Origin of the sequence: Micromonospora sp. NPDC048894, from assembly GCF_040649765.1 — a bacterium.
In the GTDB taxonomy this organism is placed as follows: Bacteria; Actinomycetota; Actinomycetes; order Mycobacteriales; family Micromonosporaceae; genus Micromonospora; species Micromonospora antibiotica.
The window spans coordinates 69126-126796 of record NZ_JBEZFY010000016.1; the positions used below are offsets into that span (position 1 = coordinate 69126).

A 57671-nucleotide genomic window follows, 5' to 3' on the forward strand; every position below is an offset into this window, starting at 1 on the left:
GGGGACGACCGACCGGGGTCGGGGACGACCGAACGCCGGGCCGGCGGGGTCAGGGGCCGCCGGAGGCGTCCAGGGCGGCCAACCGGGTGTGCAGGGGCGCGAACAGCGCCGGTGGGGCCGCGATGACGAGGTCGGGGCCGGCGGGCCGGCCGTTCAGCCCGGTCACCCGCAGCCCGGCCTCTGCGGCGACCAGTCCCCCGGCGGCCAGGTCCCAGGCGGCCAGCCCCTTCTCGAAGTAGGCGTCCACCCGCCCCTCGGCGGCCAGGCAGAGATCCAGTGCCGCCGCCCCCATCCGCCGGATGTCCCGGACCTCCCCGATCAGCGCGGCGACCACCCGGGCCTGGTGCCGGCGGCGACCGGCGTCGTAGCCGAACCCGGTGGCGACCAGCGCCTGCCCCAGGTCGGTTTCGGTGGAGCAACGCAGCCGGGTGCCGTCCCGCCAGGCGCCGCCCCCCGCGGTGGCGGTCCACTCCTCGCCGGTCGACACGTTGCGGACCACCCCGGCGACGACCTCGCCGTCCACCTCGGCGGCGAGCGACACCGCGCAGTACGGCAACCCGTAGAGGTAGTTCACCGTGCCGTCGATCGGGTCGACGATCCAGCGCACCCCACCCGCCCCGACCGCACCGGCCTGCACCCCGCCGTACTCCTCGCCGAGCACCGCGTCGTCCGGCCGGGCCGCGCGCAGGGCGTCGCGGACCTGCCGCTCCACAGCCCGGTCGGCGGCGGTGACCACGTCGGTGACGGTGCTCTTGGTGGCCGCGACCGAGACCCCCTCGACCCGCATCCGGGCGGCGGTCGTGGCGGCGTCCCGGGCCACCGGGATCGCGATCTCAAGCAGATCCTGCGGTGTCGGTGTCGAACCGGTCATCGAAACTGCCCCTCTCGCGCCGCCCTGCGGCACCGGACGCACCAACCGGGCCCCCACGGCCGGGGACCCACCGGCCGCCGCGCCTGCCGTCCGGTGCGACACGCGCGCCCCACCGCGCATCGTCGATCTCCTCCGGACAGCATAGGCAGCCCGCGTCACGCCCGGACCCCGCCGGTGTGGCAGCAGGTCCGGGCCCCGATCGACGGCCCGTCCGACCCGGTCCGAGCGGGTGGCCACAAAGTCGACATCCGGGCCGAACCGGCGGTACAGACGGCCGGTTGCCGTGCGCCGCAGGATGATCGCGGCAACCGGGGTTACAATTCACCCTGCCCACGCGCCACGGACCGCAGCCGCACAGCCGGCCCGGGACACGGGGGTCACTCAACGACATCGCACGGCACGGCACGCCACGCTGCGCCGGACGACCCCGGCCGTGCTCGCTCTTCGCCTCCGGAAGGTCATTCGTGACAGAACCCCGCCAGCCCGGCGCCGACGTTCGCTCGCTCACCGACACCCTGATCGCCCACGCCCAGAGCGCCGGTGGTCAGCTGACGTCGGCCCAGCTCGCGCGCACCGTCGAGTCCGCCGAGGTGACCCCGGCCCAGGCCAAGAAGATCCTGCGGGCGCTCTCCGAGGCGGGCGTGACCGTGGTGGTCGACGGCTCCGCCAGCACCCGCCCCCGTCGGGTGGCCGCCGCCCGGTCGGCCACCCCGGCCTCGCGCGCCACCACCGCCAAGACCACCAAGAAGGCCGTCGCACCGGCTCCGAAGCAGGCGCCCGCCGCCGACGAGGCCACCGCGCCCACCCCGCGCAAGGTGGCCCCCCGCAAGGCGGCCACCACGGCGGGGGTGGCCGCCAAGGCCGCCGCGCCGGCCGCCAAGGCGACCAAGTCCACCCGGGCCACCAAGGCCACGGTGGCCGCCGCCGGTGCCGGCAAGGTCGCCACCAAGGGCGAGGGCGCCGAGGGCGAGATCGATCCCGAGCAGTTGGCCGCCGAGATCGAGGACGTGGTGGTCGAGGAGCCGGCCGAGCTGACCCGGGCCGCCGAGACCGATGCCGCCGCCTCCGCCACCGACAACGACTTCGAGTGGGACGACGAGGAGTCCGAGGCGCTCAAGCAGGCGCGGCGGGACGCGGAACTCACCGCCTCCGCCGACTCCGTCCGGGCGTACCTCAAGCAGATCGGCAAGGTTCCGCTGCTCAACGCCGAGCAGGAGGTCGAGCTGGCCAAGCGGATCGAGGCCGGGCTCTACGCCGCCGAGCGGCTGCGCGCCGCCGACGACGGCGAGGAGAAGCTCACCCGCGACATGCAGCGCGACCTGCTGTGGATCTCCCGGGACGGCGAGCGCGCCAAGAACCACCTGCTGGAGGCGAACCTCCGGCTGGTCGTCTCGCTGGCCAAGCGCTACACCGGGCGGGGGATGGCCTTCCTCGACCTGATCCAGGAGGGCAACCTCGGCCTGATCCGCGCGGTCGAGAAGTTCGACTACACCAAGGGTTACAAGTTCTCCACGTACGCCACCTGGTGGATCCGGCAGGCGATCACCCGGGCGATGGCCGACCAGGCCCGCACCATCCGCATCCCGGTGCACATGGTCGAGGTGATCAACAAGCTCGGCCGGATCCAACGCGAGCTGCTCCAGGACCTGGGTCGCGAGCCCACCCCGGAGGAGCTCGCCAAGGAGATGGACATCACACCCGAGAAGGTCCTCGAGATCCAGCAGTACGCTCGGGAGCCCATCTCGCTCGACCAGACCATCGGTGACGAGGGCGACAGCCAGCTCGGCGACTTCATCGAGGACTCGGAGGCCGTGGTCGCCGTCGACGCCGTCTCGTTCTCGCTGTTGCAGGACCAGCTCCAGCAGGTCCTGCAGACGCTTTCCGAGCGCGAGGCGGGGGTGGTACGGCTGCGCTTCGGCCTGACCGACGGCCAGCCGCGTACCCTCGACGAGATCGGCCAGGTCTACGGGGTGACCCGGGAACGGATCCGGCAGATCGAGTCCAAGACGATGTCCAAGCTCCGGCACCCGTCGCGCTCCCAGGTGCTCCGGGACTACCTGGACTGAGCCGTTCACGTCAACCCGTCGTGTCGGATTGATCACCAGGCGTAGAACATGCGAAGGTGACCGGTCCAACACGCGTTTGTGATCGTTGACGTGGCACCCTGGTAGCACGGCACACTGTCCTTCCCGTCAGGTGTGACCTCGGTCCCCCGCGGGCACACTGGGAAGGCGGGGCCCGGTAAGGGTGTTGCACGATGAGTGAGCAACGACCGAAGAGAGTGTTCATCGGTGACGACCAGAGGAGGAAGGCGATGACCCCGACCCTCACGCCGCCGCCCGAAACGGTGGCTCCCCCAGCCGCCGATGAACGGTGCGACCGCTGCAATGCTGCCGGCAAGCTCCGTATCACTCTGGCGGGTGGGAGCGAGTTGGTGTTCTGTGGGCACCACGCGAACAAGTACGCCGAGGATCTCGTGAAGATCACGGTGAAGTTCGCGACGGACCCGGAGTTCAGCTGGCGAGGCGCCGATCTGATGGCGAACTGACCCGGCAACCCCTACGACGACATAGCTGGGCGGGGGCACCCTGAGGGTGCCCCCGCCCAGCTTTTCGCTACCCACCCCACCCCACTACCCGCCCACCCCACTACCCGCCCCGTCCCCTCCCGCCACCAGTCCCGCTCCCCGTCCCGGCCGCCGCCCCCGGTGATCAAGAGGTTTCGGTCACCGAAGCGCCTGTTTCTGACCCAAACCTCTTGATCACCGGGGAGACCACGGGACGGGACCGCCGGGGAGACCACGGGACGAGGGAGCGGGACGGGACCGCCGGGGAGAGCCGGGGAGACCCGGGGACGGGGGCAGCGGGGCGGTCAGAGGGTTTGGAGGGTGGCTATGCGTTCTTCGAGTTGTTCGATGGTGGCCTGGGCGCTGGGGGGGCCGCCGCAGAGTCGGCGGAGTTCCGCGTGGATCTTGCCGTGGGGCAGGCCGGTGCGGTGGTGCCGGGCGGCCACCAGGGCGTTCAGTTGACGCCGTAGCGCCACGCGGCGCTGGGCGGCACTCAGGGGTACCACGGGGGCAGCGGGGGGCGCAGCGGCCGGCTCAGCGGCCCGGGTGGCTGCCCGGCGGCGCTGCGCGGCGAGCTGGTCGGCCTGGCGTTTGGTCAGCAGCTGCGACACCTGGGCGGCGGTGAGCAGGCCGGGCAGCCCCAGATATTCCTCCTCCTCGGGGGTGCCGGCCTGGGCGGCGGTACCGAAGGACGCCCCGTCGAAGATCACCTGGTCCAGCTCGGCGGTCGCGGACAGCGCGGTGAACCGCTTTTCCAGCTCGCCGCTGGCCTGGTCGTCGCGCTGGGCGCGCTCCAGCAGCTCGTCGTCGAAGCCCTCCCGGTCCTTGGGCTTGCCCAGCACGTGGTCCCGCTCGGCCTCCATCTCGCTGGCCAGGCCCAGCAGGTGCGGCACGCTCGGCACGAACACCGAGGCCGTCTCACCGGAGCGACGGGCCCGGACGAACCGGCCGATGGCCTGGGCGAAGTAGAGCGGGGTGCTGGCGCTGGTGGCGTACACCCCGACGGCCAGCCGGGGGATGTCGACGCCCTCGGAGACCATCCGGACCGCCACCAGCCACCGTTGGGTGGACGCCGCGAACGACGCGATCCGCGCGGACGCCCCCTGGTCGTCGGAGAGGACCACGGTGGCCTTCTCCCCGGTCACCTGCTCGATCAGCTTGGCGTACGAACGGGCGGTCTGCTGGTCGCTGGCGATGATCAGGCCACCGGCGTCGGCCATCCCGGCGTTACGCAGCACGGTCAGCCGGGCGTCGGCCGCCCGCAGCACCTGCGGCATCCAGTCCCCGGCCGGGTCGAGGGCGGTCCGCCAGGCCTGGGCGATCAGGTCCTGGGTCATCGGCTCACCGAGCCGCGCCGCCAACTCGTCCCCGGCGTTGGTACGCCACCGGGTCTCCCCCGAGTACGCCAGGAACAGCACCGGGCGTACGACGCCGTCGCGCAGCGCGTCGGCGTAGCCGTAGACCGAGTCGGCGCGGGACCGCAGCAGCCCGTCACCGCCGCGCTCGTAGCTGACGAACGGGATCGGGTTGTCGTCGGAGCGGAACGGCGTGCCGGTGAGCATCAGCCGGCGTACGGCGGGTTCGAAGGCGTTCTTGACCCCGTCGCCCCAGGAGCGGGAGTCCCCGGCGTGGTGGATCTCGTCGAGGATGACCAGGGTGCGGCGGGTCATGGTGCGCCGCCGGTGCACCTGCGGGGCCATCCCGACCTGGGCGTAGGTGACGACCGCGCCGTGGAAGTCGGCGGCGGAGTGCAGGTCGGCGTTGCGGAACGCGGAGTCGAGCTGGATGCCGACCCGGGCGGCGGCCTGCGCCCACTGGGTCTTGAGGTGCTCGGTCGGGGCGACCACGGTGACCGCCTCGACGGTGCCGTCGACCAGCAGCTCGGCGGCGATCCGCAGGGCGAAGGTGGTCTTGCCGGCGCCGGGGGTGGCGACCGCGGTGAAGTCGTCGGTACGACGGCGCAGGTATTCCACCATCGCCTTGCGCTGCCAGGCACGCAGGGGTGGGAACGTCTCCAACGCCGGCAACCGGGGTGCCACCCGAGGCTCCTCTCCGACCGCACGAGGCGGATCCGGGCCGAGGGCCACGGTTCCGCCGCCCATGAAAACGCCTCCGCGCAGGGCCTGCCGCGAAGGCCGGCCCAGCATAACCAGCCGCGCCCGGCAACCCCAGCCGACACCACGCCCGCCGCCCCGACCAGCGCCGTCGCGAGATGTGGGGCACGGGGCGAGGTGGATCAGAAGCCGGGGTGGCCGGGCCCGGTCTGCGGGGGGCGCATCGTGGCAACCGGGGCCGACCACCGCCGCCGCAGCGCCACCAGGCGCAGGACGAAGACCAGCAGTGCCGCCGCGGTCAGCCCGCCCACCCCGGCGTACCCGAGCGCCGCCAGCAGCACCACCATGATCGATCCGGCGAGCGCGGCGACGGCGTAGATCTCCCGGCGCAGCACCACCGGGATCTCGGCGGTGAGCAGGTCCCGGCCCAGCCCTCCGCCGATCGCGGTGAGCATGCCGATCACCACCGCGCCGACCGCCGGGACCCGGGCGTCGAGCGCCTTGAGTGTGCCGGTGACGGTGAACAGGCCCAGACCGGCGGCGTCGAGCACCAGCACGCTGGTGCGCAGCCGGGCGAACTGCGGGTGCAGCCAGAACACGGCGGTGGCGCTGACCGCGGCGGTGGCGGCGTAGCGCCAGTCGGCGAAGGCCAGCGGCGGGACCTCGTCGATGACCAGGTCACGGAAGATCCCACCGCCCAGCGCGGCGACGAACCCGACGAAGACGACGCCGAACAGGTCGAGCCGCTTGGCCACCGCCGCGGAGGCGCCGGAGGCGGCGAAGACGGCCACCCCGGTCAGGTCGGCCAGGAGCAGCGCGGTGGAGGTGGTCACACCGCCGAAGGGTACGGGTGCGGCCCGCCGGACCGCCCCGGATCACTCACGGTACGAGTCGTAGATCTCCTTGCACTTGGGGCAGACCGGCGAGCCGGGCTTGGCGGCCTTGGTCACCGGGAACGTCTCGCCGCAGAGCGCCACCACGTAGGTGCCCATCACGGCACTCTCGGCGATCTTCTCCTTGCGTACGTAATGGAACATCTCGGGACCGGTGTCGGCGTCCTTCAACTCGGGACGCTCAAGAACCTCTGTACTCACAGTCACACCTCCAACTGCACAAGTTTGGCAGGTCGACCGGGTCCGGTCCACCGCAGCCCACCCCGTCGGCGGCCAGTTACGGTAGCTGACGTGACCACCTTTCACCTCCGACCCGGAACCGAGGTCGCCGAAGCCCTGCGTGACGGCCGTCCCGTCGTCGCCCTGGAGAGCACCATCGTCTCGCACGGTCTGCCCCGACCGGACAACCTGCGGGTCGCCCGGGAGATCGAGCAGACCGTCCGCGCCGCCGGCGCCGTGCCCGCCACCATCGGAATGGTCGGCGGCGAACTCGTCGTCGGCCTCGACGACGCCCAACTGACCCGCCTCGCCACCGTCGACGGTGTGGCCAAGCTCTCCGTCCGCGACCTCGCCGTGGCCGCGGCCACCGGCGCGGACGGCGCCACCACCGTGGCCGCCACCAGCGCGGTGGCCGCCGCCGCGGGGATCGGGGTCTTCGCCACCGGCGGCCTGGGCGGGGTGCACCGGGAGGCCGCGCAGACCTTCGACGAGTCGGCCGACCTGGTCACCCTGGCCCGTACCCCGATCGCGGTGGTCTGCGCCGGGGTCAAGTCGATCCTCGACGTCGGGGCCACCCTGGAGCGGTTGGAGACCCTCGGCGTCGGGGTGGTCGGCTACCGCACCCGGCGTTTCCCCGGCTTCTACCTGACCGACTCCGGGTTCGACCTGGACTGGTCGGTGGACTCCCCCGAGCAGGTCGCCGCGGTGCTCGCCGCCCGGGAGCAGCACGGGGTGCACGGTGGCGGCCTGATCGTGGCCAACCCGCTCCCGGTCGACGAGCAGCTCGACCCGGCGCTGCACGACCGCACCCTCACCGAGGGGCTGGCACGGCTGGGCCGCGACGGCGTCACCGGCAAGGCGGTCACCCCGTTCCTGCTGGCCCACTTCCACTCGGCCACCGAGGGCGCCAGCCTGGCGGTCAACGTCCGGATCATCCTGCGCAACGCCGACCTGGCGGCGCGGATCGCGGTCGCGGCGGCCGGACACCCCGCCGCATGACCGCTCCCGGTCGGATCGTGGTGGTCGGCGACCTGATCACCGACGTGGTCGCCGTGCTGGCCGGAGCACTGGCCACCGGCTCGGACACCCCGGCGACCATCAAGGTCACCGGGGGTGGTCAGGCGGCCAACACCGCCGCCTGGATCGCCGCCCAGCACGCACCGGTGACGCTTGTCGGCGCGGTCGGCGACGACGGCGCCGGTCGGGACCGGGTGGCCGAGCTGGAACGGGCCGGGGTGGACTGCGCGGTCGAGGTGCATCCGCAGGCCACCACCGGGACGGTGATCGTGCTGGCCACCGCCGACGAGCGGACCATGGTCACCGAGCGGGGGGCGAACCTGCGGCTGAGCCCCGAGCACGTCGACCGGGCCCTGGCGGCGGTGCCCGACGCGACCCACCTGCACCTGTCCGCGTACTGCCTGCTGGATGCCGGGTCGCGACCGGCCGGGCTGCGCGCGTTGGCCGCCGCCCGCGAGCGTGGGCTGACCACCAGCGTCGACGCCGCCTCCGCCGCGCCGCTGCGGCGGATCGGCGCGGCGGCTTTCCTGTCCTGGGTACGCGACGTCGACCTGCTGTTGGTCAACGCGGACGAGGCGGGGGTGCTGGCCGGCGGGCTGGATCCGGCGGCCCAGGCGCGCGCGTTGTCGGCGGCGGCCCGTCGGGTGGTGGTCAAACGCGGCGGCGCGGGGGCGATCTGGGTGGACCGGCGGGCCACCGTCGGGGTGACCCCGTCGCTGCGGGTCGCCGTGGTGGACGTCACCGGGGCCGGGGACGCCTTCGCGGCCGGCCTGCTCACCGCCTGGATCACCGGCGCGACCCCGAGGGCCGCGTTGACCCGGGCCGCCGACCTGGGTGCCCTGGCGGTCTCGATGGTGGGTGCCCGGCCGGAGGCGACCGGCGGGTGACACCGGGCCGGAGGCGACCGGCGGGTGACAGTGCCGGCTACGCCCGCACCGGCTGGCCCCGTCAGGGTTCGGCGTCGATGATCCGGTGCGGGCGTTCCTCGGCGGTGAGGCTCATCGGCGGGGTCTCGTCGCGGTGGCGGGGCTGGAACCTGGTGGCGAGGCGGTGTTGCTCCTTGGGCGGCCGGTCGTTGGCGAGCAGCACCGCCAGCCAGGGGATGAGGATCATGCCCAGCGCCACCAGGGGCAGCCAGAGCCAGAGCAGCGGGGCCTTGGTGCCGACCAGGACCGCTCCGGCGATCACGCAGGCCACCCGGATGCCCATCATCAGCACGTACCGCTTCTGCCGGCTGGTGAGTTGGTCGTCCTGGCTGCGCGAGGCGTCGGTGATCAGAATCGGCTGGTACGCCTGACGCTTCACCATGGACCTCCTGAGGGGATTGCCCCCATCCTGTCACCGCACCACCTTGATCAGCGAAAATCGACGCATACCGGGATCGTGTTACGTGCGTGGTACGCTCCGGCGGTGGGCAGCCGGTTCAGCTTCACCGACGAGGCGTTGGCCAACCTGCGGGTCTACGACGTCACCCCCGGGGAAGTCTGGGAGGCGCTGCACAGCACCCGCCGGGTGATCCGGCATCTCGGTGAGGACCTGACGGTCGTCTACGCGGCGGGCGCTCGCGGCCGACGGCTGGCCATCCTGCTCGCCGAGGCCGACGGCACCGACCACGACTGGGACGTCCTCTCCGCCCGTGACCTGAGCGACGTCGAGGCCAAGCGCTACGACGAGGCCGTGCGGAGAACGCGCCGATGAGGAGGCGACGGCGATGAACCGTAACGAGGCCATCAAGCGATTCCACGGCGACGACGCGTTCGCCGACCTGATCGACGACAGCCCGCCGGTCGAGCTGCCCACCCCCGACACGGACGTGCCGATGGTCAGCCGCTCGGTACGCCTGCCGACGGACACCTACGAGCGGGTCCGGGCGGCGGCCGAGGCCCGGGGCATCGGGGTCACCACGCTGATGCGGCAGTGGATCGAGGCCGGCCTGGCCGACCTGGACGACTCGGCCACCGTCTCGCTGGCCGACGTACGCCGGGCGCTCGCCTCGCTGTCCCGCCCCACCGCCGCCTGACCTGCGGCGGACGCCCCCGCCCCACCGCCGGTCGACCCCGCGCCGACTGACGCAGCTGGTTCACAGGGCCGGCCGGGGCCGCTCCGGGGCGTGCCCGAGCGCCCGGCGGTAGTCGGCGACGGTGATCGCCGCCAGCACGGCGGCCGCCGCAGCCAGTGCCAGCACGGTGGCCGTCCGGGTCACGACGGGCACCAGCGCGGCCAGGGCGAGCACCCCGACGACCCGGGACCGGGAGACCCGCCCGAAAATCTCGTACTCGAAGCGGGCGCGGGCGACCAGGAAGATCGCCGGGCCGCCCATCATGAAGACCGCCCAGGACGGTTCGGTGGGCTGGTACGGGTGCACGATCGCCAGCTCGTAGCCGACGGCCGTGGCCAGCACTCCGGCGACGATCACCAGGTGGGTCCAGCTCACCGACTCCCCCAGCCGGCCGGGCCGGTCGGCCACCCGGATCGCCTCGGAGAGCAGGTGACCCGCCCTGTGGAAGTAGATCCGCCAGAGCAGCACGGTGGTCACGAAGGACAGCAGGAAGGCCCCCGAGCTGGCCCCGGAAAAGCTGTACCCGCTGAAGGACAACCCGATGATGAGGATGTTCTCGCCGAGGGCGATCAGGAAGAACTGCTGGTAACGCTCGGCCAGGTGTTCCCCCAGCACCCCCCAGGTGGAGGTGCGGGTCGCGCCGAGCCTGGGCACCGGCCAACCGAACATCAACCCCGCGTAGTCGACGAGGACGGCCAACGACCAGCAGGCCAGCCGCCACGACCCGGTGAACACCGCGCCGAGCACCCAGGGCACCGCGCTCATCACCGCCCAGGCCACCACCCGCATGGTGACCAGGCGTCGTGGATGCCCCCGCAACGCCAGCGTGAGGAAGAGCGGTCGCCCCACCTGCACCGCCACGAACGCGAGGGCGAAGGCCAGCCCCCGGCTGTCGAAGGCCCGTGGGGTGGCGACCGCCATCACCATGCTGCCCAGCATCGAGTAGACCACCACGAACTGGATCTCCGGGCGCTCCGGTTCGTACCGGCTGGTGACCCAGGCGGTGAACGTCCAGACCGCCCAGAAGGCCAGAAAGATCACCAGGGTCTGGGTGATCTCGGCCAGCAGATCCTGACGGACGACGCTCAGGTCGTCGATGATCCGCTGGGAGACCCGGGTCAACGCGAAGACGAACACCAGGTCGAAGAAGAGCTCCAGGAAGGTGGTCCGGGGTGAGCTCAGCCCGCCGCGCAGCAGCGCCGCCCCCCGCTCGTCCGCCATCGTCCACCCGTCGCCGCTGTCGCGGATCTCAACGAGCCGACCCGGCTCCGGTTGCGTCAGCCCTTGTCCGCCTTCGCCGCCGCCTTCACCTGCTGCTTGTACTCGCGGACCCGACGCAGCGACTCCGCATCGGTGACGTCAGCGACCGACCGGTAGGTGTCCGGGTCGCCGTAGCCGCCGGCGGCCTCCCGCCAGCCGTCGGGGCGCACGTCGTACCGCTTGCCGAGCAGGGCGACGAAGATCTGCGCCTTCTGGGTGCCAAAGCCGGGCAGGTCGGCGATGCGGCGCAGCAGTTCCCGTCCGTCGTCGACGTCCGCCCAGAGCCGGCCGGCGTCGCCGGCGTACCGGTCGACCAGGATCCGGCACAGCTGCTGCACCCGGCCGGCCATCGCCTTCGGGAACCGGTGCAGCGCAGGCGGCCGGGCGAAGACCTCGACCAGTTCCTGCGGGTCGTAGCCGGCCAGCTCCCGGGCGTCCGGGTCGTGCCCCAGCCGTTGGGCGAGCACGTACGGCGAGGAGAACGCCTTCTCCATCGGCACCTGTTGGTCGAGCAGCATCCCGGTCAGCAGGGCCAGTGGGCTGCGCTCCAGCAGCCGGTTGGCCTCGCCGTCGATGGGCAGCGAGAGCGTCATGCCCCCATCCTGCCCGCCCCGGCCGCCCGCCCGGCCGACATCCGGTGCGGTCCGCCGCGCCGGGAGGCGTCCGGACGCGGCGCGGCCCGGTGGACACGGGTGTCCACCGGGCCGTCGGTGCCGTGGGGCGTCAGTTCACGACGAAGAGCAGCCGGTTCGGCGAGCCCGAGCCGGGGCTGGTCACCACGTTCGGGGTGGCGCTGCCGGTCAGCGAGCTGGCGACCTGCGCCGGGGTGTACGAGGGGTTGGCCGACAGGACCAGGGCGGCGGCACCGGCGACGTGCGGGGACGCCATCGAGGTGCCACTGATCGAGTTGGTGGCGGTGTCGTTGGTGTTCCAGGACGAGGTGATGTTCGAGCCCGGCGCGAACAGGTCGACGCAGGTGCCGAAGTTGGAGTAGGAGGCCCGCGCGTCGGTGTTGGTGGTGGCGCCGACGGTGATCGCCGAGGCGACCCGTGCCGGGGAGGAGGTGCAGGCGTCGGCGCTGGAGTTGCCGGCCGCCAGCGCGTACGTGATGCCCGAGCTGATCGAGCTGGCCACCGCGTTGTCGATGGCGGTGCTGGCCCCGCCGCCGAGGCTCATGTTGGCCACCGCCGGCTTGACCGCGTTGGCGGTCACCCAGTTGATGCCGTTGACCACAGCGGTGGTGCTGCCGCGACCCCGGCAGTTGAGCACCTTCACCGCGACCAGCTGCACGCCCTTGGCCACACCGTACTTGGTGCCGCCGACGGTGCCCGCGACGTGGGTGCCGTGGCCGTTGCAGTCGGTGTTGTTGGAGTCGACCGCGTTGGTGCCCCAGGTGGCCCGGCCGCCGAAGTCGGTGTGGGTGGTCCGGATGCCGGTGTCGATGATGTACGCCCGCACGTTGGTGGCCGTGTTCGGGTAGGTGTAGCTGGAGTTCAGCGGCAGGTTGCGCTGGTCGATGCGGTCCAGACCCCAGGACGGCGGGTTGGTCTGGGTCGCCTGGACGGTCACCACCCGGTCCTGCTCGACGTAGGCCACCGACGGGTCGGCGGCGAGCCGGCGGGCCTGGCTGGCGCTCATCTTCGCGCTGAACCCGGTGAGGGCGGCGCTGTAGACGTCGGCGACGTTCCCGCCGTACCGCTTGGTGAGGCTGGCGGCGCGGTCCGGCACGGCGGTCCGGGCGGCCCGGCTGTTGGCGGTGCCGACGGCGTCGCCCTTCAACACGACCAGGTAGCTGCCGCTGATCGCGTCCGGGGAGGAGGCGTAGCGGATCTGTCCGGTGGGGGCGGCGAGGGCGGGGGCGCCAGCGGCGACGGAGAGGGCCGCGGCGGTGGCCGCGACGGCGACCGCGCGGAGCGCGTGACGCCGGGGGACGGACACGTCGGACATCGTCTGAACTCCCTACCGGGTACGACCGGGCAGGCAGGGGCCGCCCGAACGTCCCATCGACGGATGTTGGAGGGAATGCTAACGAGACATCGACGTACGTAACAGAGATAACGGCCGGGGGATTGAGGTGGCGTTATGGAAGTCAGCGGGTGCCCGCCACCGGTGCCCCCACGCCAGGCAGGATGACGTGGTGGACCGTGACGACATGCTGCTCTCCCCCGCCGGCGTCGAGGCGCTACGCGCCGCGCTCACCAGCGCCGACTTCACCGCCAACGGCATCGCCGGCCGACTCGGCCCGCAGGCCACCGGCGGGGTGGCCCGCAACGACTTCCGGGCCGCGCTGCGCGCCACCGAGGACCGCGACCCGCTGGGCACCCTGATCCGGGTGTTCATCTGCGACCAGACCGAACCGGAACCGGCGGTCGCCGCCGCGCTCGCCCCGCTCGACCTCGCCGACGCCGTCGCCGCCGGCCTCGTCGAGCCGTACGGTGACGGGCTGCGCGCCGGGGTCGACCTGGAACCCTACGGGGACGCCTGGTGGGTGCTCGCCGACGTACCGGCCAGCGCCCGCCCGGGTCGACCGCTGCACAGCGAACACGTGCTCGGCATCGGCGGGGCCACCCAGACCCTGATCGGCGCGACCGTCCGCCACCCGGTGGACACCGCACTGGACCTGGGCACCGGGTCCGGGGTGCAGGCCCTGCACCTGGCCACCCACGCCCGGCGGGTCACCGCCACCGACGTGTCGCAACGGGCGCTGCGCTTCGCCGCCACCACCGCCGCCCTCAACGGGCAGGACTGGGAACTGCTGCGCGGTGACCTGGTCGCCCCGGTGGCCGGCCGGCGGTTCGACCTGGTGGTCAGCAACCCGCCGTTCGTGGTCGGGCCGGGCACCACCACCCACGTCTACCGGGACTCCGGCCGGGTCGGCGACGCGATCGGCGCTGAACTGGCCGCCGCCGCGCCGGGCCTGCTCACCGAGGGCGGCACCATGCAGTACCTCGCCAACTGGGTGCACGTCGCCGGGGAGGACTGGGCGGAACGGGTGACCGGCTGGTTCGCCGGCACCGGCCTGGACGCCTGGGTGATCCAGCGCGAGGTGGCCGACCCGATGGCGTACGTCCACCTGTGGCTGACCGACGTCGGCGAGGCGACCGACCCGCACCGGGCGGCAGCCTGGCTGGACTGGTTCGACGCGCACAAGGTCGAGTCGATCGGATTCGGCATCGTCTCGCTGCGCCGCAACGGTCACGAGGACCCGGTCGTCCGGGTGGAGGACCTGCGGCAGCGGGTCGAGCCACCCCTGGGCGACCAGGTCGCCGGCTGGTTCGACCGGCAGGACCTCCTACGTGCCCACGGTGCCGACGGCCTGCTCGACCTTCGCTACCGGGCGGCCCCGGGGCTGCAACTGCGCCAGGAGGCGACGATCGGCGACGAGGGCTGGGCGGTGGACCGGCAGGTCCTGACGATGCCGCACGGGCTGCGCTGGAGCGAGGAGATCGACCCGCTGGTGCTGGCCCTGGTCGGCGGCTGCGACGGACGGCTGCCGCTGCGCGACCAGCTCGCCCTGCTCGCCGCCGCGCACGACGTCACCCCCGACGAGCTGGCCGAGGCGGCCGGCCCGATCGTGGCGCGGCTGATCGAGCGGGGCCTCGTCGAACCGGTGACCAACTGATGCGCCCGGTCGAGCGAGGCATCCCGATGCGGGCGGTCGAACGGGGCATCCCGATGCGGGCGGTCGAACGGGGCATCGTCAAAGCGGTGACCAACTGATGCGCCCGGTCGAACGGGGCATCGTCAAAGCGGTGACCGGCTGATGCGGGCGGTGGTGCAGACGGTCGAACGGGCCAGCGTCACCGTCGACGGCGAGGTGGTCGGCGCGATCACCGACGGCCTGCTGGTGCTGCTGGGCATCACCCACACCGACACCCCCGAGTTGGCCCGGACGATGGCCCGCAAGGTGCACGAGCTGCGCATCCTCGACGACGAACGCAGCGCCGCCGACACCGGTGCCCCGATCCTGCTGGTCAGCCAGTTCACCCTCTACGGCGACACCCGCAAGGGCCGCCGCCCGAGCTGGCTCGCCGCCGCCCCCGCCGAGGTGGCCGAACCGCTGGTCACCGCCGTGGTCGAGGCGCTCCGCGCCCGGGGCGCGACGGTCGAGACGGGCCGCTTCCGCACCCACATGCTCGTCGAGAGCACCAACACCGGCCCCCGCACCCTCCTCCTGGACCTCTGACCCTGCCCCCTCCCTCCCTCCCATCCCCCTCCCCCACCCCACCCCAGCCCCCAGCCCCCAGCCCCGGTGATCAAGAAGTTTGCGTCAAGTTCGATCTTCAAAGTGACGCAAACTTCTTGATCACCGGGGCTGGGCGAGCCGGGGCTGGGCGAGCAGGGCGGGGCGGAGCGGGGCGAGCAGGGCGGGGTGGGGCGGGTTGGGTGGGGGGTGGGTGGGGGTTGGGGTGAGCGGGGTGGTGTGGGGTGGGTTAGGAGAAGAGGCCTCGGCGTTGGAGGGACTGGCGGAGCCAGCCGTCGAGTTGGGCGGCCCAGTCGGTGCGATCGGCGGTGGCGTGGTCGACGGTGAACCGGCCGAAGGCGTCCCGACCCTCGGTGAACAGGCCACCCCGCTTGTCCATCTCCAGCACCACCTGCACCTGGTGCGGGTCGGTGACGAAGGTGACCTCCAGCTGGTTGATCGCTCCGGCGTACTGCGGGGCGGGGTAGAACTCGATCTCCTGGTAGAACGGCAGGCTCTGCCGTACGCCATAGATGTGGCCGCGCTCGACGTCGGCGCGGGCGAACCGGAAGCCCAGCCGCAGCAGCGCCTCCAGCAGCCGCTCCTGAGCCGGCAGTGGGTGCACCGACACCGCGTCCAGGTCACCCTTGTCGACTGCGCGGGCCACCTCCAGCTCGGTACGCAGCCCCATCGTCATCCCGTGCAGCCGGTGGCCGTACAGGTCGGTCAGCGGGGTCTCCCACGGCACGGCGAACCGGAACGGGATGTCGTAGCGCTGCCCCGCCTCCAGCCGGAACGGGCCGGTGACCTGCTGGCGGGCGAACTCCTGGGTGGTCTCGTAGTCGGAGTCGGCACTCTCCACCTCGACCCGGGTGACCAGGCCGAGCGCCACGTACTCGATGTCGGCGGCGTGGTCGCCGCCGGCCACGTGGACCCGCCCCTCCAGCACCCCGCCGGGACGGCAGTTCGGATTAGCGAGCACGGTCTCCACCGACGGACCGCCCACCCCCATCGACTGCATGAGCCGTTTGAAGACCACCACGTCCTCCATTGCCTGTCGCATCGCCGACCCCGATGGCCGACGCTGGCACGGTAGCCGGACCTGGCAAGACCGCCGACGACCCACCCCGCATCCGACCAGATTGCTGTCGGGTCCCCGATCGCCTCACCCCCGTTTCACGTCCCGGTTGGAAAGCTGTCCATCACCGGAGCCGATGGCGCCGGTAGGCGACACCGAAAGCAGACACGGGGAGACACAGAGATGGCCCTGCAGATGATCGATAACAAGACGCGCCCGGCCACCACCATCGACGCCGAGCACGGCACCGAAGCCCTCACCGACCTCGACGCCACCGACGAGCGCGGGGTCTCCACCGACCTGGTCCGGGCCTACCTCAACGGCATCGGCCGGACCAAACTGCTCACCGCGGCCCAGGAGGTGGAGCTGGCCAGACGGATCGAGGCCGGGCTGTTCGCCGAGGAGAAGCTGTCCACCTGCACCCCTGTCTCCGGTGACCTGCGCGCCGACCTCGCCCTGATCGCCCGGGAGGGCCGCGCCGCCAAGGACCACCTGCTGGAGGCCAACCTGCGGCTGGTGGTCAGCATCGCCAAGCGCTACACCGGGCGGGGGATGGCCTTCCTCGACCTGATCCAGGAGGGCAACCTCGGCCTGATCCGCGCGGTCGAGAAGTTCGACTACGCCAAGGGTTACAAGTTCTCCACGTACGCCACCTGGTGGATCCGGCAGGCGATCACCCGGGCGATGGCCGACCAGGCCCGCACCATCCGCATCCCGGTGCACATGGTCGAGCAGGTCAACCGGATGGTCCGGGTCCGCCGGGAGCTGTCGGTCACGCTGGGTCGCGAGCCCATCGTCTCCGAGGTGGCGCGGGCGATGGAGATCCCCGAGTTCCAGGTCATCGAGCTGATCTCGTACGACCGGGAGCCGGTCAGCCTCGACCAGGCCGTCGGCGAGGACGGCGAGAGCGCCCTGGGTGACTTCGTCGCCTCGGTGGACCAGCGCACCGAGCCGGGTGACGCGGCCGCCAACGGCGAACTGCGCAACGAGGTACGCATCGTGCTCGCCACCCTCTCCCAGCGGGAGCAGGCGGTGATCCGGCTCCGGTTCGGCCTGGACGACGGCCGGCAGCGCACCCTCGACGAGGTCGGCAAGGAGTTCGGCCTGTCTCGGGAGCGGATCCGGCAGATCGAGAAGGTCACCCTGCTCAAGTTGCGCGACCCGGAGCGGGCGCAGCGGCTGGAGGCGTACGCCTGCTGAGCGGGACGGTTCGGCGCAGGCCCCCGGCGGTTCGCCGGGGGCCTGCCCGCTGTCCGGGGTCTCGTCACCGCCGGAGCCGCCGGCGGGCACGGTCAGCGCCGCCGGCAGCGGGCACGGTCAGCGCCCGCCGGCAGCGGGCACGGTCAGAGCCGGAGCCGGCAGCGGGCACGGTCAGAGCCGGCGCGGGCCGGTGTCGGGGCGGGCCCCGGCCGTGCCGACCCCCACCGCCGCGTGCAGCACCGACACGCCGTCCGGGCGGGCCAGCACCGGGTTGAGGGTGAGCGACCGCACCCGGGGCTGCTCGTCGGCGAGCCGGCCCACCCGCAACAGCAGGTCGGCCAGGGCCGCCCGGTCCACCGCGTCAGCACCCCGGTGCCCGTGCAGCAGCGGCGACGCCCGGGGCTCGTCGACGAGTTCGGCGGCGTCCCGGTCGGTCAACGGCACCGCCCGCCAGGCCCGGTCCCCGAGCAGTTCGGTGGCGACCCCACCGAGCCCGAAGCCGACGACCGGCCCGAACGCCGGGTCCTCGCGCAGCTCCACCACGCAGGCCACCCCCGGCGGCACCATCGGTTGGACCAGGACGTCCGCGCCGAAGGCCGCCGCCAGGTCCGCGTACGCCCGGCGTAGCGCGACCGGGTCGGCCAGGTCGAGGCGGACGGCGCCCAGGTCGAGGCGGTGCCGCAGGCCGGGCGCGGCGGCTTTCAACGCCACCGGCCAGCCCAGCCGCCCGGCGGCGGCGAGCGCCTCGTCGACGGTGCCGGCCGGGGCCGAGCCGACCACCTCGATGCCGTACGCGGCGAGCAGCGCCGCCGCGTCGGCGGCGTCACCGCGCAGCGCGGCCTGCCCGGCGGCCCGGTCCACCCCGGTCAGTTCCGGTGGCGTGCCCGGGTCCCGGCGCAGCCAGTCGGCGTACCGGCCGACCCGGCCCAGCGCCCGCACCGCCTCCTCCACGCTCGGGTACGCGGGCAGCCCGACCGGCACCCGGCCGGCGAGGAACGTCACCACGGTCGGCTTGCCGCCGGTCACCGCCGCCGCCACGGCGGCGGTGAAGTCCGCCTCCTCGACGGTGAGCTGCCCCGGCAGGGGTGGGGCGAAGACCGCCACCAGCGCATCCACGCCGTCGTCGGCGGCGGCACCGGCCAGCGCAGCGGTGAACGCGGCGGCACCGGCGTGCGGGCCGACGTCGTGGGGGTAGCCGGCGGCGACCGTGAGACCCTGCCCCGCGCAGGCGGTGGCCGCCAAGCCGGTCAGCGCCGACGAGTTGCCGACCACGCCGACCCGGCCACCGGCGGGCAGCGGCTGGTTGGCCAGCAGCGTCCCGACGTCGAGCAGTTCGGCGACGGTGTCCACCCGGATCACCCCGGACTGCGCGAAGAGGGCACCGACGGCGGCCTCGTCGAGCGTGGGTGCGACGCCGGACCCGACCGGGCGGGCCAGCGAGGCCAACGCCACCACCGGCTTGTCCCGGCCGATCCGGCGCACCAACCGGGCGAACTTGCGCGGATTGCCGAAGGTCTCCAGGTACAGCAGGATCACGTCGGTGCCCGGGTCGTCCTGCCAGAACTGGAGCAGGTCGTTGCCGGACACGTCGGCCCGGTTGCCGGCCGACACGAAACTCGAGAGGCCCAGCCCCCGGCGCTGCGCCTCGGCCAGCAGCGCCACCCCGAACACGCCGGACTGGCTGAAGAAACCCACCCGTCCGGGGGCGGGCAGCACCGGGGCCAGGGTGGCGTTGAGGCGTACCCGCCCGTCGGTGTTGGCCACGCCCAGGCAGTTCGGGCCGACGACCCGCATGCCGGCGGCGTGCGCCGCCCGGACCAGGGCCCGTTGGGCCGCCGCGCCGGCCGGTCCGGCCTCGGCGAAACCGGCGGAGATGACCACCAGGCCGTGCGCGCCGGCAGCGGCGGCGTCGGCCACCACCCCCGCCGCCGCGTCCGGGGGCACCGCGACGACCGCCAGGTCGACGTCCACTCCGGCGTCGGCTGCCGACGGGTACGCGGGCAGCCCCGCCACCGTGCGCGCGCTCGGATGCACCGGCACGATCGCCCCCGGGTAGCCGCCGTCGCGCAGGTGCCCGAGGACGGCCGCGCCGACCCCCTGACCGGTGGCGCTGGCCCCGTAGACGGCCACGCCGCGCGGGGTGAGCAGCCGGGCGATGGACCGCGCCTCGGTGCGGTGCTCCCGACCCCGCTGCACAGCCAGGGTCGCCTCGGTCGGGGCGATCGGGAACGTCAGGTGCACCACCCCGTCGGCGAACTGCCGTTGCACCTGGTAGCCGAAGTCGGCGAAGACCCGCAGCATCGCCCCGTTGGTGGGGAGCACCTCGGCGACGAAGTGCCCGATGCCGGCCCGGCCGGCCGCGTCGGCCAGGTGCTCCAGCAGCACCGAACCGATCCCCCGGCCCTGGTGGGCGTCCTCCACCACGAACGCCACCTCGGCTTCGGGGGCCGCCGGACCCAGCCGCTCGTACCGGCCGACGGCGACGATCCGGTCGCCGACCAGCACCACGAACGCCTCCCGGTCCCGGTGGTCGACGGTGACGAAGCGGCGCAGGTCCCGTTCCGGGATACGCGGGTACGGCGAGAAGTAGCGCAGGTAGCGGGTGCGTTCCGAGAACCGCCCGTGCATGGCGACGATCTCCGGGGCGTCCTGCGGCCGGATCGGTCGCAGGCCGACGGTGCTGCCGTCGCTGAGCAGCACGTCCACCGGTTGGTCGACAGTGGTCACCACGTCCGGTCCCTCCCCAGGTCCCCGGCTCAGTCGCGCGGGTCGTACGGGTCCAGCCCGAGCAGCGGGAACACCGCCTTGCGGGTGGCCGCCACCGCCCGGTCCACCGAGTTCGGCTCACCGGTCGGCTGCCACGGCTGGTGTGACGGGTCGACGTCGTCGGTCATCCGCAGCGGGACGTCCCGGCCGGGCAGCCGGTGGGCGGCCAGCGCACGCCAGTCGGGCGGGGTGAGGGTGGCCGGGTCGAGCGGGTCGCCGGTGGCCACCGCGAGCAGGTGCGTCCAGGCCCGGGGCACCACCTCCACCAGGGCGTAACCGCCGCCGCCGGTGGCCACCCAGCGGCCGTCGCACAACTCGTCGGCGAGCGCCCGCAACGTCAGGTAGGTGGCCCGTTGCCCGTCCACCGACAGGTGCAGGTCGGCCAGGGGGTCGAGCCGGTGCCCGTCGGCACCGCACTGGGTGAGCAGGATCTGCGGTCGGAACGCCCGCAGCACCGACGGCACGATCGCGTGGAAGGCGCGTTGCCAGCCGGCGTCGTCGGTGCCCGGTGGCAGCGGCACGTTGACCGCGCTGCCCTGCGCCCCCGGGCCACCGGTCTCGTCGGGGAACCCGGTGCCGGGGAAGAGCGCGAGCGGGGTCTCGTGCAGGCTCACCGTGAGCACCCGGGGGTCGTGGTAGAAGACCTCCTGCACACCGTCGCCGTGGTGCACGTCCACGTCGACGTAGGCGACCCGCTCGGCGCCCAGGTCGAGCAGGCGGGCGATGGCCACCGCCGGGTCGTTGTAGACGCAGAACCCGGCGGCCCGGTCGGGCATGGCGTGGTGCAGCCCACCGGCCACGTTGACCGCACGGCGGGCCTCGCCCCGCCAGACCGCCTCGGCGGCGGCCACCGTCGCCCCGGCGATCAGCGCGCTGGACTCGTGCATCCCGTCGAAGACCGGATTGTCCGAGGTGCCCAGTCCGTAGCCGGCGAAGAGCGGATCGCGGGGGGCGGTCCGGACCGCCGCCAGGTAGTCGGGCAGGTGCACCCGGGTCAGCGTCGCGTCGTCGGCCGGCTCGGGCCGGATCAGCCGTACGCCCGGCCGGTCCAGGACGCCCAGCTCCCGGGCCAGCGCGACGGTCAGCTCGACCCGGACCGGGTCGAGCGGGTGCTCCCCCATGTCGTAGTCGAGCAGGGACTCGTCCCACACCACCAGCGTGTCGTCCGACATGGGGTCATCGTCGCACGCGGGTCACCGGTCGCCCACCAGGCGTGCTGGTCAACCGGCTGGTGTCGGGCCGGTGGCCACCGGGCGGGACGGGTCGGCGACCCAGCCGCTCCACGATCCGACGTAGAGCGCGGCGTCCGGCCGACCGGCCAGGTGCAACGCCAGCACCGTCTGCGCGGCGGTCACCCCTGATCCGCAGTACGCCCCCACCGGCTGGTCGGCGCGCACCCCGGCGGCGGCGAACCGGTCCCGCAGCGCCTCGGCGGTCAGGTAGCGGCCCTCGGTGACGTACTCGGGGGCGGGCAGGTTGACCGCGCCCGGCACGTGTCCGGCGACCGGGTCGATCGGCTCGGTCTCGCCCCGGTAGCGGGGGGCGGCCCGGACGTCCAGCAGCACACCGTCGTCGGCCGCGCCGAGCCGGGCCGCGTCGTCGGCGTCCAGCACCGGCAGCCCACCCGGTGTGACGGTGACGTCGCCGGGTTGCGGGGTGGGCACCTCGACGGTGCCGGGCAGGCCGGCGGCGAGCCAGCCGGGCCAGCCGCCGGACAGCACCCGTACCGACCGGTGGCCGGCCCAGCGCAGCGTCCACCAGGCGCGGGCGGCGGCCAGGCCGTCGCCGTCGTCGTACACCACCACGGGATGACCGGCGCGGACACCGGCGGCCCGCAGCGCGGCCTGGAGCGCGGCCGGTTCGGGCAGCGGGTGCCGGCCCGCCGGGCCGGGCGGACCGCACAGGACGGTGTCCAGGTCCACGAAGACCGCCCCGGGCAGGTGGCCGGCGGTGTAGTCGTCGCGGCCCGGAGGGCCGACCAGCCGCCAGCGGACGTCCAGCAGGGTCGGCGGGTCGGGGCGGGCCAGCTCGGTGGCGAGCCGGTCCGGCTCGATCAGGGGGGTAGCGGTACCGGACATGACGTCCAGTCAACACCATCGGGGCACCGACCTCGCGATTCGGCGCAGGTCGATCTTCGTACACCGGGGTAGCATCGACCACCGGGAGGCCGCTGACGTGAAGCATGACCGGGTCGACACCACTGAGCGCGAAGCTACCTTCGCCGCCTTCGGACAAAAGGGGCGAATGTGAAAAGCCATGACTTAGTGGACACGACCGAGATGTACCTGCGCACCATCCTCGAACTCGAAGAGGAAGGGGTGCCGCCGCTGCGTGCCCGGATCGCCGAGCGGTTGCGGCAGAGCGGGCCCACCGTCAGCCAGACCGTGGCCCGGATGGAACGCGACGGGCTGCTCACCGTCGAGGGCGACCGGCACCTGGCGCTCACCGACCTGGGCCGGGGCACCGCCGTGTCGGTGATGCGCAAGCACCGGCTCGCCGAGCTGCTGCTGGTCAACGTGATCGGGATGCCCTACGAGGAGGCCCACGAGGAGGCCTGCCGGTGGGAGCACGTGATGAGCGACGCGGTGGAGAAGCGGGTCTACGACCTGCTCAACCGACCCACCCGCTCGCCGTACGGCAACCCGATCCCCGGCCTGGAGGAGCTGGGCTCGCCGGAGACCGAGGCCACCGACCACGCCGAGGGTGAACGCAACCTCGCCTTCCCCGGGCTGACCGGCCCGGTGGTGGTCCGGCGGATCTGCGAAAGCGTGCAGACCGACGCCGACGTGCTGCGGCAACTGCACGCCGCCGGGGTCGACCCGGGTGCCACGGTCACCGTCGCCCAGGAACGCGACGGGGTGTTCATCGACCGCTCCGGCGAACGGGTCCGGCTGCCCCGCGAGGTCGCCTCCCGGGTGTTCGTCGCCGCCCACTGACCCCGGGCCGCCACCGGCGTGCGCCGGGCCGGGGTGGACCCCGTCGCCGCCGGTCCGGGCTGGGATCGGACTCGGCTCGGGTCGCCGTCGGCCCGGACGGGGGTTACAGGGACCGGGTGTCGAGCTTCCTGGCCAGGTCGACCAGGTGGCCGGCCACCGCACCGGCGGTCGCCCGGTCCTCGGCCGGTGGGCAGGTCCAGCGGAGCATGGCCAGCCGGTCCTCCGCGGCCAACCAGCCCACCTCGGCCGTCGGCCCGTGCTTCGCGGTCTTCGCGCCGGTCCGCCGGTAGCCGGCCTGGCCCAGCTTCGACACCTTCGTCGCCCCCTCGGGCAGCACGTCAGCGGTGAAGGTCGGCACGTCGATCGAGGTGTCGGTCACGGTCAGGGTCAGCTCCGGCCAGGTGGTGTCCGTGGCCCGCACCACGCAGGTACGGGTATCACCCCGCTCGCTGGCCGCCGCCACGTCGAAGCGGACGCCGGTGTGCTCCTCGATCACCGCGAAGTCGAGCAGCCGGCACGCCCCACCGGACGAGGCGGCACCCACCTCGACGACGACAGGTTCCCCCGCCGGCAGCCGTACCGGGTCGGGCTCCGACGCCCCGCAGCCCGTGGTCAGCAGCACGCCCGCCCCGGCGAGCCAGATCCGCCCGTGCACGGGCACACCTCCGTGATCGTCGGCGGGAGATCCGCCGATGTCCGTCGGAAACCGTACGGGTTGGCACTGTCGGACGGAAGACCCGGGCAGTCGCCCGGCGGCGTCAGGTGGGCGGGAGGTCACGCATGGTCCGCAGTAGAGCGGCCCCGGCACCACCATCGCCACCCAGAACACCCGGGCCGTGCCGATCATCAGTCGGCGGTGGGGCGGGCCGCCGGGACAGCCTAATTAGTCGTCGACGTACGGGCAGTGCCGGCAGCCACGCCCGCAGCAGGTGCCCCGCCGGGCCAGGAACCCGGCGCTGAGGACGAACAGCCCGGTGGCCGGGTCGGGATACCCGGCGTCCCCGGCGGCGAGCGCGGCGGCGTGCGCGGCCAGGATCCGCGCCCGGTCGGGGTGCTCCGGCGGCAGCCGGGACGGGTGCGGCTCGGTCAGCGGCCGGCCCGCCAACGGACGTCGTTGCCCACTCACCCGGTGAGTGTAAGGAGGGCTCGCTCCCCCACCCCTGGTGCGGGTCTGCGGATCCCCGCGCCCGGCCGGCAGGCCCCGCTGGTCGAGTCGCGCAGAGTCAGGGATCGTCGCAGCGGTGCGGTTTGCTCAGCCCACCGGCTCCCCGAACCAGGTGAGCGCCTGGCCGTGGCCGCGGGTCCAGGCAAGCGGCGTGCCGTCGAGCGCGAGCACGTTGTGCAGCGTGTCGTCCCGCTGCCCCGGCAGACCCGGGTAGGGCAGCACCGCCGGGTCCTCGTTGGCGATCCAGTGGCCGGAAAGACCGCTCACCACCTCGACGAACGCGGCGCGGCGCGGCGGTGGCACCAGGTACAGCACCGAGCTGTGGAACACCACGAGGGTCGCGTCGGACGGGGCCAGTGCCGCCACCTCCGGCAGGTCGTCGACCAGGTCACCGCGGACGAGCAGCGGCGGGTCGGCCGCGACGACAGCCGCAGCAGCCCGCAGCCGCTCGCGGCGGTGCCCGTTCTCCGGCCAGATGAGGGCGTCCAGCCAAGCGATGTCGTCCGGATCGGTGACGTCGAGCGGGTTGAGGTCGAGGCCGGCCCGCCACACCACCTCGGGCAGGCGAGTCGGTGGCGTCGTGCCGGTGATCGCACAGTCGAGCGTCGGCGTACCTGTGCCGAGAAGACGGTCGCCGTAACGGTACGCGTACCGGTCGGGGTAGAGACACATGCCTGCCGACGCGCCCACCTCCAGCAGGGCGAGTGGCTGCGGCAACGAGGCCAGCACCGGCAGGAGGACGGCACAACGCCCGGCCTCGTTCGTCTGCGTCGCCCGGGCCCGGATCTCCGCCGCGACAACCGGCCAGTTGGCCCTGACGAATTCGCCGAACGCGGCCGGGTCCTCGACCGTACCGCCGCACAGTCGGACCACGGCGAACAGCAGATTCGGCTGGCGTTTGGCCGGCGGCAGGGTGTCGAGAAGCGCCAGCAGGCTGCTGTCCCGGGCGACCGCGTGGGCCAGTCGCTCGTACGACGGTGAGACGCCGTGCGCCTCCCTGGTGGCGAACTCGACGTACCGGTCGGCTGTGGTCATGCCCCGATCATCCCGTCCGGCGCGGCCCCCGGTGCGCCGCCGTCGGCGTGATCTGCGCGACGGGAGCGAGGTAGCGGCGTCCGGGTAGGACCGGTGCCGCTACCTCGCCCCACTGGGGTCGATCATGAAGACGGGACGCGGAAGGGCCGGCACCCGACGGGCGCCGGCCCTTCGTGCGACGCGTACGTCAGCTGCAACCGCTGGTGGAACCGCAGCCCTCACAGACGTAGCAGCTGCCGGCGGGGCGCATCTTCGTGCCGCAGGTGAAGCAGAGCGGCGCGTCGGCGGCCTTGCCGATCACGGCCTCCAGCAGCTCGGTGGAGGAGCCCACGGCGGGCGCCGGCTTGGCGGCGGCCACCTCGGCCAACTCCTGGGCCGGCTGGGCCAGCGGGCCGGTCTTCGGTTCGGTCACCTCGACCGGGGCCGAGGACGCCATCGCGGTCAGGTCCGTGCCGCTCATCTCCGCATCGGCCTCGGCCCGCAGCTGCGCGGCCCGCTCCTTGGCGGTGAAGATGCCCAGCTCGGCACGACGCTCGTAGGGCAGGAAGTCCAACGCCAGCCGCCGGAAGATGTAGTCCATCACCGAGGCTGCCATCCGCACGTCCGGGTCGTCGGTCATGCCGGCCGGCTCGAAGCGCATGTTGGTGAACTTGCTGACGTACGTCTCCAGCGGGACGCCGTACTGCAGGCCGATGGAGATGGCCACCGAGAAGGCGTCCATCACCCCGGCCAGGGTCGAGCCCTGCTTGGACATCTTGAGGAAGACCTCACCCAGCCCGTCGTCCGGGTAGGACGAGGCGGTGAGGTAGCCCTCCGCGCCGCCGACGGAGAAGGAGACCGTCTCCGACGGACGCTTCTTCGGCAGCCGCTTACGCACCGGCCGGTACTCGACGACCTTCTCCACGGCGGCCGGGGCCGGCGTCTCGACGGCGGCCGGGGCGGCGGTCTTGTTCGGCTTGGCCACCGAGAGGGGCTGGCCGACCTTGCAGTTGTCCCGGTAGATCGCCAGCGCCTTCAGGCCCAGCTTCCAGCCCTCGAAGTAGATCTTCTCGACGTCGGCGACGGTGGCCTGCTCCGGCATGTTGACCGTCTTGGAGATGGCACCCGAGATGAACGGCTGGACGGCCGCCATCATCCGCACGTGACCCATCGGGGCGATGGACCGCTCGCCCATCGCGCAGTCGAAGACCGGGTAGTGCTCCGGCTTGAGGCCGGGGGCGTCCACCACGTGACCGTGGTCGGCGATGTGCTCGACGATCGCCTCGACCTGCTCCTCGGGGTAGCCGAGGCTGCGCAGGGCGCGCGGCACGGTCTGGTTGACGATCTGCATCGAGCCGCCGCCGACCAGCTTCTTGAACTTCACCAGCGCCAGGTCGGGCTCGACCCCGGTGGTGTCGCAGTCCATCATCAGGCCGATGGTGCCCGTCGGCGCCAGCACGGCGGCCTGCGAGTTGCGCCAGCCGTACCGGTCGCCGACCTTGTTGCCCTCGGTCCACTGCTTGGTGGCCTCCCGCGCGATGGCGGTGGCGACGGTGCCGGCCGGCTTGATGGCGTCGTTGGCGGCGGCGTGCTTGCGCATCACCCGCTTGTGCGGCTCGGCGTTGCGGGCGTAGCCGTCGTACGCGCCGACGATCGCGGCCAGCTCGGCCGAACGGCGGTACGCGGTGCCGGTCATCAGCGAGGTGATCGCCGCGGCCACCGACCGGCCCTGCTCCGAGTCGTACGGCAGGCCCGAGGCCATCAGCAGCGCGCCGAGGTTGGCGTAGCCGATGCCGAGCTGCCGGTAGGCGCGGGTGGTCTCGCCGATCTTGTCGGTGGGGAAGTCGGCGAAGCAGATCGAGATGTCCATCGCGGTGATGACGAACTCGACCGACCGGACGAACTTCTCCACCTCGAAGCCGCCGTCGGCGCGGAGGAACTTCATCAGGTTGAGCGAGGCCAGGTTGCACGAGGAGTTGTCCAGGTGCAGGTACTCCGAGCACGGGTTCGACGCGGTGATCCGGCCGGTCTCCGGGCAGGTGTGCCAGTCGTTGATCGTGTCGTCGTACTGCAGGCCCGGGTCGGCGCACTCCCAGGCGGCCTGGGCGATGGTACGGAACAGCTTCTGCGCGTCGATGGTCTCGATGGTCTGCCCGTCGAGGCGGCCCCGCAGGTCGAAGCCGCCGCCGTTCTCCACCGCCGCCATGAACTCGTCGGAGACCCGCACCGAGTTGTTGGCGTTCTGGTACTGGACGCTGACGATGTCGTTGCCGCCGAGGTCCATGTCGAAGCCGGCGTCCCGCAGCGCGCGGATCTTGTCCTCCTCGCGCGCCTTGGTGGTGACGAACTCCTCGATGTCCGGGTGGTCCACGTCGAGGATGACCATCTTGGCCGCGCGCCGGGTGGCACCGCCGGACTTGATCGTCCCGGCGCTGGCGTCCGCGCCACGCATGAAGCTGACCGGGCCGGAGGCGGTGCCACCGGAGGAGAGCAGCTCACGCGACGACCGGATGCGCGACAGGTTGACCCCGGAGCCGGAGCCGCCCTTGAAGATCAGCCCCTCCTCCTTGTACCAGTCCAGGATGGAGTCCATCGAGTCGTCCACGGCAAGGATGAAACAGGCGCTGACCTGCTGCGGCGACGGGGTGCCGACGTTGAACCAGACCGGCGAGTTGAAGCTGAACACCTGGTGCAGCAGCATCCAGGTCAGCTCGTGCGCGAAGATCTCCGCGTCGGCCGGGTTGGCGAAGTAGCCGTGCTGCTCACCGGCGGCCCGGTAGGTGCTGACCACCCGGTCGATGAGCTGCTTGAGCGACCACTCCCGTTCCGGGGTCCCCACCGCGCCCCGGAAGTACTTGGTGGTGACGATGTTCGCCGCGTTGACACTCCACGACTCGGGGAACTCCACCCCGCGCTGCTCGAAGTTGATCGAGCCGTCCCGCCAGTTGGTCATGACGACGTCGCGGCGCTCCCACGCCACCTCGTCGTACGGGTGCACGCCCTCGGTCGTCCAGACCCGCTGCACCTTCAGCCCCGTCGCCGCGCCGTTCTTCGCCGCCCGCGTCCGGCTTGTTGTCACGCCGTCCCCCGCCATCTCATCGGCCCCCTCGTCTGCGCGGCCACCCGCCACGCGTCGTCACTGTCGAAATCCAGGTCGTCACTTGGTGAAAGACTCAGTCGGTACGGTCGGCGGCCCCGGCCGCGTCGACACGGGCCTGTGCGGCGGCCCGGAGGGTCTCGATCTCCCGTTCGAAGTCGGCCAGCGAGTCGAACGAGCGGTAGACGCTGGCGAAGCGCAGGTAGGCCACCTCGTCCAGGTCGCGCAGTGGGCCCAGGATCGCCAGTCCCACGTCGTGGCTCGGCAGCTCGGCAGCTCCCTTGGCCCGGACGGTCTCCTCGACCTTCTGCGCCAGCAGCGCGATGGAGTCCTCGTCGACCGGCCGGCCCTGGCACGCCTTGCGTACCCCGCCGATGATCTTCGTCCGGCTGAACGGCTCGGTCACCCCGCTGCGCTTGACCACCGCGAGGACGGCCTCCTCGACCGTGGTGAACCGCTTGCCGCATTCCGGGCAGGAGCGCCGCCGCCGGATCAGCTGGCCGTCGTCGGCCTCGCGCGAGTCGACCACCCGGGAGTCGGCGTGCCGGCAGTACGGACACCGCATCGCCCGACCTCCTTGATCGACTGTGGGGCCCGCCCGCCCGCCTCCGGGCACGCGTCGACCCGGCGCAACCGGTGTCGCCGGTCTCGCCGTGGTCGACGATACGGGAGTGCGGTGGGTAGTCGAACCCAACCTGTGGGCAACTTACGCCCGTGTGACTACTACATCTAGGGGTCGACCGTAGGCCGCCGGCCGGGTCGGGTCAAGTTGCCCGACTGTCCGGCGCGTCACGCCCGAACCGCCCCACCACCCCGGGCCCACCACCCCCGGGCCCACCACCCCGGGCCCGTCGCCGCCCCCGGGGGTCGACAGCTCCAACCGACCGGACGCCGGGGAGGTTACCGGCCGTCCGGCCAGCCCGACCCGGACGGTTGACCGACCCGGCAGACCACCGAACCCCTCGAACACGGGTTCGAGGAGGACGTACCATCTACCAGAACAGGCGTACGAGTTACCAGGTTTTCCACCCGACACGCCGAGACGCGTCGTACAGATGTTTGAAAATGACCGATCTCACCTATACGGTCATGAACGACCGGGCACGGCGCACCACGTCGGTCCGGCACCGCGACACCCCGCGCGCACCACGAGCCGCCAAGGCACCCAGCGCCGACCAGGGAGGACGGACGTGACCGAGGACCGGGCCAACCGGCAGAAGAACCCGCAGCCGATCGCCGAGGCGGGTCCCCCGGCCACTCGGCGTCCCCGCGCCGCCCGCAGCCGGACCGGCCAACCGGCCGTCCGCCAGGTCACGCCGGTGGTCAGCGGCTTCCCCGACCCGGCCGCCGTCGACCTCACCGCCCGCCAGCGCCGCATCCTCGAATTCATCCGCAGCTGGGTGGAGCGGCACGGCTACCCGCCGAGCGTCCGCGAGATCGGCGAGGCGGTCGGCCTGGTCTCCCCGTCCAGCGTCGCCTACCAGCTCAAGGAGCTGGAAAAGAAGGGCTTCCTGCGCCGCGACCCCAACCGCCCCCGCGCGGTTGACGTCCGCGCCCCCGTCGACGCCGACGACGAGCTGAGCCGAGCCCAGCGCCCCACCCCGGCGTACGTGCCGATGCTGGGCCGGATCGCGGCCGGTGGGCCGATCCTGGCCGAGCAGGCGGTCGAGGACGTGTTCCCGCTCCCCCGCGAACTGGTCGGCGAGGGCGAGGTCTTCATGCTCCAGGTCAAGGGCGACTCGATGCTCGACGCGGCGATCTGCGACGGCGACTGGGTGGTGGTGCGGCAGCAGCCGATCGCCGAGGCCGGTGACATCGTGGCCGCGATGCTCGACGGTGAGGCGACCGTCAAGACCTACCGGCGACGCGACGGTCACGTATGGCTGATGCCGCAGAACCCGGCCTTCGACCCGATCCCCGGTGACGACGCCACCATCATGGGCCGGGTCGTGGCCGTGCTCCGCCGGATCTGACCTCGTCCCGCCCGGCAGCCTCCGGCGGAGGCTGCCGGTGCCGTCCCCGGTGACCGTGCCCCGCCCCGCAACGGCCGCGGCACGTGCCTGGTCGACCGCGCACGCCCGCGACCTGGGGAGAGGTCAGTAACGCTCGCCGCTGCGGCCGGGCGGTGGGCCGTACTGGCCGCCCCGCCGGTCGTCGTGGTCGTCGTCCCGGCGTGGACCGGAACGCGGCTCCCGGGGCCCACCCTCACGCCGTGGCGGTTCGGCCCGCCCGGCACCGTAGACACCGTCCCCACCACCCGCAGCGCCACCCCGCCCGCCCGCCGGGCCGGCACCACGCCCACCAGCGGGAGCACCGCCACGCCCACCGGCGGGAGGAGCACCGGGACCACCCACCGGAGCACCGCCACGCCCACCGGCCGGCGGCGCAGCACGACCACCCGGCGGAGGGCCACCACGTCCACCCGGCGGAGGACCGCCACGGGCACCGACCGGCGCACCACCGCGCCCCTCCGGTGGCGGGCCGCCACGGCCACCCGGCGGGGTGCCACGCCCGGCCACCGGGGCACCACCACGGATCCCCGGCGGCCCACCACGCCCATCGGCCGGCACACCGCCGCGTCCACCGGCCGGCGCACCACCACGCCCACCCGCCGGCACACCGCCGCGTCCACCAGCCGGCGCACCACCGCGCGGGTCGGCGGCGGCCGGCGCACCACCCCGGGCACCACCGCCCGAAGCACCACCGCGCGGGCCGATACCCGGGGCGCCACCGCGCGGACCAGCACCGTCGGCACCGCCGCGTGGACCGGCACCGCCGGCCGGGGTGGCACCGCGTGGACCGGCACCGCCGGCCGGGGTGGCACCGCGTGGACCGGCACCGCCGGCCGGGGTGGCACCGTAGACACCACCGCCGGCAGGGCGACCTCCGCCGTAGACACCACCACCCGCCGGACGTCCGCCGCCCGCAGGGCTGCTACCTCCCGGACCGCCGGAGGGAACCGCTGCGGCTGCCGCTGGGGGCCGACCTCCGCCGTAGACCGCGCCGCCGGCCGGCCGGGCGGGGCCACCACCTGCCGCAGCACCGTAGACACCGCCGGTACGCGGCCGGTCCGGGGCCGGTTCGGCGGCAGGGGGAGACTCACCGGCCGGGAAGCCCTCGGCCCGGGACACCGCGCCGGAGGTGAAGACCTCGTCGTCGGGATCGTCAGGCATCTCGCCGGCCGCCGCGGCCCGCCTGCGCGACCGCACGATCCCGACGATGCCGGCCCCGACCAGCACCGCGCCGACCACCCCGACCGCACCGATCAGGTAGGTGATCTGGTCCAGGCTCAGGTTGTCGTACCAGGACCTGTCGGCTGCCGGCTTGGCTCCCGCCGCGCCCTCGACTGGTTCCGCGCCCTTGGTGGACGGGGTGTAGCCGAGGATGTCGATCGGGTCCTCCGGGGAGAGTTCCCCGCCGTCGGAGACGGTCACGAACCCGGTGCCGTCCGGGGTGTACGAGATGGCCTCGCCGAACGGGTCCGCCAACGGGGTGACCCGGGGCTTGCCGGTGGTCAACGCGGCCACGATGTCATCGCCCTTGACGTCGTACTCGAAGGCGTCGGCGTAGGTGCGCAGCACCACCCGGCTGCCGTCGGGCGAGCGGGCCGCCCCGGTGATGGCCACCCGACCGATGATGTTGAGCGGGTTGTCGGTGGTGGTCTTGGGCAGGGTGATCTCGCCGACCTTCTTCATCGGCACCGGATCGGCGTTGCCGCCGCTGTCGAGCTTCGTCTCCGGGGTGAAGATCTCCGCCTTGCCACTGGGCACCTTGGTGATCACCAGGGGCGACCCGTCCGCGCCGATCAGCAGCGCCTCGGCGTCGTGCGGCTTGCGCTCCGGGTACGACAGCCGGTGCAGCACCGGCTGCTTCGACCCGGTCACCGGCATCGTCCAGACCGCGACCCGGGTACGCCGTTCCCTGCTGGTCACGTTGTCACCGGTGTCGGCGATCCAGAGCGTCTTGCCGTCCGGGGAGAGGGCCAGGTCCTCCGTGTCGAACGGGCCGTCGCCGGAGAACTTGACCGGCTCCCTGGCGATCTTGCACTTGGTGTCGAGGAAGAAGACCCGCTTGCGGCTCTCCTGGAGGGTGCCGTCGTTGATCACGACATAGCCGGTCTTCGTGGCGACCAGGCCGGACAGCTCCCGCAGCCGCTCGTCCGTGATGGTGCACTTCTTCTTGCCGGCGACGGCCAACGGCGCCACCCCGACCAACGGCACCGCACCGGTCAACGGCACCGCACCGGCCAGCGGCACCGTCCCGACGGGGGTGGCCAGGACCGACGCCGCCCCGGAGGTGGCAGCGGAGACCGGTGCCGCTGCGGCAGCAGCGGGTGCCACGGCCACGCCGAACAGGGCGAGGGCAACCGTGACCGAGGAGACAGCGCGGCGCATGGCGTCAGTGTCGCATGCCGCCATGAACCTCAGGTCACACCGCAGCGCTCACCGACTGCCGGCCACCGCAGGGTCACCCGCCGCCACGAACGGAGTCAACTCGGCGGCGAGCGCCTCCCCCACCCGCACGTGCAGCAGGGTGCCCTCCGGGAGGTGGGAGGTGCTCAGCACCTCACCCTGCCGGTGCAGCCGGGCAACCAGGTCACCCCGGTCGTACGGCAGGACCGCGCGGACCTCCACGGCCGGACGCGGCAGCCGCTGTTCGATCACCTCACGCAGCCCCTCAAGGCCACGCCCACTGTGCGCGGAGACGAAGACCGCGTCCGGCCAGAGCCGCTTGAGCCGCAGCAGGGTCTCCTCGTCGGCGGCGTCGGTCTTGTTGACCACCAGCAGCTCGGGCAGCCGGTCGGCACCGACCTCGGAGAGCACCTCCCGCACCGCGCGGACCTGTTCCTCCGGGTCGGGGTGGGTGCCGTCGACCACGTGCACCACCAGGTCGGCCTCGGCGACCTCCTCCAGCGTCGAACGGAACGCCTCGACGATCTGGTGGGGCAGGTGCCGGACGAAACCCACCGTGTCGGACAGCGTGTAGAGCCGCCCGTCCGAGGTGGTGGCCCGGCGGGTGGTCGGGTCCAGGGTGGCGAAGAGCGCGTTCTCCACCAGCACGCCCGCGCCGGTGAGCCGGTTGAGCAGGCTCGACTTGCCGGCGTTGGTGTAACCGGCGATGGCGACCGCGGGAACGGCGTTACGGGACCGACGGGCGCGCTTGGTCTGGCGTACCGTCTTCATGGCCTTGATCTCCCGGCGCAGCCGGGCGATGCGGTTCCGGATGCGCCGCCGGTCGGTCTCCAGCTTGGTCTCACCGGGGCCACGCAGACCCACGCCGCCACCGGCACCACCGCCGCGCCCGGAGCCACCGCTCTGCCGGGACAGCGACTCACCCCAACCACGCAACCGGGGCAGCAGGTATTCGAGCTGGGCCAGCTCGACCTGCGCCTTGCCCTCCTTGCTCTTGGCGTGCTGGGCGAAGATGTCGAGGATCAGCGCGGTGCGGTCGACCACCTTGACCTTGGTGCGCTGCTCCAGGTTGCGCAGCTGGGACGGGGACAGCTCACCGTCGCAGATCACCGTGTCGGCCCCGGTGGAGAGCACCGCCGCGCTGAGGTCGTCGACCTTGCCCCGGCCGACGTAGGTCGCCGGGTCGGGGCGGCTGCGGCGCTGGATCAGCCCTTCGAGCACCTGCGAACCGGCGGTCTCGGCCAGGGCGGCCAGCTCGGTCAGCGAATTGTCGGCGTCGCGCTGGGTGCCCTCGGTCCAGACGCCGACGAGGACGACCCGCTCCAGCCGGAGCTGGCGGTATTCGACCTCGGTGACGTCGGTCAGCTCGGTGGAGAGGCCGGGGACCCGCCGCAACGCCTGCCGCTCCGACAGCTCGTACTCACCGGTCGTGGCGTCGAGGTCGTCGTCCGAGAAGGGGGTGTGGGTCTCCTGGTCGCGCAAGCTGCGTCTCCTGTCCGTTCTGTGCATGTACCGAGTAATCCTGACACGGGTCAACGCGGAACGCGACTGCTATATGCCCGTGGTGGAGGTCGCCGAACGCGGGGGCGGCTGCCGCCGCGGCCCGGTGGGCGAGTAGAAATGGCGACGAGCCGCCAGCGACGACGGAGGTATTTCCGTGGCCATCACCAGACTGCCGAGTGCCGGATTCTCGATCACGATCCGGATCGCGGTCCCCGCGGACGCCTCCTCGATCGGCCGGCTGACCACGTCGGTCGGCGAGGCCGGCGCGATCGTCACCGCACTCGACGTGGTCGACTCCGACCCGACCCACGTGATCGTCGACCTCACCTGCGACACCGCCGACGCCGGCCACGCCGACCAGGTCGTCGAGGCGCTCACCGCGCTCGACGGGGTGGACGTGCGCAAGGTGTCCGACCGGACGTTCCTGCTGCACCTCGGCGGCAAGATCGAGGTGCACTCGAAGGTCGGGCTGCGGACCCGCGACGAGCTGTCCCGGGCGTACACCCCGGGGGTGGCCCGGGTCTGCATGGCGATCGCGGAGAACCCGGCGGACGCCCGGCGGTTGACCATCAAGCGCAACACGGTCGCCGTGGTCAGCGACGGCTCGGCCGTGCTCGGCCTGGGCAACCTCGGCCCGGCGGCGTCGCTGCCGGTGATGGAGGGCAAGGCGGCGCTGTTCAAGCGCTTCGGCGGGGTGGACGCCTGGCCGGTGGTGCTGGACACCCAGGACACCGACGAGATCGTGGCGATCGTCAAGGCCATCGCCCCCGCGTACGGCGGGATCAACCTGGAGGACATCGCCGCGCCGCGCTGCTTCGAGATCGAGGCACGGCTGCGGGAGCTGCTGGACATCCCGGTCTTCCACGACGACCAGCACGGCACCGCGATCTGCGTGCTGGCCGCGCTGACCAACGCACTGCGCGTCGTGGGCAAGCAGCTCGCGGACGTCCGGGTGGTCGTCTCCGGGGCCGGCGCGGCCGGCACCGCGATCATGAAACTGCTGCTGCGCCAGGGCGTCGGCGACATCATCGCGTACGACCGGCAGGGCGCCCTGCACCGTGGGCTGACCGGCCTCAACCCGGCCTGGCAGTGGCTGGCCGAGAACACCAACCGGGACAACTACGCCGGCGACCTGGCCGGTGCGGTCCGGGGCGCAGACGTCTTCATCGGGGTGAGCGCCCCCAACCTGCTCACCGGCGACGACGTCGCCACCATGGCCAAGGACGCGATCGTCTTCGCGCTGGCCAACCCCGATCCGGAGGTCGACCCCCGGGAGGCCCGCAAGCACGCCGCGATCGTCGCGACCGGCCGCTCCGACCAGCCGAACCAGATCAACAACGTGCTCGCCTTCCCGGGCGTGTTCCGGGGCATGCTCGACGCGCACGCCGAGGAGTTCACCGAGGAGATGGCGATCGCGGCGGCCCGGGCCATCGCCGACGTGGTCGGCGAAGACAAGATCAACCCGACGGTGATCGTGCCGAGCGTCTTCGACTCCCGGGTCGCCCCGGCGGTCGCCGCCGCAGTCCGCGCCGCCGCCCAGAACCCGGCTGCGACGCCACCCCCGGCCGCCGACCCCGGCCCCGCCGACCTCCCCGAAGTCGCCGCCACCGCCAGCGCCACCCCCTGACCCCCTCCCCTCCCCCGCGAGCCCCACTCCCCACCGGCCAGCCCGACTCGACTGGCCCCGGCTCGCCCCAGGCTCGGCTCGCCCCAGGCTCGGCTCGCCCCAGGCTCGGCTCGCCCCAGGCTCGGCTCGCCCCAGGCTCGGCTCGCCCCAGGCTCGGCTCGCCCCGGTGATCAAGAGGTTTGCGTCACTCCGCCCGGCACCCATGACGTAAACCTCTTGATCACCACGCACCCTCCCCGCCCGGCCCCGGTGATCAAGAAGTTTGCGTCATTCCGCCCGCCATCTTTGACCCGAACCTCTTGATCACCGCGCGTCACCTCGTCGGGACCGGGTGATCAAGAGGTTTACGTCATCCGTCACGCCGATTCTGACGCAAACCTCTTGATCAACGAGACGAGACGGGGTGAGGCGGGGCAGAGCGGGGTGGGGTGGGGTGGGGGCACGGGTGGGGTGGGGTGGGAAGGGCGGCGGGGGTGGGGGTCAGGGGAGGGTGAGGGTGCCGGTGGCCACGAGGATGGCGGGGCCGGCGAGCCAGCACGAGTCGGTGGTCACCGTGACCGTGAGGCGGCCACCGGGGACGTCGACCGCCACGACGCCGGTGTCCCGGGCGGCGTCGCGTAGCGCCACGGCGGCGACCGCGCAGGCGCCGGTGCCGCAGGAGAGGGTTTCCGCCGAGCCACGTTCGTAGACCCGCATCAGCACGTGGCCGTCGGTGCCGTCCAGCGGGGCACCGGGGGTGGTGAACTCGACGTTCACCCCGTGTGGGAAGACCCGGGGGTCGAATTCGGGCGCGCGGGTCAGGTCCAGGTCGGTCAGGTCGATGCCGGCCGGCAGGGCACAGACCAGGTGCGGGTTGCCGACGTCCACCGCCGTGCCGGGCAGGGTGAGCCCGCTCAGGGCGGCATGCGACGCGTCGTACAACCGGGGGCGGCGCATCTCGACGGCGATGGTGTCGCCGTCGACCCGGGCCCGCACGAGGCCGGCGCGGGTGGCCACCGGCAGGGTTCCGTCGGTCGCGGTGGCCAGGCCGGTCGCGAGCAGGTAGCGGACGAAGACCCGGGCCCCGTTGCCACACATTTCGGCGAACGAGCCGTCGGCGTTCCAGTAGTCCATGAACCACTCGGCCTCATCGGCGAGGGCCACCCCGTCGGGGTGTTTCGCGGCGCGCACCACCCGTAACACGCCGTCGCCGCCGAGGCCGCGCCGTCGGTCGCAGAGCCCGGCGACCAGGTCGGGGGTCAGGTCGAGGGTGCCGTCCGGGTCGGGCAGGATGACGAAGTCGTTGCCGGTGCCGTGCCCCTTGGTGAACTCCACGCCCCCATCATGGCCGATGCCCGGAGACGACCCGCAGCGCAGTGTCGACAAACGTCGGCGCGGTCGGGTCCAGCCAGTGGATGCGCTGGTCACGGCGGAACCAGGAGCGTTGCCGTCGGACGAACCGCCGGGTGGCCCGGACCGTCTCGTCGCGGGCCTGCGCCTCGTCGGTCTCCCCGGCCAGGAACCGCAGCACCTGCTGGTAGCCGAGGGCCCGGCTGGCCGTCCGGCCGTCGGCCAGGCCGTGCCCGCACAGCGTACGGACCTCGGCGACCAGCCCGTCGGCCCACATCCGGTCGACCCGCGCCGCGATCCGCTCGTCGAGCAGCGCGGTGTCGAGGTCGACGCCGAGCTGCACCGCCGGGTAGTACGGGGTCGGGTCGGGCAGCGAGGCGGTGAACGGCGCCCCGGTCAGCTCGATCACCTCCAGGGCCCGGACGATGCGTCGACCGTTGCCGGGCAGGATGCCGGCCGCCGCGACCGGGTCCGCCCCGGCCAGCCGGGCGTGCAGCGGGGCCGGGCCGAGCTGCGCCAGTTCCGCCTCCAGCCGTCCGCGTACCGCCGGGTCGGTGCCGGGGAACTCGAACTGTTCGAGCACCGCCCGCACGTACAGGCCGGAGCCGCCGACGAGCAGCGGCACCCGCCCCCGGGCCAGGATGTCGTCGACCGCCGCGCGGGCCAGCCGCTGGTACTCGGCGACGCTGGCCGGTTCGGTGACCGGCCAGATGTCCAGCAGGTGGTGCGGCACCCCGTCCCGCTCCGCCGTGGTGAGCTTGGCGGTGCCGATGTCCATCCCCTGGTAGAGCTGCATCGAGTCGGCGTTGACCACCTCCCCGCCGAGGGCGTGCGCGAGGGCGATGCTCAGCGCCGACTTGCCCGCCGCAGTCGGCCCGACCACGGCGACGACCGTGCCGCTCACCGCGCCGCCCCGCCCGTGCCCGCCCCGTCCGTCCCGGCCGGCGGGGACCAGGAGGCCACCAGGTAGCCCACCCCGTAGGGATGCGAGTGGTGGCGCAGCTCGCCGCGCCAGTCGCCGCCGGCCGCCCTCACCGCGCCGGCCAGCACCTGCCAGGCGGGCCGGCCGGCGGCCCCCAGCTGCGCCGAGACCACCGGGTCCAGGTCGAGCAGCGCGTCGGTGTCCGCGTCGGCCAGGGCCCGGGCAACCCCTTCGTCGTACGCCCCGGCGCGCGGGTCGTCGTAGCCGGGTGCCTTCGGCCCGTGGCAGGACGAGCCGTCGCCCAGCACCAGCAGGGCCCACGGCCCGTCCACCCGTAGGCCGGCCCCGAGGGCGGCACACCGGTCGACCGGTTCGTCGGACCCGATGCTCACCATCCGCCAGGCCACCGATGTCGGGGGGGCGACCCGGTCGACCAGCCAGGCCCCGACCAGCAGGCTCAGCGGCAGCCGATCGTCGCCGCTGCCGGGGTCGGTGGGGGCCGGTCCCCCGCCGAGGCGTACCGCCAGGGGCAGGCCCCAGGGGGCGAAGCTGCCCTGGCGGGGCAGGTCCAGTTCGACCGTGCGCTCTCCGGCGCCGACCAGCACGACGGTGCCCGCCCCGGCGGTGTGGAGGGCGGTGACGGCGGCGGTACAGGCGGCGCGCAGCTCCGCCAGCTCGGGCGCGGCGGCCCCGGCCAGCTCGGGCACGATCAGCGGCGGGTGCGGGCAGACGGCGGCGGCGACCAGAGGCACCAGGCAACGTTAGCGGCCCGGCACCGCCCGCCCCGCCTGCCCCACCGCTGCGGCAGCCCGACCACCGAACCGAGTCGGTCGGCAGCCCGGGGACGACCCGGCCGACGGCCCGACACCGGGAGCGACCCGGCCGACGGCCCGACGCCAGGAGCGACCCGGCCGACGGCCCGACACCTGGAGGGACCCGCCCGGCGTCCGACGCCGGAACCAGCCGGTTCGGCAGGCCGCGGCGGGATCAGGCCGGTTGGCCGCCCCAGCCGCCCTGGACCATGGTCTGGAACCGCCACCGCCCGCCGGTGCGGACCATCAGGTCGGCGTAGCGCACCCGTTGGCGTTCGCCGTCGAGGGTGAACTCGGCCTCGGTGAGCACCACGGCCAGGCTCCGGGTGAGGAAGTAGGGCGTGCGGCGGCTCTCCATCCGCAGGTCGCCACCGCCGCCGAGCACGCCGCCCATCATCTCCAGGTAGGCCGCCCGGTCGAGCTGGCGGGCGGAGCCCTCGCCCGAGGCGTCGTCGGTGACGGTGTTCAGCGGGAACATCGCCAGCTCGGCGGTGCCGGCGACGTCACCCGCCTCGGCCAGGGCGTCGTAGTGGCGGAACCACGCGTCCAGCTCGGCGAGATCGGCCGCGTCGGGCACGAAACCGGGGTCGGCCGGGGGCGTCATCCGGGTGTGGGACTGGGTCATCCTGCTCCTCCTCGTCCGCCCGTCGATAGGGCGGCAGCATCTCGTACGGCCTACCGTACAGCGTACGGCGGAATGCGACACTCCCCCCACGGAGTCTGTGTGTGGGTGCTAGGACACCGTATGGTCACGGTCAGAGACAGGCGCTCGACGCGGACGGGGGCGGACCTGTGACAATGCCGGGAGCAAGTTGGCTGCGCCGTGGCGGCGATCGTGCGGGGTTTCCCGTCGACGCCGGGAGAACGAGGATGTGCACATGAGCGACTGGACTGCCTTCGGACGGGTGGACGCGGACGGCACCGTGTACGTGAAGACCAGCGAGGGCGAGCGGGTGGTCGGATCCTGGCAGGCGGGCGCCCCCGAGGAGGGGTTGGCACACTTCGCCCGTCGCTTCGCCGACCTGGTCACCGAGGTGGACCTGACCGAGGCCCGGCTCAACTCGGGTGCCGCCGACGCGGGTGGTTCGCTGAGCACGGTCCGGCGGATCCGTGGCTCGCTGGCCGAGGCGCACGTCGTCGGGGACATCGACGCCCTCGCCGCGCGCCTGGACAAGCTCGCCGTCGTGGCCGAGGAGAAGGCCGCTGAGGCGCGTGCCGCCCGGGAGGCCGCCCGGGGTGAGGCGCTCGCCCGCAAGACCGCCCTGGTCGAGGAGGCCGAACAGCTGGCCGCCGAGTCGACCGGCTGGAAGACCGCAGGTGACCGGCTCAAGGAGATCCTCGACGAGTGGAAGACCATCCGGGGGGTCGACAAGAAGGCCGACGGTGAGCTGTGGAAGCGGTTCGCCGCTGCCCGGGACGGCTTCACCCGGCGTCGGGGCGCCCACTTCGCCTCCCTCGACCAGCAGCGCAAGCAGGCGCACACGGCCAAGGAGGAGCTGGTCGCCGAGGCTGAGAAGCTCTCCGACTCCACCGACTGGGCGGCCACCGCCAACCAGCTCAAGGAGCTGATGAACCAGTGGAAGGCCGCCCCGCGCGCCTCCAAGGAGTCGGAGCAGAAGCTCTGGGAACGGTTCCGCGCCGCCCAGGACGCCTTCTTCAGCCGGCGCAGTGAGGTCTTCTCGGCCCGGGACAACGAGCAGCGGGCCAACCTGGAGCGCAAGCAGGCGCTGCTGGTCGAGGCCGAGGCGCTGGACGTCGACGGCGACCCGAAGGGCGCCCAGGCCAAGCTGCGGGAGATCCAGGCCCAGTGGCACGAGGCCGGCCGGGTACCCCGGGAGGCGGCTGCCGGCCTGGAGCGGCGGCTGCGGGCCATCGACGACAAGGTCCGCGAGGTGATGGATTCGGCCTGGCGGCGGACCACCAAGGAGGACAACCCGCTGCTCGCGCAGATGCGGGCGCAGGTCGCCGAGGCCGAGGAGCGGCTCGCCCGCGCCCAAGCCGCCGGGGACGCCCGTCGGGTCAAGGAGGCCGAGCAGGCGCTCGCCTCCAAGCGGCAGTTCCTCCAGCTCGCCGAGCAGGCCGGCTGACCCCGAACGCCCCGGAAGCCCCCGCTCCCCCTCGGGACCGGGGGCTTCCCCATGTCCCACCCCGAAAACCCACCCCACCCGAGCCCACCCAGCCGGGCACCCCCGCCGGTACCGGCACGCCCGCCCGGCGGTGGGCGCAGGGGCTGCGGTTGACGCATCGAGGCCTGCTGATCAGAATGGGCGGCAGAGCCAGGTCGACCCCGCCGGCGCGAGGGCACCGACGACGGACACCGTCGTCGGGAGTCGCCGGTGCACCGCAGCGAGTGGCCGCGTCCACGTGACCCGGCGTGCCGCGCACTGTCCGCGTACCCCCGCAGGAGCGGGACGGACGGGCGGCGGCCGGCGAATCCCTGGTTTTCCGCCCGCGTCGCCGTCGCGACGCCGGGCATTCGAAGTGGAGCCCGTATGTACCGACCCCGCATCATCGGCGCCGCGCTCACCGCGCTCGCCACCGCCGCGGCCGGCGTGCTCGTCGCCACGGCCGTCAGCACCACGCCGGCCGCCGCCGCAGTCGGCGGCACCGGCACCGGTTACCTGCACACGAACGGCAACAAGATCGTCGACGCGACCGGCGCGACGGTCCGGCTGACCGGCATCAACTGGTTCGGCATGGAGACCGACAACCGGACGTTCCACGGCCTGTGGTCGAACAACCCGTGGCGCGGGCAGCTCGACAAGATGGCCAGCCTGGGCTACAACACGCTGCGCGTCCCGTACTCGAACGACTCGGTGAAGCCGGGCGCGACGGCCAGCGGGATCAACGACTTCGTCAACCCGGACCTGGTCGGGCTCTCGCCGTTGCAGATCCTCGACAAGGTGATCGCCTACGCCGGCAGCAAGGGCATGCGGGTCATCCTGGACCGGCACCGGCCGACGGCGGCCGGGCAGTCGCCGCTCTGGTACACCCCGACGGTCTCCGAGGCGACCTGGCTCGCCGACTGGAAGATGCTGGCCCAGCGGTACGCCGGCAACACCACGGTGATCGGCGCGGACCTGCACAACGAGCCGCACGCCGAAGGCACCAACCCGGCCGCGACCGGCGCCTGCTGGGGCTGCGGCGACACCACCCGGGACTGGCGGCTGGCCGCCGAGCGGGCCGGTAACGCCATCCTCGCGGTGCAGCCGAACTGGCTGATCTTCGTGGAGGGGGTGAGCTGCCCCAGCGGTGGCCTGTCGAACGTCTGGGACAACGACACCAGCAACGACGAGGACTGCGGCTGGTGGGGTGGCAACCTGTCCAAGGCCGGGCAGTTCCCGGTCCGGCTGAACGTGGCGAACCGGCTGGTCTACTCGCCACACGAGTACGCCACCAGCGTCTACGAGCAGAACTGGTTCAAGGCCGCCGACTTCCCGGCGAACCTGCCGGCGATCTGGGACAGGTACTGGGGTTACCTCTACAAGCAGAACATCGCCCCGATCATGATGGGCGAGTTCGGCAGCACCCTGGCCGACCCCCGGGACAAGGTGTGGCTGGAGAAGTTGATGGCCTACACCGGCACCGGGGTCAACGGGATGTCCTTCACCTACTGGTCGTGGAACCCGAACTCGGGTGACACGGGAGGCATCGCGCTGGACGACTGGACCAACGTCAACACCGCCAAGCAGGCGATCCTCCAGCCGTACCTGATCCCGCCGGTGGGTGGCGGGACCGACCCGACCGGCACCCCGACGCCGACGCCGACCACCACCGGCCCGACGACTCCGCCGCCGACCACCACCCCGCCGCCGCCGACCACCACGCCCCCGCCGACCACCACCCCGCCGCCGACCGGTGGCTGCACCGCCACCTACAAGCAGGTCAGCGCGTGGCAGGGTGGTTTCCAGGGTGAGCTGACGGTGAAGAACACCAGTTCGTCGGCGGTCAACCCGTGGTCGGTGACCTGGGCCTGGCCGGCCGGGGTAACCCTGGTCAGCGGTTGGAACGCCACCGTCACCCAGTCCGGCACGACGGTGACCGCCGCCGGGCCGGCCTACGCGCCGTCGCTGGCGGCGGGCGCGTCGGTCACCGTGGGCTTCACCGCCAACGGTACGGCCGCCGCCCCGGCCACGGTGAAGCTCCAGGGCACCGCCTGCTGAGCCGGGACCGTCCGTAGTGGCCACCGGCGGGTCGCCGGTCGACGTTGCCCGTCGACCGGCGACCCGCCTGCCGGATCACCGCCGCCGCGCGTCCGGCACGCCGATTTACATCTGCCACTGTCTATGCTTTGCTCGGGAAAGCGCTTGTCCGGGCTGCGGGCGCACCACACGGGATCCACCTCGTACCGACCTGACCCCCTCGGCAGGGGCCGATCGGCGACGTCCCGGGTCACCGGCATCCACCGGTGGCTCTCCCGTCGACGGCAGCCTGTCCCACCCGAAAGGGACGCAGCATGCGCACACCCCGGCGTCGTACGACGCTGATCGCCGCCACCACCGTCGCCCTGCTCGCCACCGGTACGCTCACCGCCGTCGCCGCCCACGCCGCCCCCGGCTGCGCGGTCAGCTACACCGTCGGTGGGCAGTGGCAGGGCGGATTCACCGGCAACATCACCATCAGCAACCTCGGCGACCCGCTGTCGGGCTGGAGCCTGCGCTGGTCGTACTCGGCCGGCCAGACGGTCAGTGACGCCTGGAACGCCACCGTGGCCCAGAGCGGCAGCACGGTGACCGCCACCAACGTGGGCTACAACGGGAGCGTGCCGACCGGCGGCAGCGTCTCGTTCGGCTTCAACGGCACCTGGAACAACTCCAGCAACCCGGTCCCGACCAGCTTCACCGTCAACGGGGTGACCTGCACCGGGAGCACCGCCCCGACCAATGCGCCGACCACCCCGCCGTCGGCCACACCCCCGCCGACGACGCCCCCGGCGACCACCCCGCCGCCCAGCGTGCCGCAGACCGGCCTGGTCGGCTGGGCCACCCAGAACGGCGGCACCACCGGCGGCGGCAGCGCGGGCGCGACGACCGTCTCCACCGCCTCGGCGCTGACCAGCGCGTTGAACGCCACCGGCGCGGCGGTGATCCGGGTCTCCGGCACCATCAACTGCTCGGGCATGCTGCGGGTCCGCTCCAACAAGACCGTGCTCGGCAACGCCGGGGCGACGATCGTCGGCTGCGGGTTCACCGTCAACGGCGACCGCAACGTGATCATCCGGAACCTGACGTTCCGCAACTGGAGCGACGACGCGATCAACGTGGAGAGTTCCGCCACCAACATCTGGATCGACCACAACACCTTCAGCAACGGCTACGACGGCACCGTCGACATCAAGCGCGGCTCGGACTTCGTCACCGTCTCCTGGAACCGGGTCTACAGCCACGACAAGACGATGCTGCTCGGGCACAGCGACGACAACGGCAGCCAGGACATCGGGCACCTGCGGGTGACCTACCACCACAACTGGTACGACGGCAGCAAGCAGCGCAACCCCCGGGTCCGCTTCGGCAACCCGGTGCACGTCTACAACAACTACTACTACAACAACGCCGGCTACGGCGTGGCGTCCACGATGAGCGCCGGGGTGCTCGTCGAGGGCAACTACTTCGAGAACGTCAAGGACACCTACCACCTCGGCGAGGCCGACTCCGGGCCGGGCAGCCTGGTGGCCCGCAACAACCACTTCGTCAACTCGCCCGCCGGGCAGACCGGCGGCAGCGTCGCCGGCATCCCGTACCAGTACACCCTGGACAGCGCGAGCAGCGTGAAGTCCATCGTGACGGCGGGTGCCGGCGCGGGCCGGATCTCGGTCTGACCGCGCACCGGTCGGGGTCCGCCGGTGGCGGGCCCCGACCGGGAGGTCAGTACGCGGCGCAGCCGGCCGTCGGCGCGGGCGTCGCGGCCGGCGCACCGACCGTGGGCAACCCGAGCAGCACCCCGGGGGTACGCGGGGCGCGGCCGGCCTCGGCGGCGTCACCGGCCCGGGTGCGGCGGTGTGCCAGCGGGGCACCGTCGGCGTTGAGGTGGTGCGGGGCGGCGTAGGTGATGGTGGTGTGCACGATGTCGCCCGGTCGGATCGTGCCGGCCGCGCCCGGCTCACCGGCCGCACCGGTGGCGAAGTGCACCAGTCGGCCGTCGCGGGCCCGGCCGGAGAGCCGGCCGGTGCGGTCGTCCTTGCGGCCCTCACCGACGGCGACCAGCACCTCGACGGTCTCGCCGACCAGACGCTTGTTCTCCGCCCAGGTGATCTCCTCGACGCAGGCGACCAGCCGTTCGTAGCGTTCCTGCACGACCTGCTTGGGCAGCTGGTCGGGCATGGTCGCGGCCGGGGTGCCGGGGCGCTTGGAGTACTGGAAGGTGAACGCCGACGAGAAGCGGGCCGCGCGGACCACGTCGAGGGTCTGCTCGAAGTCGGCTTCGGTCTCGCCGGGGAAGCCGACGATGATGTCGGTGGTGATCGCCGCGTCGGGCATCGCCGCCCGGACCTTCTCGATGATGCCGAGGTAGCGCTCCGACCGGTACGACCGGCGCATCGCCTTCAGCACGTCGTCCGAGCCGGACTGCAACGGCATGTGCAGCGAGTGGCAGACGTTGGGGGTCTCGGCCATCGCGGCGATCACGTCGTCGGTGAAGTCCTTCGGGTGCGGGCTGGTGAACCGGACCCGTTCCAACCCGTCGATCTCACCGGTCGCGCGCAGCAGCTTGCCGAAGGCGTACCGGTCACCGAACTCGACGCCGTAGGAGTTGACGTTCTGCCCGAGCAGGGTCACCTCCAGCACGCCCTCGGCGACCAGGGCGCGCACCTCGGCGAGGACGTCGCCGGGGCGGCGGTCCTTCTCCTTGCCGCGCAGGGCGGGCACGATGCAGAACGTGCAGGTGTTGTTGCAGCCCACCGAGATCGACACCCAGCCGGCGTACGTCGACTCGCGCCGGGTCGGCAGGGTGGACGGGAAGACGTCGAGGGATTCGAGGATCTCCACCTCGGCGGCGGTGTTGTGCCGGGCCCGTTCCAGCAGCACCGGCAGCGAGCCGATGTTGTGGGTGCCGAACACCACGTCCACCCAGGGTGCCTTGCGGACGATGTCGCCCCGGTCCTTCTGGGCCAGGCAGCCGCCGACGGCGATCTGCATCCCCGGGTGCCGGGCCTTGACGGGGCGCAGGTGACCGAGGTTGCCGTAGAGCCGGTTGTCGGCGTTCTCCCGGACGGCGCAGGTGTTGAACACCACCACGTCCGGGTTGTCGTCGGCGTCGGCGACCCGCACGTAACCGGCCTGTTCGAGCAGGCCGGAGATGCGCTCGGAGTCGTGCACGTTCATCTGGCAGCCGTACGTGCGCACCTGGTAGGTGCGCGGGCTGCCCACGGCTGCGGTAGTCATGACACGCACAGCGTATCCGGGCCGCCCGACCGGGGCCGACCGGGAAGACCCCCGACGAGGAGGAACCATGTGCCGGAGCATCAAGACCCTGCGTGAGCCGTACGTCCCGACGGTCACGCCGGCCGACATCGAGGCGGCGGCGTTGCAGTACGTCCGTAAGGTGTCCGGTTTCCGGGCCCCGGCCGCGCACAACGCGGCGGCGTTCGAGGCGGCGGTGAGCGCGGTGACCGCCGCCACCGCGACCCTGCTGGACCAGTTGCAGGTCCGGGGCACCCGCCCCACCGTCGCCCCCTGACCACCGACCCCGGGCCGTCGCCCTCTGACCCGCCGGGCCCCGGGCCGTCGCCCCCCTGACCCGCCGGGCGTCGGCCGCACCGCCACGGACCGGGCGGTGGCCCTGGGTGCACGGGCCGTCGGGCGGGGGGTCGGTCAGGCGGCGGCCAGGGCCGGGTTGACCGAGTCGGGTGCCCAGCGCGAACGGCAGCACCGCGACCAGCCCCGACAGCCCGGGTGCGCCAGGGTGCAGAGCCGGCGCGCGGAGAGCACCTCACCGTCGTCGGTCTCGGTGACCTCGAAGTGCACCGGGCGGATCGTGCCGCCCGGGGCGACCAGCAGGTGCCGGCCGGCGTCGAGGGTGTCGTCGGCCAGCAGGCAGTCCCGGTCGAGCAGCCGGGCCAGCGCGGCGACCGCGCTCAGCTGGTGCAGCGACTCGGGTACGCCGTAGCAGTCGACGATCGTCCCGAACTCCCCCGGGGCCTCCCACACGTCGCAGATCACCGCGTACGTGGGCAGCCGGGCCGGGTCGGCCACGGCCAGGGGCATCACCACCCGTCCGAGCGCCTCGGCCAGGGCCGGGTACACCTCCACGGGTGCGGCCCGGTCGATTCTCCAGTTCCACAGCTCGGTCATGCCGCCTCCTCGCTGCGTTAGTCCCACCGGCCTCCGGATCGGGCCTTACTCACGATGGTGGGGGGCATTTGCCCCCGGCCGGGGGCAAGTTACCGGTCTGTGACCATTCCGGGCAAAATTTCCTAGCGCCGCATTGCCCGGAGTAGCGGGAAGATGACAGTTTATCGGGTACGGTGCCCCGCCGAACCGGCCGACCGACAGCCCAGCCCACCCGGCGCGGCGTCGGAAGTCCGGGCCCGCCACCCGGGGTCAGGAGACGGCGGTCAGGGGTCAGGGGGCGGCGGTCGGCGGTCAGGCGTCGGCGGTCAGGGGCGGCGGCACGCGTCAGCGGATGACGACCATCGACTCGCCCCGGGGCAGCAGCTCGCCGATCACCGTGCCGCCGGGCACCTCGCCGGCCAGCAACAGCCCTCCGGAGGTCTGCGCATCGGCCAGCAGCAGCCGGTCCGCCTCCCCGGTCGACCCGAACCCGGTCCACGGGCCCACCCAGTCCAGGTTGCGTCGGGTGCCGCCGCTGACGTGCCCGTCGCGCACCGCCTCCCGGGCACCGGGCAGGTAGGGCACCCGGGCGGCGTCGATGGCCACCGTCAGGCCGCTCGCCCGGGCCAGCTTCGAGGCGTGCCCGAGCAGCCCGAAACCGGTCACGTCGGTGCCGCAGCGGATGCCCGCCGCGACGGCGGCGCGGGCCGCGTCCCGGTTGAGCGTGGTCATCGACGCCACCGCCTCGGCGGACACCTCACCGGTGGCCTTGTGCCGGGTGTTCAGCACACCGACGCCGAGCGGCTTGGTCAGCGACAGCGGCAGCCCGGCCCGCCCGGCGTCCAGGGTGATCAGCTCCTCGGGGCGGACCAGCCCGGTCACGGCCAGCCCGTACTTGGGGCCGTCGTCGTCGACGCTGTGCCCGCCGGCCAGGTGGCAGCCGGCCTCCCGGGCCACGTCCTGCCCGCCGCGCAGCACCTCCCGGGCCAGCTCCAGCGGGAGGGTGTCCCGGGGCCAGCAGAGCAGGTTGATGGCGACCAGCGGGGTGCCGCCCATGGCGTACACGTCGGAGAGGGCGTTGGCGGCGGCGATCCGCCCCCAGTCGTAGGCGTCGTCGACGACCGGGGTGAAGAAGTCGGCGGTGGTGACCAGGCCGGTCCGCTCGTCCAGCCGGACCACCGCGGCGTCGTCGCCGTGGTCGAGACCGACCAGCAGTTCGGCGGTGCCGGTGGCCGGCCCGAGGCCGGCGACCATCGCCTCCAGTTCCCCCGGTGGGATCTTGCAGGCGCAGCCGCCGCCACGCGCGTACTCGGTCAGCCGGATCCGCTCGGTCATCGCCCCATGATCTCCGTCACCCGGTCCACCCGCCACCCGACCGGCCCGTCGGGTGCCGAAATTCGGACGCCGGAGCACACCCGACACCGGTGTTACCTCTCCGTGACCCGTTGGGTTGCGATCCGCCACGTCGCCCCGCCTACAGTGGCCCAACCGGGGGTCGACCGACCCCGCTTTCCGGTACGACGACAGGGACGGTGGACGACGTGGCGACCGGCGAACCGCTGATCGTGCTGGACAAGGTCAACAAGTGGTTCGGCCCACTGCACGTGCTCGACGACGTGTCACTCTCGGTGGGCAAGGGCGAGGTCGTGGTGGTGATCGGGCCGTCCGGCTCCGGCAAGTCGACACTCTGCCGGACGATCAACCGGCTGGAGCCGATCAACGACGGGACGATCACCTTCGACGGCCAGCCGCTGCCGGCCGAGGGGCGGGCGCTGGCGAAGCTGCGCAGCGAGGTCGGCATGGTCTTCCAGTCGTTCAACCTCTTCGCCCACAAGACCATCCTGGAGAACGTCACCCTCGGGCCGGTCAAGGTCCGCAAGGAGAAGCCGGCCGCCGCCCGCGAGCGCGGCCTGGCCCTGCTCGACCGGGTCGGCATCGCCAACCAGGCCGACAAGTACCCGGCCCAGCTCTCCGGCGGCCAGCAGCAGCGGGCGGCGATCGCCCGCGCGCTGGCCATGCAGCCCAAGGCGATGCTCTTCGACGAGCCGACCAGCGCCCTCGACCCGGAGATGGTCGGCGAGGTGCTCGACGTGATGACCTCACTGGCCGGCGAGGGCATGACCATGGTGGTGGTGACCCACGAGATGGGCTTCGCCCGGCACGCCGCCAACCGGGTGATCTTCATGGCCGACGGGCAGCTCGTCGAGGACGCCCCGCCGACGGAGTTCTTCGCCAACCCGCGCAGCGAGCGGGCCCGGGACTTCCTCTCCAAGATCCTCACGCACTAGGCGTCCGTAGTGGAGCGTGCCGGTCACCGGTGCATTCCGACGAAGAAGGAGATCAGTATGCGTATGAAGCGCGTGGCGGCAGTCGCCGCGGCGGCTACTCTGGCGCTCGGCCTGGCCGCCTGCGGCGGCGACGACGCCGACGAGGGCACCGGTTCCGGCAGCAAGTCCTTCGCCGCCGGCAGCACCATGGAGAAGCTCAACAAGGCGCAGAAGATCAAGATCGGCACCAAGTTCGACCAGCCCGGCTTCGGCCAGAAGGGCCTGTCGGGCAAGCCGGAGGGCTTCGACGTCGAGGTCGCCAAGCTCATCGTCAAGGAGCTGGGCATCCCCGAGGACAAGATCGAGTACGTCGAGACGCCGTCGAAGGTCCGTGAGGACGTCATCGTCAACGGCACCGTCGACCTGGTCGCGGCGACGTACACCATCAACGACAAGCGCAAGGAGCGGATCGCCTTCGCGGGCCCGTACTACGAGGCCGGCCAGAACATCCTGGTCAAGAAGGACGACGCCACCATCACCGGGCCGGACTCCTTCAAGGACGGCACCAAGAAGGTCTGCTCGGTGACCGGGTCCACCCCGGCCGAGGAGATCAAGAAGTACGTCAAGGACGTCGGCACCCAGCTCGTGCTCTTCGACACGTACGACAAGTGCCGCGACGCCCTCAAGGGCGGCCAGGTCGACGCCGTCACCACCGACAACGTGATCCTGCTCGGCTACATCGCCAAGGACGAGTCGTCGTTCAAGCTGGCCGGCGAGAACTTCACCAAGGAGCCGTACGGCATCGGGGTGAAGAAGGAAGACAACGACTTCCGCAACTTCGTCAACGACACGCTGGAGAAGGCGTTCAACGACGGCAGCTGGAAGAAGGCGTGGGACGACACCGCCGGCAAGTTCGGCGCGGAGCTGGGCACCGCGCCCACCGTCAACCGTTACTGATCTGACCTCGATCTGGAGGGTGGGGAGGAACACCGGCCCGTGAGTGTGCTCATCGACAAGTTCGACGTCTTCGCGGGTGGTTTCTGGCTCACCCTCCAGATCTGCGTCCTCGCCGCGATCGGTGCCCTGATCCTGGGCGCCGTCCTGGCGGTGCTGCGCATCTCGCCGGTGCCGCCGCTGCGCGCCGTCGGCACCGCCTACGTGAACATCTTCCGGAACATGCCGCTGACCGTGGTGATGTTCTTCGCCGCATTCGGCCTGCCGGCGCTCGGCTCCAACGCCGACTTCCTGCGGATCCCCGTGCTGGATTCGCTCTTCACCCGGCTCGGCACCGACCTGCCGTACTTCCGGTTCGCGCTGATCGCCCTGGTGCTCTACACCGCCGCGTTCGTCTGTGAGGCGCTGCGCTCCGGGGTGAACGCGGTGCCCCCCGGTCAGGCCGAGGCGGCCCGGTCGCTCGGCCTGACCTTCGGCCAGAACCTGCGGCACGTGGTGCTGCCGCAGTCCTGGAAGGCGTCGGTGGTGCCGCTCGGCTCGGTGATCATCGCAATGATCAAGAACTCGGCGCTGATCGGCTTCTTCGGCGTGGTCGGCGACCTCTCCCAGAGCGCCGACCAGCTCACCTCCGCCGAGGGCTACGCCTTCATCCCGGTCGCCATCGGCATCTCGATCGGCTATCTGATCATGACCGTGCCGCTCGGCGCACTGCTCGACCGGCTGGAGAAGCGACAGGCGGTGGCCCGATGAGTCAGCAGACCAGCGTCCTGTACGACGTCCCCGGCCCGCGCCAACGCCGGATCACCCTGATCGGCAGCATCGTCGCCACCGTGCTGCTGGCCGTCGGCGCGTACTTCCTGATCTACCGCCCGCTGGACGACAAGGGCCAGTTCTCGATGGAGCTGTGGGGTCCGCTGGTCGACCCCTCCCACGAGAACTTCTCCCAGGTGTGGGACCGGATCGGCTTCGGGCTGAAGAACACCCTGACCGCCGCCGTGCTGGCCATCGTCGCGTCGCTGGTGGTCGGCACCCTGCTCGCGGTGCTGCGCATCCAGCTCAAGAGCCTCACCCGGCGACGCTTCACCGGGATGGCCACCCCGGTGGCCTACCTGCTGCGCGGGCTCAGCGTCACCCTCTCGGCGGTCACCCGGGTCTGCGTCGAGGTGTTCCGGGGCCTGCCGGTGGTGCTCACCATCTTCTTCGTGGCCCGGGGCTTCCCCGAGTTCGGCGTCTCCTTCGACTCGCTGTGGTACCTGGTCATCGGCCTGACCGTCTACAACTCCGTGGTCATCGCCGAGATCCTCCGCTCCGGCATGGAGGGACTGCCCGGCGGGCAGGCCGAGGCCGCCGCCGCGATCGGCCTCTCCCCCGCCCAGACCACCCGGATGATCCTGCTGCCCCAGGCGTTCCGGATCATGCTGCCGGCGCTGATCAGCCAGCTCGTCGTGGTGCTCAAGGACACCTCGCTGGGCTTCATCATCAGCTACGAGGAGACCCTCAACATCGGCAAGCAGCTCATCGGCGTGCTGGACAACCCGATCCAGGTCTACGTGGTGATCGCCGCGCTGTTCATCCTGGCCAACTACTCGCTGTCCAAGCTGGCCCAGTTCGTCCAGCGGCGGCTGTCCCGGGGCCGCAAGTCCGTCGGGAAGGCGGCCCCGCCGCCCCCGGCCGCCGCGCTCACCTCCCAGGCGGAGGGCGCGGGCGGCAACTGAACCACCCCGCACGGCACGAGGGCCGGCCCGGATCTCCGGGCCGGCCCTCGTGCCGTGTCGTTCGGTGGTCACCGTGGTCGCGGGTTCCCCTCGTCGCCCGGTGCGGCCGGTGCCGCCGTCCGGTGGCCGGTCAGCGGGCGATCTCGGTGACCCGGGACTCCCGGACCACGGTCACCCGGATCTGCCCCGGGTAGGTCAGCTCCTCCTCGATCTGCTTGGCCACGTCCCGGGCGAGGACCGCCGCGCCGATGTCGTCGACGTCGTCCGGCTTGACCATCACCCGGATCTCCCGGCCCGCCTGCATCGCGAAGACCTTCTCCACGCCGATCTTGCCGGCGGCGATCTCCTCGATCCGTTCCAGCCGCTTGACGTACGCCTCCAGGCTCTCCCGCCGGGCCCCGGGCCGCCCGCCCGAGCAGGCGTCGGAAGCCTGGGTGAGGACCGCCTCGATGGTCTGCGGCGGCACCTCGTTGTGGTGCGCCTCGATGGCGTGCACCACGTCCTCGCTCTCGCCGTACTTGCGGGCCAGGTCGGCGCCGATGATGGCGTGGCTGCCCTCCACCTCGTGGGTGAGCGCCTTGCCGATGTCGTGCAGGAACGCCGACCGTTTGATCGTCGGCACGTCCAGCCGTAGTTCGGCGGCCATGATCCCGGCGATGTGCGCGGTCTCCACCAGGTGCTTGAGCACGTTCTGCCCGTACGACGTGCGGTAGCGCAGCCGGCCGAGCAGGGTGACCAGCTCGGGGTGGATCTCGGTGATGCCCACCTCCACCAGGGCGTCCTCGGCGGCCCGGTGGCACAGCTCCTCCACCTCCTGCCGGGCGAGGTCGTGCACCTCCTCGATCCGGTGCGGGTGGATCCGCCCGTCGAGGATCAGCTTCTCCAGGGTGAGCCGACCGACCTCCCGGCGTACCGGGTCGAAGCAGGACAGCAGCACCGCCTCGGGGGTGTCGTCGATGATCAGGTTGACTCCGGTCACCGACTCGAAGGCACGGATGTTGCGCCCCTCCCGGCCGATGATCCGCCCCTTCATCTCGTCCCCCGGCAGGTGCAGGACGCTGACCACGCTCTCGGCGGTCTGCTCGCTGGCCACCCGCTGGATGGCGTCCACCACGATGTGCCGGGCGCGTTGCTCGGCGGTGTTGCGGGCGTCGGACTCGATGTCCCGCACCAGCAGCGCCGCCTCCCGCTTCGCCTGGGTCTCGATCACCTCGATCAGCTCCGTGCGGGCCGACTCGGCGGTCAGCCCGGCGACGCGTTCCAGTTCCCGCCGGCGCTGCTCCTCGGCCACGGTCAGCGCGGCCTCCCGGGCACTGATCGCCGCCTCCCGCTCGGCCAGCGCGGCGCTGGCGGCGGTGAGCTGCCGCTCGCGTTCGGCCAGCCGCTCCACCTCCTCGGTGTGCAGCCGCTCCCGCTCGTCCATCCGGGCGGCCCGGCGTTCCACCTCGGCCGCCTGCTCCCGTGTCGTCGCGGCGAGCACCGCCACCTCACGCTCACCGCTGCGCCGGGCGCTGGCCCGCAGCTGCTCCGCGTCCGCCTCGGCCTGTTTGTGGGCGCGCTCCAGGACGGTGTCCGCCTCGGCACGGGCGTCGTCGAGGACCCGGCGGGCCTCCGCCCGGGCCGACTTCGCCTCCGCTTTGGCCCCGGCCGCCTCGGCACGGGCTGCGGAGGCGGCGGACTTCGCCACGTCGATGGTGCTGTTCACCTCGTCGGCGGCGGTCCGCAGGGCGGCCAGGGACTGTTCCTGGCGGTCCTTCTCGGCGATGAAGGCGGGGTCCTCCGGGGCGGGAGCGGCACCGATGCGACGCAGCGCCCGTACGCCGATCAGGACGGCGCCGACCACGACCAGGGTGAGGACCCCGACGACGATCAGGAGCACCACGTCGAAGGTGTTCATGCCGGCGTCCCGTCACCGGGGCCGGTGGGCCGCCACACCGCGTCGGCGCACCCGCGCTCGCCACCGCCTGCTGGGGACCCCCGGTCCCTGTGCCGACCCGCCATGGTCGTGCCTCCCCAAACGTCTACGCCGCAGGGGAACCGTGCCGACGGGCACGCACCTCTGCGGCTCTGGACGCCCGACCGAGCGGCTGGCCGTGGGGATAGCTCTCCGTCGGCGGTGCCCATGCGGCATCGCCGACAGCCGGGTGCAGTTGTCGGGTCGGCTCCGGACCGGCTGTCCGGAACGACCGTCAAGGCCGGTGGAGCTGGCCAAAGTGATGCTGTTCTGTTACGAGATCTATGTTGTGCGCTTAGCCTGCGCTGGTCGGGCAAAGTGAGCCTGTATGGCGAGGCTAGGTCTCGGAAGGCCGATCGGTCAAGAACTCATGATCAAACCCCCCGAACGGAGAGAGTTGGCAACGTCACCCATTGGTGATCCAAATCCGGACACGAAGCCATAAAACTCCCGTTTCAGCCGCCCGTCGGCCACCCTCCGACCGCTATTCACCTTCAGCACCTGGCGGCCCACCGCGCCCCGGCGTCTCTCCACTCCGCTTGCCGTCCGGACCGGGGCCGGCCTCCGGACCAGCGCCCACACCCCGCTCCGCAAGATCGCACTGTTTCCTGGTTGTAGTGGCCTCCGAAACGACGGATACCACTACAACCAGGTTCGAGCACGATCTTGCGGGGTGTGGGAGTGGCGGAACCGGTGGCACCGGCCAGGGAGGCTACGCGGGTGAGGATGCGCGCGGGGTCAGTCAGGTGACGCCCAGGGCGCAGGTCCAGGCGGGTGGCGGTACGCAGGGGTCAGGTGACGCCCAGAGCACGGGCGTGTGACGCCCGGGTGGCGTTGTCGGAGGGCGGGCGCACCGTCCGGGAGGCATCGGCCAGCACGTCGGCGTCGGTCTGCATCGGTCAGCCCCGCTCGCCCTCGACATCGGCCAGGGCGTCGGCGTCGATCTGATCGGCGAACTCGGCGGCCTCGGCGCTCTGGGCGGCGAGGGCGTCCTTCACCGCCCGGATCGCCACCCCGGGTGGGTAGCCCTTGCGGGCGAGCATGCCGACCAGCCGACGGAACACCGCGTCGGGCTCACCCCGGGCGGTGCGCAGCTTGCGGTCGACCAGGGCACGGGCGGTCTCCGCCTCGGTCTCCTCGTCCAGCTCACCGAGGGCCTCGCTGGCCACCTCACCGTCCACGCCACGCTGACGCAGCTCGTTGGCGAGTGCCCGGCGGGCCAAGCCGCGACCGTTGTGCCGGCTGGAGACCCAGGCCCGCGCGAACGCCGCGTCGTCGATGATGCCGACCTCGTCGTAGCGGTCGAGGACCTGAGCGGACACCTCGTCGGAGATGCCCTTCTTGGCCAACGCCCCGGCCAGCTCGGCCCGGGTACGTGGCCGCACCGCGAGCTGCCGCAGGCAGATCTCCCGGGCCACCTCGGCCTCGTCGCGGGGCGTCGACTCACCGGGGGTCGGCTCGGTCCCGTCGGCCGCCCCCCGGCGACCCCGCCGGGGGCGGGGCGTCGCGTCGTCGGCTCCTGCACGGGGAGGGGCGGCATCCCAGCCCCGCCCCGTGCGGGCGCGTCGTCCTGCCATTCGACCGCGACCGGTCAGAAGTCGACAGGCGGCAGCTCAGGGCCACCGGCGGCGTCACCCGCGCCGACCCCGACGCCGAGCTTCTCCAGGATCTTCTTCTCGATCTCGGCCGCCACGTCCGGGTTCTCCTTGAGGAACTCCCGGGCCTTTTCCTTACCCTGCCCGAGCTGGTCGCCGTCGTAGGTGTACCAGGCACCGGACTTACGGATGATCGCCTGCTCCACGCCGACGTCGATCAGCGAGCCCTCGCGGGAGATGCCCTTGCCGTACATGATGTCGAACTCGGCCTGCTTGAACGGCGCGGCGACCTTGTTCTTGACGACCTTGACCCGGGTGCGGTTGCCGACCACGTCGGTGCCGTCCTTGAGGCTCTCGATGCGGCGCACGTCGAGCCGGACCGAGGCGTAGAACTTCAGCGCCCGACCACCGGTGGTCGTCTCGGGCGAGCCGAACATGACGCCGATCTTCTCGCGGAGCTGGTTGATGAAGATCGCCGTGGTGCCGGTGTTGTTGAGCACGCCGGTGATCTTCCGGAGCGCCTGGCTCATCAGCCGGGCCTGGAGACCGACGTGGCTGTCGCCCATCTCGCCCTCGATCTCGGCGCGCGGCACCAGGGCCGCCACCGAGTCGATCACGATGATGTCGATCGCGCCGGAGCGCACCAGCATGTCGACGATCTCCAGCGCCTGCTCGCCGGTGTCCGGCTGGGAGACCAGCAGGGCGTCGGTGTCGACGCCGAGCGCCTTGGCGTAGTCGGGGTCGAGCGCGTGCTCGGCGTCGACGAACGCGGCGATGCCGCCGGCCCGCTGGGCGTTGGCCACCGCGTGCAGGGCGACCGTGGTCTTGCCGCTGGACTCGGGACCGTAGACCTCGACGACCCGGCCCCGGGGCAGACCACCGACGCCGAGCGCCACGTCGAGCGCGATGGAGCCGGTCGGGATGACCGAGGTCTGGACGACCGGGCGCTCGCCCAGCCGCATCACCGACCCCTTACCGAACTGCTTGTCGATCTGAGCGAGAGCAAGGTCGAGTGCCTTCTCCCGGTCGGGCCCTGCGGCCATGTTTGCCACTCCTGCCTTCGCCGGCGTCTTTCCTGAGCTTCGCGTCACGCGGACACGCTAGGCGCTAGGTCCGACAGAAAACCAGCCGACGGGCCGTGAGCTGTGGACGAGCACCCCGCTGTGGACAATAGCCGAACAGGTGTACGAGCCGGCAAGTGACACGCGGAAGTGGCGGAACGGCAGCTCAACGTAGCCGTGCGGGCACCCGGTCGGGGTATGCGGCGACCACCGCCCGCCACACGACGTGGGTCTGCTCACCAGCGGCGAGGGCCTGGGTAATGGTCCGCCCGTCGAGCTGGGAGAGCACCTGGTCGCTGGCGATGCTGGCCGCGTAACCCGGCCCGAAGGCCTCGTCCAGCCGGGTCCAGAAGTCGGTCAGCCGCACGTGATCACTCCTCCTCGTCGGGTGCCGTCGGCGGCACCCGACGCAACGCTAGCGCCACCAACGGCACCACCGCGATCGCCGCCAGCAGGGTCAGGGTCGGATAACCCGCCACCCGCATGACAAACCCGCTGGCCGCCGCCGCGCCCGCCCCGGCCAGCCCCATCGTCAGGTCGGACAGCCCCTGCACGCTGGGGCGTACCCCGGACGGCACCGCCTCGGACAGCAGCGTCGAACCGGCCACCATCGTCGCCGACCAGCCCAGCCCGAGCAGGGCCAGGCCGACCGAGAGACGCGGCGTGTGGTGCCCGGCGGTGCCGGCCACCGCGCACGCGGCCAGCAGCGTGCCGACCCCACCGAGGATCACCGCACGCCGACCCAACCGGTCGGTGAGCCAGCCCACCACCGGGGAGAGGGCGTACATGCCGGCGATGTGCACGCTCAGCACGATGCCGACGACGCGCAGCACGTCCGCGTCGGAGTGCGACTCGCCGAGGCGTACCGGGGTCAT

At 72.5% G+C, this 57671-nt stretch carries 50 protein-coding genes and 1 pseudogene (1 of these 51 only partly in view); 20 read left to right on the top strand and 31 right to left on the bottom strand.

Features of this window, described 5'->3' with window-relative positions:
* Positions 1 to 49: 49 nt before the first annotated feature.
* Entirely contained in the window at positions 50 to 871 is an 822-nt protein-coding gene (locus AB0C22_RS26820; protein WP_357537760.1) for an inositol monophosphatase family protein, read from the bottom strand.
* 464 nt (positions 872 to 1335) lie between these two features.
* Here AB0C22_RS26820 and AB0C22_RS26825 point away from each other — a divergent pair, with 464 nt between their 5' ends.
* On the top strand, positions 1336 to 2937 hold the full coding sequence (locus AB0C22_RS26825) for an RNA polymerase sigma factor (RefSeq protein ID WP_219468671.1): 1602 nt from the start codon (positions 1336 to 1338) through the stop codon (positions 2935 to 2937).
* A 248-nt stretch (positions 2938 to 3185) separates the two neighbouring features.
* Complete coding sequence (locus tag AB0C22_RS26830) at positions 3186 to 3419, top strand: hypothetical protein (protein ID WP_088646450.1); 234 nt, start codon at positions 3186 to 3188, stop codon at positions 3417 to 3419.
* Between the two features lie 323 nt (positions 3420 to 3742).
* On the opposite strand, the gene AB0C22_RS26835 is transcribed toward AB0C22_RS26830, so the two are convergent.
* From AB0C22_RS26835 to AB0C22_RS26845, 3 genes are all read right to left on the bottom strand, one after another.
* Positions 3743 to 5476 (bottom strand): DEAD/DEAH box helicase, encoded by a 1734-nt coding sequence (locus AB0C22_RS26835; protein ID WP_219468668.1) that lies wholly within the window; start codon positions 5474 to 5476, stop codon positions 3743 to 3745.
* A 197-nt stretch (positions 5477 to 5673) separates the two neighbouring features.
* The gene (locus tag AB0C22_RS26840) at positions 5674 to 6324 is read right to left on the bottom strand and encodes a trimeric intracellular cation channel family protein (RefSeq protein ID WP_208569541.1); all 651 of its coding nucleotides are present in this window, start codon (positions 6322 to 6324) and stop codon (positions 5674 to 5676) included.
* Positions 6325 to 6366: 42 nt separating this feature from the next.
* The gene (locus tag AB0C22_RS26845; RefSeq protein WP_176739083.1) at positions 6367 to 6591 is read right to left on the bottom strand and encodes a DUF3039 domain-containing protein; all 225 of its coding nucleotides are present in this window, start codon (positions 6589 to 6591) and stop codon (positions 6367 to 6369) included.
* Positions 6592 to 6675: 84 nt separating this feature from the next.
* Between AB0C22_RS26845 and AB0C22_RS26850 the strand changes: the two genes are divergently transcribed.
* Together AB0C22_RS26850 and AB0C22_RS26855 are read left to right on the top strand one after the other, a co-directional pair.
* A complete protein-coding gene (locus tag AB0C22_RS26850) occupies positions 6676 to 7602 on the top strand; it encodes a pseudouridine-5'-phosphate glycosidase (protein ID WP_219468661.1) in 927 nt (308 codons plus the stop codon).
* Positions 7599 to 8507: a PfkB family carbohydrate kinase gene (locus tag AB0C22_RS26855; protein WP_208569543.1), complete on the top strand. Its 909-nt coding sequence runs from the start codon at positions 7599 to 7601 to the stop codon at positions 8505 to 8507. Before AB0C22_RS26850 ends, AB0C22_RS26855 begins: the two co-directional genes overlap by 4 nt.
* Positions 8508 to 8568: 61 nt before the next feature.
* Here the strand turns inward: AB0C22_RS26855 and AB0C22_RS26860 are convergent, their stop codons facing one another.
* Complete coding sequence (locus AB0C22_RS26860) at positions 8569 to 8928, bottom strand: DUF3099 domain-containing protein (protein ID WP_204923972.1); 360 nt, start codon at positions 8926 to 8928, stop codon at positions 8569 to 8571.
* Between the two features lie 102 nt (positions 8929 to 9030).
* Here AB0C22_RS26860 and AB0C22_RS26865 point away from each other — a divergent pair, with 102 nt between their 5' ends.
* Positions 9031 to 9318 (top strand): hypothetical protein, encoded by a 288-nt coding sequence (locus tag AB0C22_RS26865; protein WP_308291061.1) that lies wholly within the window; start codon positions 9031 to 9033, stop codon positions 9316 to 9318.
* Between the two features lie 13 nt (positions 9319 to 9331).
* Positions 9332 to 9640, top strand: a complete 309-nt coding sequence (locus AB0C22_RS26870; RefSeq protein WP_208569545.1) for a hypothetical protein — start codon at positions 9332 to 9334, stop codon at positions 9638 to 9640.
* A 60-nt stretch (positions 9641 to 9700) separates the two neighbouring features.
* Here the strand turns inward: AB0C22_RS26870 and AB0C22_RS26875 are convergent, their stop codons facing one another.
* From AB0C22_RS26875 to AB0C22_RS26885, 3 genes are all read right to left on the bottom strand, one after another.
* A complete protein-coding gene (locus tag AB0C22_RS26875) occupies positions 9701 to 10900 on the bottom strand; it encodes a low temperature requirement protein A (RefSeq protein ID WP_357537763.1) in 1200 nt (399 codons plus the stop codon).
* Between the two features lie 56 nt (positions 10901 to 10956).
* Positions 10957 to 11532: an HhH-GPD-type base excision DNA repair protein gene (locus AB0C22_RS26880; protein ID WP_219468652.1), complete on the bottom strand. Its 576-nt coding sequence runs from the start codon at positions 11530 to 11532 to the stop codon at positions 10957 to 10959.
* A gap of 130 nt (positions 11533 to 11662) precedes the next feature.
* Complete coding sequence (locus tag AB0C22_RS26885; protein ID WP_208569548.1) at positions 11663 to 12886, bottom strand: S8 family peptidase; 1224 nt, start codon at positions 12884 to 12886, stop codon at positions 11663 to 11665.
* Positions 12887 to 13076: 190 nt separating this feature from the next.
* Between AB0C22_RS26885 and AB0C22_RS26890 the strand changes: the two genes are divergently transcribed.
* Entirely contained in the window at positions 13077 to 14561 is a 1485-nt protein-coding gene (locus AB0C22_RS26890; protein ID WP_219468649.1) for a methyltransferase, read from the top strand.
* 141 nt (positions 14562 to 14702) lie between these two features.
* Complete coding sequence (dtd, locus tag AB0C22_RS26895; protein ID WP_357537766.1) at positions 14703 to 15125, top strand: D-aminoacyl-tRNA deacylase; 423 nt, start codon at positions 14703 to 14705, stop codon at positions 15123 to 15125.
* A gap of 247 nt (positions 15126 to 15372) precedes the next feature.
* Here dtd and AB0C22_RS26900 read toward each other — a convergent pair whose 3' ends face one another.
* Positions 15373 to 16161, bottom strand: coding sequence for a sporulation protein (locus AB0C22_RS26900; RefSeq protein ID WP_219470793.1), 789 nt, complete (start codon positions 16159 to 16161; stop codon positions 15373 to 15375).
* A 234-nt stretch (positions 16162 to 16395) separates the two neighbouring features.
* Between AB0C22_RS26900 and sigB the strand changes: the two genes are divergently transcribed.
* The gene (sigB, locus tag AB0C22_RS26905) at positions 16396 to 17400 is read left to right on the top strand and encodes an RNA polymerase sigma factor SigB (protein WP_219470791.1); all 1005 of its coding nucleotides are present in this window, start codon (positions 16396 to 16398) and stop codon (positions 17398 to 17400) included.
* A gap of 171 nt (positions 17401 to 17571) precedes the next feature.
* On the opposite strand, the gene AB0C22_RS26910 is transcribed toward sigB, so the two are convergent.
* From AB0C22_RS26910 to AB0C22_RS26920, 3 genes are read right to left on the bottom strand one after another with little or no spacing between them, the layout of a single operon-like run.
* On the bottom strand, positions 17572 to 20127 hold the full coding sequence (locus AB0C22_RS26910) for a GNAT family N-acetyltransferase (RefSeq protein ID WP_357537768.1): 2556 nt from the start codon (positions 20125 to 20127) through the stop codon (positions 17572 to 17574).
* A 29-nt stretch (positions 20128 to 20156) separates the two neighbouring features.
* Positions 20157 to 21338 (bottom strand): acetoin utilization protein AcuC, encoded by a 1182-nt coding sequence (locus tag AB0C22_RS26915; RefSeq protein WP_208569552.1) that lies wholly within the window; start codon positions 21336 to 21338, stop codon positions 20157 to 20159.
* A gap of 48 nt (positions 21339 to 21386) precedes the next feature.
* Positions 21387 to 22244, bottom strand: a complete 858-nt coding sequence (locus tag AB0C22_RS26920; RefSeq protein WP_219468643.1) for a sulfurtransferase — start codon at positions 22242 to 22244, stop codon at positions 21387 to 21389.
* A gap of 168 nt (positions 22245 to 22412) precedes the next feature.
* Here AB0C22_RS26920 and AB0C22_RS26925 point away from each other — a divergent pair, with 168 nt between their 5' ends.
* The gene (locus AB0C22_RS26925; protein ID WP_208569554.1) at positions 22413 to 23102 is read left to right on the top strand and encodes a metal-dependent transcriptional regulator; all 690 of its coding nucleotides are present in this window, start codon (positions 22413 to 22415) and stop codon (positions 23100 to 23102) included.
* A 103-nt stretch (positions 23103 to 23205) separates the two neighbouring features.
* Here AB0C22_RS26925 and AB0C22_RS26930 read toward each other — a convergent pair whose 3' ends face one another.
* From AB0C22_RS26930 to nrdR, 5 genes are all read right to left on the bottom strand, one after another.
* Positions 23206 to 23757, bottom strand: coding sequence for a hypothetical protein (locus tag AB0C22_RS26930; RefSeq protein ID WP_219468640.1), 552 nt, complete (start codon positions 23755 to 23757; stop codon positions 23206 to 23208).
* Between the two features lie 228 nt (positions 23758 to 23985).
* Entirely contained in the window at positions 23986 to 24228 is a 243-nt protein-coding gene (locus AB0C22_RS26935) for a DUF5522 domain-containing protein (RefSeq protein WP_208569556.1), read from the bottom strand.
* A gap of 126 nt (positions 24229 to 24354) precedes the next feature.
* Positions 24355 to 25302, bottom strand: coding sequence for a DUF2332 domain-containing protein (locus tag AB0C22_RS26940; RefSeq protein WP_357537771.1), 948 nt, complete (start codon positions 25300 to 25302; stop codon positions 24355 to 24357).
* A gap of 187 nt (positions 25303 to 25489) precedes the next feature.
* Positions 25490 to 28375, bottom strand: a complete 2886-nt coding sequence (locus AB0C22_RS26945) for a vitamin B12-dependent ribonucleotide reductase (RefSeq protein ID WP_357537773.1) — start codon at positions 28373 to 28375, stop codon at positions 25490 to 25492.
* A gap of 79 nt (positions 28376 to 28454) precedes the next feature.
* On the bottom strand, positions 28455 to 28943 hold the full coding sequence (nrdR, locus tag AB0C22_RS26950; RefSeq protein WP_208569561.1) for a transcriptional regulator NrdR: 489 nt from the start codon (positions 28941 to 28943) through the stop codon (positions 28455 to 28457).
* A gap of 625 nt (positions 28944 to 29568) precedes the next feature.
* On the opposite strand from nrdR, the gene lexA reads away from it, so the two are divergent.
* Entirely contained in the window at positions 29569 to 30351 is a 783-nt protein-coding gene (gene lexA, locus AB0C22_RS26955; RefSeq protein WP_208569562.1) for a transcriptional repressor LexA, read from the top strand.
* A gap of 879 nt (positions 30352 to 31230) precedes the next feature.
* Here lexA and AB0C22_RS26960 read toward each other — a convergent pair.
* Both AB0C22_RS26960 and hflX read right to left on the bottom strand, forming a co-directional pair.
* Positions 31231 to 32772: pseudogene (locus AB0C22_RS26960) on the bottom strand (hypothetical protein); the annotation flags it as partial.
* A 48-nt stretch (positions 32773 to 32820) separates the two neighbouring features.
* A complete protein-coding gene (gene hflX / locus AB0C22_RS26965) occupies positions 32821 to 34299 on the bottom strand; it encodes a GTPase HflX (protein WP_357537775.1) in 1479 nt (492 codons plus the stop codon).
* A 148-nt stretch (positions 34300 to 34447) separates the two neighbouring features.
* Between hflX and AB0C22_RS26970 the strand changes: the two genes are divergently transcribed.
* Positions 34448 to 35920: an NAD-dependent malic enzyme gene (locus tag AB0C22_RS26970; RefSeq protein WP_208569565.1), complete on the top strand. Its 1473-nt coding sequence runs from the start codon at positions 34448 to 34450 to the stop codon at positions 35918 to 35920.
* Between the two features lie 480 nt (positions 35921 to 36400).
* Here the strand turns inward: AB0C22_RS26970 and dapF are convergent, their stop codons facing one another.
* The 4 genes from dapF to AB0C22_RS26990 form a co-directional block, all read right to left on the bottom strand.
* Positions 36401 to 37234, bottom strand: coding sequence for a diaminopimelate epimerase (gene dapF, locus AB0C22_RS26975; protein ID WP_219468623.1), 834 nt, complete (start codon positions 37232 to 37234; stop codon positions 36401 to 36403).
* A 7-nt stretch (positions 37235 to 37241) separates the two neighbouring features.
* Positions 37242 to 38204 (bottom strand): tRNA (adenosine(37)-N6)-dimethylallyltransferase MiaA, encoded by a 963-nt coding sequence (gene miaA / locus AB0C22_RS26980; protein ID WP_357537827.1) that lies wholly within the window; start codon positions 38202 to 38204, stop codon positions 37242 to 37244.
* Positions 38150 to 38923: a class III extradiol dioxygenase subunit B-like domain-containing protein gene (locus tag AB0C22_RS26985; RefSeq protein WP_219468619.1), complete on the bottom strand. Its 774-nt coding sequence runs from the start codon at positions 38921 to 38923 to the stop codon at positions 38150 to 38152. The genes miaA and AB0C22_RS26985 overlap by 55 nt, the downstream gene beginning before the upstream one ends.
* A gap of 235 nt (positions 38924 to 39158) precedes the next feature.
* The gene (locus AB0C22_RS26990) at positions 39159 to 39608 is read right to left on the bottom strand and encodes a hypothetical protein (RefSeq protein WP_357537778.1); all 450 of its coding nucleotides are present in this window, start codon (positions 39606 to 39608) and stop codon (positions 39159 to 39161) included.
* A gap of 253 nt (positions 39609 to 39861) precedes the next feature.
* Here AB0C22_RS26990 and AB0C22_RS26995 point away from each other — a divergent pair, with 253 nt between their 5' ends.
* The 3 genes from AB0C22_RS26995 (at position 39862) to AB0C22_RS27005 (ending at position 44801) form a co-directional block, all read left to right on the top strand.
* On the top strand, positions 39862 to 41070 hold the full coding sequence (locus AB0C22_RS26995; protein WP_219468615.1) for a DUF349 domain-containing protein: 1209 nt from the start codon (positions 39862 to 39864) through the stop codon (positions 41068 to 41070).
* Positions 41071 to 41475: 405 nt separating this feature from the next.
* Positions 41476 to 43146 carry a cellulase family glycosylhydrolase gene (locus AB0C22_RS27000; RefSeq protein ID WP_357537780.1) on the top strand — a complete coding sequence of 557 codons (1671 nt, stop codon included), beginning with the start codon at positions 41476 to 41478 and terminating at the stop codon, positions 43144 to 43146.
* A 293-nt stretch (positions 43147 to 43439) separates the two neighbouring features.
* Positions 43440 to 44801 carry a cellulose binding domain-containing protein gene (locus tag AB0C22_RS27005; RefSeq protein ID WP_357537782.1) on the top strand — a complete coding sequence of 454 codons (1362 nt, stop codon included), beginning with the start codon at positions 43440 to 43442 and terminating at the stop codon, positions 44799 to 44801.
* 46 nt (positions 44802 to 44847) lie between these two features.
* On the opposite strand, the gene miaB is transcribed toward AB0C22_RS27005, so the two are convergent.
* A complete protein-coding gene (miaB, locus tag AB0C22_RS27010) occupies positions 44848 to 46362 on the bottom strand; it encodes a tRNA (N6-isopentenyl adenosine(37)-C2)-methylthiotransferase MiaB (RefSeq protein WP_357537784.1) in 1515 nt (504 codons plus the stop codon).
* A gap of 67 nt (positions 46363 to 46429) precedes the next feature.
* Between miaB and AB0C22_RS27015 the strand changes: the two genes are divergently transcribed.
* Positions 46430 to 46657, top strand: coding sequence for a DUF2277 family protein (locus AB0C22_RS27015; protein ID WP_208569572.1), 228 nt, complete (start codon positions 46430 to 46432; stop codon positions 46655 to 46657).
* Between the two features lie 134 nt (positions 46658 to 46791).
* Here the strand turns inward: AB0C22_RS27015 and AB0C22_RS27020 are convergent, their stop codons facing one another.
* On the bottom strand, positions 46792 to 47271 hold the full coding sequence (locus AB0C22_RS27020) for a hypothetical protein (protein WP_219468610.1): 480 nt from the start codon (positions 47269 to 47271) through the stop codon (positions 46792 to 46794).
* Between the two features lie 324 nt (positions 47272 to 47595).
* A complete protein-coding gene (gene selD / locus AB0C22_RS27025) occupies positions 47596 to 48585 on the bottom strand; it encodes a selenide, water dikinase SelD (RefSeq protein ID WP_219468607.1) in 990 nt (329 codons plus the stop codon).
* A 197-nt stretch (positions 48586 to 48782) separates the two neighbouring features.
* On the opposite strand from selD, the gene AB0C22_RS27030 reads away from it, so the two are divergent.
* Genes AB0C22_RS27030 through AB0C22_RS27045 form a run of 4 tightly spaced genes read left to right on the top strand, consistent with a single transcriptional unit; the run spans position 48783 to position 52186 of the window.
* Complete coding sequence (locus AB0C22_RS27030; protein ID WP_357537787.1) at positions 48783 to 49538, top strand: amino acid ABC transporter ATP-binding protein; 756 nt, start codon at positions 48783 to 48785, stop codon at positions 49536 to 49538.
* A gap of 57 nt (positions 49539 to 49595) precedes the next feature.
* A complete protein-coding gene (locus AB0C22_RS27035; RefSeq protein WP_357537789.1) occupies positions 49596 to 50474 on the top strand; it encodes a glutamate ABC transporter substrate-binding protein in 879 nt (292 codons plus the stop codon).
* Between the two features lie 39 nt (positions 50475 to 50513).
* The gene (locus AB0C22_RS27040) at positions 50514 to 51221 is read left to right on the top strand and encodes an amino acid ABC transporter permease (protein ID WP_357537791.1); all 708 of its coding nucleotides are present in this window, start codon (positions 50514 to 50516) and stop codon (positions 51219 to 51221) included.
* On the top strand, positions 51218 to 52186 hold the full coding sequence (locus AB0C22_RS27045; protein WP_357537793.1) for an amino acid ABC transporter permease: 969 nt from the start codon (positions 51218 to 51220) through the stop codon (positions 52184 to 52186). The genes AB0C22_RS27040 and AB0C22_RS27045 overlap by 4 nt, the downstream gene beginning before the upstream one ends.
* Before the next feature lie 130 nt (positions 52187 to 52316).
* On the opposite strand, the gene rny is transcribed toward AB0C22_RS27045, so the two are convergent.
* The 5 genes from rny to AB0C22_RS27070 all read right to left on the bottom strand — a co-directional run.
* Complete coding sequence (gene rny, locus AB0C22_RS27050; protein WP_357537795.1) at positions 52317 to 54083, bottom strand: ribonuclease Y; 1767 nt, start codon at positions 54081 to 54083, stop codon at positions 52317 to 52319.
* Between the two features lie 956 nt (positions 54084 to 55039).
* Entirely contained in the window at positions 55040 to 55717 is a 678-nt protein-coding gene (locus AB0C22_RS27055; protein ID WP_357537797.1) for a regulatory protein RecX, read from the bottom strand.
* Between the two features lie 14 nt (positions 55718 to 55731).
* Entirely contained in the window at positions 55732 to 56778 is a 1047-nt protein-coding gene (gene recA, locus AB0C22_RS27060; RefSeq protein ID WP_208569362.1) for a recombinase RecA, read from the bottom strand.
* A gap of 184 nt (positions 56779 to 56962) precedes the next feature.
* The gene (locus tag AB0C22_RS27065) at positions 56963 to 57163 is read right to left on the bottom strand and encodes a DUF3046 domain-containing protein (RefSeq protein WP_091249479.1); all 201 of its coding nucleotides are present in this window, start codon (positions 57161 to 57163) and stop codon (positions 56963 to 56965) included.
* Between the two features lie 4 nt (positions 57164 to 57167).
* Positions 57168 to 57671, bottom strand: the 3' end of a protein-coding gene (locus tag AB0C22_RS27070; RefSeq protein WP_219468588.1) for an MFS transporter. 813 nt of this gene lie beyond the right edge of the window; 504 of the gene's 1317 nt are visible here — the last part of the coding sequence; its start codon lies off the right edge, out of view — the gene reads right to left on this strand; the stop codon is at positions 57168 to 57170.

Coding starts and splice junctions, on each gene's coding strand:
- recA (WP_208569362.1), bottom strand. CDS start 56,778: ATGGCCGCAGGGCCCGACCGGGAGAAGGCACTCGACCTTGCTCTCGCT.
- AB0C22_RS26885 (WP_208569548.1), bottom strand. CDS start 12,886: ATGTCCGACGTGTCCGTCCCCCGGCGTCACGCGCTCCGCGCGGTCGCC.
- nrdR (WP_208569561.1), bottom strand. CDS start 28,943: ATGCGGTGTCCGTACTGCCGGCACGCCGACTCCCGGGTGGTCGACTCG.
- sigB (WP_219470791.1), top strand. CDS start 16,396: ATGATCGATAACAAGACGCGCCCGGCCACCACCATCGACGCCGAGCAC.
- dtd (WP_357537766.1), top strand. CDS start 14,703: ATGCGGGCGGTGGTGCAGACGGTCGAACGGGCCAGCGTCACCGTCGAC.
- AB0C22_RS26940 (WP_357537771.1), bottom strand. CDS start 25,302: ATGACCACAGCCGACCGGTACGTCGAGTTCGCCACCAGGGAGGCGCAC.
- AB0C22_RS26995 (WP_219468615.1), top strand. CDS start 39,862: ATGAGCGACTGGACTGCCTTCGGACGGGTGGACGCGGACGGCACCGTG.
- AB0C22_RS26945 (WP_357537773.1), bottom strand. CDS start 28,375: ATGGCGGGGGACGGCGTGACAACAAGCCGGACGCGGGCGGCGAAGAAC.
- selD (WP_219468607.1), bottom strand. CDS start 48,585: ATGACCGAGCGGATCCGGCTGACCGAGTACGCGCGTGGCGGCGGCTGC.
- AB0C22_RS26920 (WP_219468643.1), bottom strand. CDS start 22,244: ATGTCCGGTACCGCTACCCCCCTGATCGAGCCGGACCGGCTCGCCACC.
- AB0C22_RS26990 (WP_357537778.1), bottom strand. CDS start 39,608: ATGACCCAGTCCCACACCCGGATGACGCCCCCGGCCGACCCCGGTTTC.
- AB0C22_RS27005 (WP_357537782.1), top strand. CDS start 43,440: ATGCGCACACCCCGGCGTCGTACGACGCTGATCGCCGCCACCACCGTC.
- AB0C22_RS27000 (WP_357537780.1), top strand. CDS start 41,476: ATGTACCGACCCCGCATCATCGGCGCCGCGCTCACCGCGCTCGCCACC.
- AB0C22_RS26830 (WP_088646450.1), top strand. CDS start 3,186: ATGACCCCGACCCTCACGCCGCCGCCCGAAACGGTGGCTCCCCCAGCC.
- AB0C22_RS27015 (WP_208569572.1), top strand. CDS start 46,430: ATGTGCCGGAGCATCAAGACCCTGCGTGAGCCGTACGTCCCGACGGTC.
- hflX (WP_357537775.1), bottom strand. CDS start 34,299: ATGCACAGAACGGACAGGAGACGCAGCTTGCGCGACCAGGAGACCCAC.
- AB0C22_RS27045 (WP_357537793.1), top strand. CDS start 51,218: ATGAGTCAGCAGACCAGCGTCCTGTACGACGTCCCCGGCCCGCGCCAA.
- miaB (WP_357537784.1), bottom strand. CDS start 46,362: ATGACTACCGCAGCCGTGGGCAGCCCGCGCACCTACCAGGTGCGCACG.
- AB0C22_RS26915 (WP_208569552.1), bottom strand. CDS start 21,338: ATGTCGGACGACACGCTGGTGGTGTGGGACGAGTCCCTGCTCGACTAC.
- AB0C22_RS27055 (WP_357537797.1), bottom strand. CDS start 55,717: ATGGCAGGACGACGCGCCCGCACGGGGCGGGGCTGGGATGCCGCCCCT.
- AB0C22_RS26870 (WP_208569545.1), top strand. CDS start 9,332: ATGAACCGTAACGAGGCCATCAAGCGATTCCACGGCGACGACGCGTTC.
- AB0C22_RS26855 (WP_208569543.1), top strand. CDS start 7,599: ATGACCGCTCCCGGTCGGATCGTGGTGGTCGGCGACCTGATCACCGAC.
- AB0C22_RS26820 (WP_357537760.1), bottom strand. CDS start 871: ATGACCGGTTCGACACCGACACCGCAGGATCTGCTTGAGATCGCGATC.
- AB0C22_RS26880 (WP_219468652.1), bottom strand. CDS start 11,532: ATGACGCTCTCGCTGCCCATCGACGGCGAGGCCAACCGGCTGCTGGAG.
- AB0C22_RS27035 (WP_357537789.1), top strand. CDS start 49,596: ATGCGTATGAAGCGCGTGGCGGCAGTCGCCGCGGCGGCTACTCTGGCG.
- rny (WP_357537795.1), bottom strand. CDS start 54,083: ATGAACACCTTCGACGTGGTGCTCCTGATCGTCGTCGGGGTCCTCACC.
- AB0C22_RS26875 (WP_357537763.1), bottom strand. CDS start 10,900: ATGGCGGACGAGCGGGGGGCGGCGCTGCTGCGCGGCGGGCTGAGCTCA.
- AB0C22_RS26860 (WP_204923972.1), bottom strand. CDS start 8,928: ATGGTGAAGCGTCAGGCGTACCAGCCGATTCTGATCACCGACGCCTCG.
- AB0C22_RS27020 (WP_219468610.1), bottom strand. CDS start 47,271: ATGACCGAGCTGTGGAACTGGAGAATCGACCGGGCCGCACCCGTGGAG.